Source organism: Nonomuraea sp. NPDC050786, from assembly GCF_040654115.1.
GTDB lineage: Bacteria > Actinomycetota > Actinomycetes > Streptosporangiales > Streptosporangiaceae > Nonomuraea.
This window is the reverse complement of the sequence record NZ_JBFAHJ010000038.1, coordinates 57672-104229: the sequence shown is the minus strand read 5'-3', so window position 1 is coordinate 104229 and position 46558 is coordinate 57672. Positions and strand designations below refer to the sequence as shown.

Below are 46558 nucleotides of genomic sequence, written 5' to 3'. Positions count from 1 at the left end.
GAAAGCTATCTCGCTGGGCTCCACCTACGTGGTGCCATCTTGTGGATCCGAAGCCTGCAGCCCACATAGAGATCCGAACTCAGAACAGGCCCTAGTCCTCGTACGCGAAGCGACGAGGACCCACGCCGTCAGGCCCCTAGTCCTCGTAGGCCTCGAGGGGCGGGCAGGAGCACACCAGGTTCCGGTCCCCGTACGCCTGGTCGATCCGCCGCACCGGCACCCAGTACTTCCCGTCCCGCAGCGACGGCAGCGGATAGGCCGCCTCGCTCCGCGAGTAGGGGTGCGGCCACTCGTCCGCGCTGACGGACTCGGCCGTGTGCGGGGCGTTGCGCAGCGGGTTGTCCGTCTTGTCGTACTCCCCGGACGCCACCTTGGAGATCTCCCCGCGAATGGCGATCATCGCGTCCACGAACCGGTCGAGCTCCCCGAGGTCCTCGCTCTCGGTCGGCTCGATCATCAGCGTCCCTGCGACGGGGAACGACATGGTGGGCGCGTGGAAGCCGTAGTCGATGAGCCGCTTGGCCACGTCGTCCACGGTGACCCCGGTCTCCTTGGTGATCTGCCGCAGGTCGATGATGCACTCGTGGGCCACCAGCCCGCCGCGGCCGGTGTAGAGCACGGGGTAGTGCGGGGCGAGCCGCCTGGCCAGGTAGTTCGCCGACAGGATGGCCTGCTCGGTGGCCGCCGTGAGCCCTTCCGAGCCCATCATCCTGACGTACGCCCACGAGATCGGCAGGATCCCCGCCGACCCGTACGGCGCCGCCGAGACGGGGCCGACCGGCGTGCCGTTGTGCAGGGGGTGACCGGGCAGGTAGGCCGCCAGGTGGCCGCGTACCGCGACGGGACCGACGCCGGGACCGCCGCCCCCGTGCGGGATGCAGAACGTCTTGTGCAGGTTGAGGTGGGACACGTCGGCCCCGAACTCGCCCGGCTTGGCCAGCCCGACGAGCGCGTTGAGATTGGCCCCGTCCACGTACACCTGGCCGCCGGCCTCGTGCACCTTGGCGCAGACCTCGGTGATCGACTCCTCGTACACACCGTGCGTCGAGGGATACGTGACCATGATCGCGGCCAGCCGGTCGCGGTGCTTGTCGATCTTGGCGTCGAGGTCGGCCAGGTCGATGTTGCCGTCGGAGTCGCAGGCCACGACCACGACCCGCATGCCCGCCATGACGGCGCTGGCCGCGTTGGTGCCGTGGGCGGAGGACGGGATGAGGCAGACGTCGCGACCGTCCTGGCCGCCCGCGCGGTGGTAGGCGCGGATGGCCAGCAGCCCGGCGAACTCGCCCTGCGAGCCCGCGTTCGGCTGGATGGAGACGCGGTCGTAGCCGGTCACCTCGGCCAGCCACTCCTCCAGCGTCCCGATCAGCTCCTGGTAGCCCGCGACCTGGTCGTCAGGCGCGTACGGGTGGATCCCGGCGAACTCGGGCCAGGTGATCGGCTCCATCTCGGTGGTCGCGTTCAGCTTCATCGTGCAGGAGCCGAGCGGGATCATCGAGCGGTCGAGCGCGATGTCCTTGTCCTCCAGCTTGCGCAGGTAGCGCAGCATCGCGGTCTCGGAGCGGTGGCTGTGGAAGACCGGGTGGGTCAGGTACGCCGACTCGCGCAGCAGCGAGGCGGGCAGCGCGTCGGAGTCGAGATCCGCGGCGGCGCGGTCGATCCCGAACGCGGCCCACACCTTGGCCAGCTCGGCGGCCCCGGTCTTCTCGTCGCAGGAGATGGAGACGAGGTCCTCGCCGGCCTGCCAGAGGTTGACGCCCCGCTCGGCGGCGGCGGCGACCACGGCGGCGGCCCCACCGGGAACGCGAACCAGCACGGTGTCGAAGAACTCCCCGTGCACGACCTCCAGCCCCGCCTCGCGCAGCCCGTCGGCGAGGGCCACGGCGTGCCGGTGGACCCGGTGGGCGATCCGGCGCAGCCCCTCGGGGCCGTGGTAGACGGCGTACATGCCGGCGATGACGGCGAGCAGGACCTGCGCGGTGCAGATGTTGCTGGTGGCCTTCTCGCGGCGGATGTGCTGCTCGCGGGTCTGCAGGGCCAGCCGGTACGCGGGGTCGCCGTCGGCGTCCACCGACACGCCGACGAGCCGCCCGGGGAGCTGGCGCTGCAGGCCCTCGCGTACGGACATGTACGCGGCGTGCGGCCCGCCGAACCCGAACGGCACGCCGAACCGCTGAGAGGACCCGATCGCGATGTCGGCGCCGAGCTCGCCGGGGGCGGCCACGAGCGTCAGGGCCAGCAGGTCGGCGGCGGCCACGACGAGCGCGCCCGCCTCGTGCGCGGCGGCGGCCACGGCGCGGAAGTCGCGCAGCCGGCCGGACGCGCCCGGGTACTGCACCAGCAGGCCGAAGCATTCGGGCAGCTCGCCGTCGAGGGAGTGCTCCACCAGCTCGATGCCGAGGGGCTCGGCGCGGGTGGCGAGCACGGCCTTGGTCTGCGGCAGCGCGTCGGCGTCGACCACGAACACGTTGCTCTTGGACCTGCCCGCGCGGCGGGCCAGCGTCATCGCCTCGGCGGCGGCCGTGGCCTCGTCGAGGAGGGAGGCGCCCGCGACGGGCAGGCCGGTCAGGTCGGTGACGACGGTCTGGAAGTTCAGCAGCGCCTCGAGGCGGCCCTGCGAGATCTCCGGCTGGTACGGGGTGTAGGCGGTGTACCAGCCCGGGTTCTCCAGCAGGTTGCGGCGGATGACCGCGGGCGTGATCGTGTCGTGGTAGCCCAGGCCGATCATCGAGGTGAGCACGCGGTTGCGCCCGGCCAGGGCGCGCAGTTCGGCGATGGCCTCGGCCTCCCCGACGGCGGCGGGCAGCTTGAGCCGGTCCTTGGCCCTGATGGCCTCGGGGACGGCCACCGCCACCAGGTCAGCCACGGACTCGAAGCCCACGGCCTCGAGCATGCGCTGCTGCTCGGCCTCCGACGGGCCGATGTGCCTGGACGAGAACGGCGGAGCTGACAGGTCGGTCATGGAAAGTGCCTCCCGAGGCTTGGAGACCGGCGCCAGGGCGCGGGCGAGTGCCGGATCTCCCCCTCTGTCAGCGCGGCGGGACCGCGACCTGAGAGCTTCACCCCGGTAAGGGGCTTGCACCGTCGGTGAGACGCGCCTGGCGGGTGCGCCTGCTTTCCAGAGTTGCCTCGCCCGAGCGGTACGGGGTGCCTGAGAGATTCCGGGGAGGGTTGCTCCTTCGGCGCCCGGGGACCCGTGGGCCCAGGGACTCTCCCGCACGGGGTCGTCAGCCTTGCTTAGGTTACAACCCTATCCGTTACGGGAGAATTTCCACGACACGGGGCAATGTGAACTTTCCGGCCTATTTCCCGGGCCCGCCACAAGCGGCGGCGGGCCGGTCAGGCAACGGGGCGCGCGGTCAGCTCATGCGCCGGGCGCGGCGGCGGCGGGCCAGTTCGTCAGCGGGGTGGTCGGCCGGGACGGTGTCCTCGACCGCCGCTCGTTCCCCCGGCAGCTCCGCGAGGGAGCCCTCGACCTCGCGCCAGACCCGGCCGAGCGCGATGCCGAACACGCCCTGGCCGCCCTGGAGCAGGTCGATCACCTCGTCGGCCGAGGTGCACTCGTAGACGCTGACGCCGTCGCTCATCAGCGTGATCTGCGCGAGGTCGGCCACCCCGCGGTCACGCAGGTGCTGCACGGCCGTACGGATCTGCTGGAGCGACACCCCGGTGTCGAGGAGCCGCTTGACGACTTTGAGCACCAGGATGTCGCGGAAGCTGTAGAGCCGCTGGGAGCCGGAGCCCTGCGCGGCTCTTATCGTGGGCTCCACGAGGCCCGTGCGCGCCCAGTAGTCGAGCTGCCTGTAGGTGATGCCGGCCGCCGCGCAGGCCGTCGGCCCGCGATATCCGATGTCCGCCGGCAGCGCCGTGGGCTGCTCGTCGAAGAGCAGACCCTGCTCCCCGGCACGCTGCCGCGCGCTCTCGCGCCGCACCGGATCTTCCTGGCCGGCCGTCTTTCCCTCGCCGCTGCTGACCGCCACGCGGACCTCCGGCTTTCTCTCATCCCGTGGTCTGATCTGGGGGTTCGTAAAGGGCGACCACGGGTTTCACTTGCACCGTAGGACCGTGACCATGCTCAGTCAACGATCCGGCTCGGCGCGTCGTGAAGCGTAAATGCACCGAAATACCTACCCCGCCCTGCCGAAGTCTTCGGGCGTGATCGTGTCAAGGAACTCCCTGAACTTCTCCACCTCGTCTTCCTGGTCGTCCGGGATGATGACACCGGCCTCCTGGACGACCTCCTCGCTCGCGAAGATGCGCGCCCCGGTGCGCAGGGCGAGCGCGATCGAGTCGGACGGGCGCGCGCTCACCTCCACGCCGTTGGAGAACACCAGGTCGGCGAAGAAGATGCCGTCGCGCAAGGCGACGATGTTGACCGCTCGCAGGCCTACACCCAGAGCGCTCAGCACGTCTCGGAAGAGGTCGTGGGTGAGCGGCCGCGGCGGGGGCTCCTCCGCTTGGGCCAGGGCGATGGCTGTCGCCTCGGTCATGCCAATCCATATAGGAAGGAACCGCTCCCCGTGTGCCTCCTTGAGCAAGACGATCGGCTGATTTGTGGGCATTTCTACTCGAACGCCCACGACCTCCATCTGCAACACGGGCTGCTCCGTATTCCTGACCGGTCACCCGGCACAGCTATTTGGCTCGTCGCTTCTGCTGACTGGCTACTGCAATTCAACGTAACACCCGGCGGGCCTGAAGTGCGCCTCCACCTCCCAGCCCGAGGCCCCCTCAGCGCCCCAGGACCGACCGGATCCCCGACCGCACAAGGGATGCGTGCAAATCGAGCAGAAGGGTGGAAAGCTCCCTCGCGACCTCGTCGGCCTCCCCGATGGCGCCGGGTGCCCGCCGCTTGAGTATGGGGGCGACGCTCTGCTCGACCAGGCCGCACTCGCGCTCGGCCGCCGCCTTGACGGCGCGCAGGTGGCGGGCGTGCAGGCCGAAACGGGCCAGGGAGCCGACGGTGCGGGCCACGTTGAGCGCCTCCTCGTCGTAGCGCCTGGCCACCGGGGCGAGCAGCCCGTAGTCCTCCAGCTCGGTGAGCGCCTCCTCGTCGATCCCGGCGGCCTCGAGCAGCTCGGCCCGGCTGAGCCGGACCTCCTGCTTCTCCTGCACGGCGCGCGGGCGGCCGAAGCTCTCCGCCATCCTGTCCTTGATCACCCGCAGCGGCAGGTAGTGGTCGCGCTGCTCGGTGAGGATGAAGCGGAGCTGCTCCACGTGCAGGTGGGTGAACTTGCGGTAGCCGGACGGGCTGCGCTCGGGCTCGATCAGCCCCTCACCCTCCAAGAACCGGATCTTGGAGATCGTCACATCGGGGAACTCGCCCTGCAGCAGCGCGAGCACCTCCCCGATGCTCATGTGCGAGCGGGCCGCCTGCGCGCTCATGCGGCCTCCCTCGGCGGCCCCATGAGCTCACATGAGGCTGTGCTTGTCGGTCGCTCGCTTCGCTCGCTCATGTGCCGGCGGTGGTCCTCATCAGGAAGAGGAGGCGGAACTTGCCGATCTGCACCTCGTCTCCGGAGTGCAGGGGGACCTCCTCGATGCGCTCCCTGTTGACGTAGGTGCCGTTGAGGCTGCCCACGTCACGCACGGAGAACTGGCCGCCGCGGTGCCGGTAGAACTCGACGTGGCGGCGGGAGACCGTGATGTCGTCGAGGAAGATGTCGCTCTCCGGATGACGCCCGGTCGTGGTGAGGTCCTTGTCGAGCCGGAAACGGCTCCCCTGGTTGGGGCCCCTGGTCACCGTGAGCAACGCCGTGCCGGGCGGCAGCTGTTCGACGAGCGCCCGCTCAGCCAGGAGCATGTCGCCTGTCTCAGCCTCGTACGCCTCGATTCCCGCGATGGAGATCGTCGATGTGGTGTCCCCGGAGACCTCGGGTCTGGTCAGCGGTGACCCACAACGGGAACAGAAACGGGCATCCTCGGGGTTGGCGTGCCCGCACTGCGTGCAGTAGACGCTCGGCATCGATCGGCTCGGCCTCCTACCGCGAAGACGCGGCGACGGTGCTCATGGGCGCGCCTCGCTTCGCTTTTTCAAGTTTGCGAATGCCGCAACATACGCTGATCAGCGGCAAAGGTCAAGGCGGGGCACTGGACTGTTGGTTTGGACGCAGACAAAGTTACCGCCGCCCCCGCCCCGTGGTCCATGCCGCCGCGCGTTTCTACATTACGATCTTGCGGCACTCTGTGCGCACATCGAAAGGCGTATTCGGGGACCGACTGTGCGCAACGGGCGACCGCACCCGGCATCTCACCACCTCCGTCACCCTCCGTGAGCGCTGGTCCACGGCACCGCTCAACCGGCGGCCTGCTCGACGATGCGGGCCCACCGCTCCAGGAGCGCCTGGGCGCTGTCCATGTCGTTCGCCTCGGCCCACAGGTCGGTGACGGGCTCGGCGGCGGCCGGCAGCACCAGCACCCAGCTCCCGTCCGGGTGGGCCAGGCGGACGCCGTCGGTGGTGTCGATGCGGCCGCCGTCCTGCTCGGCCTCGGCCGCCTCGATGACCGAGCGCATGACGGCGCCCTTGGCCGCCCACGGGGTGGGCACGGTGCGCTTGAGCATCTTCACCTCGGGGATCCGGGCGTCGATCTGGCTGAGCGACAGGCGGGTCCGCGCCACCAGGCCGAGCATGCGCATGAACGCGGCCAGCCCGTCGATGGCCGGGCTGAACTCCGGCACGACGAAGCCGCCGCGCCCGTCGGCGGCGAAGATCATGTCGGGGCCGGCGGCGGCCGAGGTGAGGGCGTCGAGCGCGGTGGAGGTCCACTGCACCTCCACGCCGTGGAAGCGGCAGACCTGCTCGGCGACCCTGGTCGTGGTGACCGGCAGCGCCACCTGGCCGCCCCTGCGCTCGGCGGCGACGAGGTCGAGCACGACGAGCAGGGCGCGTTCCTCGTTGATGAGGTGCCCCATCTCGTCCACCAGCGCGATGCGCTCCCCGACCGGGTCGAACCGGACCCCGAACGCCGCCCGCGACGAGCTGACCAGTTCCGACAGGCGCTGCAGGTCGCGGCGGCGCTCGGCGAGCGTCTCGGTGGGCGAGACGTCGTCGAGGCGGGCGTTGACGGTGAGCACCTCGACGCCGACCCGGCCGAGCAGCGTGGGCAGCACCAGCGAGGACGTGCCGCCGGCGCAGTCCACGACGACCTTCATGTCCCTGACGTCGCCCACGTCGACGTGGCGCAGCAGCTCGTGGGTGTAGTCCTCGACGGCCCTGGCCGGGTAGGTGAGCGAGGCGATCTCGCCGGGGAAGGCGCGGCGGTACTCCTGACGGGAGACGACCCGCTCCAGCTTGCGCTGGGCGGCCGGGGGCAGGTCGGCGCCGCGGCCGTCCATGATCACGATGTCCACGCTCTGCGGGTCGCCCGGCGTGGTGCGCAGCGCGATGCCCCCCGCGGCCGACTCCCGCGCCGTGTGGAAGCGGGCGACGGGCAGCGGGGCGGCCTCGAGGTCCAGTACGTTGATCGCGCCCGCGGTGAGCGCGCCGATGACCGCCCGCTTCAGCGCCCTGGCGGCCAGGGAGCAGTCGCGGGAGGTGACGACGTACTCGCCCTTCTTCAGGGTGGTGGCGTACGCGCTGGCCAGGCGGACGCAGAGCTCGGCGGTGATCTCGACGTTGACCAGGCCGCTGACGCCCCTGGGGCCGAACAGGTTGCGCTGGCCGCGCGACTCCCAGATGACGCTGGTGTTGACGACCGCGCCGGCCTCGATGGTCTTGAACGGGTAGACCTTGACGCCGCTGGAGACGTACGCCTCGGCCTCGATGACGCACTCGTCGCCGATGACGGCGTTCTCCTCGATGCGGGCGCCGGCCATGATGTCGGTGCTCTTGCCGATGACGCAGCCGCGCAGGTGGGCGCCGGGGCCGAGGTAGACGTTGTCGTGGACGACCGCGCGGTGCACGATGGCGCCCTCGCGGACGACGGCGTTGTTGCCGAGCACGGTGTATTCGCGCAGTTCGGCGCCGGCCTCGACCTTGGCGTAGTCGCCGACGAGCAGCGGGCCCTTGAGCACGGCGTCGGGGTCCACGGAGGCCGAGTCGGCGACCCAGACGCCCGGTGAGAGCTCGAAGCCGCCGATGTCCAGGTCGACCTTGCCCGACAGGGCGTCGGCCTGGGCCTTGAGATAGCTGTCGTGGGTGCCGACGTCCTCCCAGTAGCCGTCGGCCACGTAGCCGTAGATGGCGGCGCCGCGGTCGAGGAGGGCGGGAAAGACGTCGGAGGACCAGTCGACGGGCTCGCCGGGGGCCACCGCGTCGAGCACCTCGGGCTCCATGACGTAGATGCCGGTGTTGACGGTGTCGGAGAAGACCTGGCCCCAGGTGGGCTTCTCGAGGAAGCGCTGAACGCGCCCCTCGTCGTCCACGATGATGATCCCGAACTCGAGGGGGTTCGGGACGCGCTTCAGGCCGATTGTGACAAGCGCCGAATTTTCACGATGAAATCGGATCATGTCCGATAAATCGATATCAGTCAGGGCGTCGCCGGAGATGACCAGGAAGCGGTCGTCGCGGAGGCGGTCGGCGGCGTTCTTGACGCTGCCCGCCGTGCCGAGGGGCACGTCCTCCGTCGCGTACTCGAGGCTCATGCCCAGCTCGTCGCCGTCGCCGAAGTAGTTGCGCACCAGGGCGGCCAGGAACTGGAGCGTGACCACCGTCTCGGTGACGCCGTGCCGCTTGAGCAGGCGCAGCACGTGCTCCATGATCGGGCGGTTGACCACAGGAAGCAGTGGTTTGGGCTGGTTGGCGGTCATGGGACGCAGCCGCGTGCCCTCTCCCCCTGCCATGACGACCGCCTTCACCCGATCACTCCTTTTTGGCCGAGGTTACGAGTTGGAGCACCTGTACCACATACAGCACGCCCGACCACCAGTACAGGCCCGTTCCCCATAGCGCGAACGCCCACCCGACAATTCGGGCTATATCGGCATACCACCCCGTGTGGGAGGCAAGGAAGAGCAGGGGGAAGGCGTACATGAGGTTGAACATGGCGGCCTTGCCGAGGAAATGCACCTGAAGTGCCTTGTAGCCATGTTTGCGAAGTACGGGGATGAAACTTCCGACGAAGAGCTCGCGCCCCAGGATGATCAGCACCAGCCACCACGGGATGACCTCACGCAGCAGCAGGCCGACGATGGTGGCGAAGACGTAGAGCTTGTCGGCCGCGGGGTCTATGATCCGGCCGAGCCTGCTGGTCTGGTTGAACGCCCGAGCGATCTTCCCGTCGAGCCAGTCGGTGAACCCGGCCACCGCGAGAATCCCGATGGCCCACCCGTCGGCCTTGGGTCCGAGAACCAGCCAGAGGAACACGGGGACGCCCAGGAGGCGCAGGAAGCTCAGGACGTTGGGAACCGTCCAGATTCGGTCCTCGGCGGAAGTTTCGCTCACGGAGCAGACCCTACTGCGTGGAACTCCGACACAGCGGCCCCGCATAGGCCCACCTGTTCACGCCCACCCCGGCGCGGCATGCGGCCCCCTCGCCGAAGGTCAGCTGCCCCTCCCCCAGCGTGACCGCCCTTCCCTCAGATGACCATCCCTGTGCCGAAGGCGACCACCCCTGTGCCGAAGGTGGGGCCCCGTGCCGAAGGTGGGGCCCTGTGCCGAAGGTGGGGCCCTGTGCCGAAGGTGGGGCCCTGTGCCGAAGGTGGCGGCCCTCCGGGCGCCGGGTCGGCGAGACGCCCGACGGCGCGGACCGGCGCAACGTGCACGGCGGCGCGCCCATCCACGCGGCGCATAGCGGCCGATGGGCGCACCACGAGGGGCCCGCGCCCCACCGAAGCCAACCGGGCGCGTAGGAATCACGTGGCGAACGCCGCCGAAGCCGACCGGGGCGCGTAGGAATCACGTGGCGAACGCCGCCGAAGCCGACCGGGGCGCGTAGGAATCACGTGGCGAGCGCAGTCGAGTCCGGCCGGGCGGGCGGGTGGTGGTCAGGTGCGGAGGAAGGCGTGGGTGCGGCCCAGTTCCACGAAACCCAGCTTGGCGTAGAAGTCCTTCGGCCAGTCGGAGGCGTCGGCCACCAGGAAGATCAGCTCGGCCTCCGCCGCCTGGGCGAGCAGTGCCGTCATCAAGGCGCGCGCATAGCCCTTGCCCCGATGCCGCTCGCCCGTGAAGACGCTCTCGATCTGGGCGACGGCACCGTGCACGTACAGGTCGGCCCTGGCGGCGATCTCGCCGTCCGGAGCGCGTACCCCCCAGAAGCTCACTGCGTCGGCGCCGCGCAGCCGGACCTCCACCCGCCGGGCGAGCCGGTCGACCGCCTCCTCCAGTGCCTGGGGCAGCATCATCCGCCAGTCACGCCGCACCATGGGCAGCAGCTCCGCCAGCGAGAGCCGCTCAGCCGCGGGCAAGCCGGGCAAACCGGGTGGCAGCTCACCGCGGAAGGCCATGATCAGGTTGGTCTCCTGCTCGTAGCCCGCAGCGGCGAACGCCGGCGCGAGAGCGGTCCCGAGCCGGTCGTCGTCCACGCACACCAGCCGGTGATCCCGCTCCTCGAGCACCTCGTCCGCCGCCCGCAGCAGCCTCGAGGCCGCCTCCAGCGCAGCACCCGGCGCCTCCGGCGCGGAATCGGGCGCGCTCAGCGCAGCGGCTCTGCCGGACGACTCCCGTGCAGCACCGCCGGGCACCCCCAGCACACCACTGCCGGACGGAGCGAGCGCACCGCCAGACGACTCAGGGAAGCCGGGGCCGACGATCAGCTTGTTGTCGTCGTACGAGCCGGGAAAACGGTCGTCCAGCACCGCGAACCCGCCCGGCACCGTCACCACCCTGGGCGCCTTGCGGCGGGCGAAGGCGTGCTGGAAGTTCACCGCGCGAACGTGGTCCCCCCGTGCCGAGGCCGACCCGTGCAGCGGAAGATCAGCCGGCATCGCGGACGGCCCGCAGGAAGTCACGGATGAGGGCCGAGTCCTTCACCCCGGGCGAGGTCTCGACGCCGCTGGACACGTCGACCCCCCACGGGCCGGCGGCCGCGATCGCCTCCGTCACGTTCGCGGGCGTGAGACCTCCGGCCAGCAGCCACTGGCCGGAGGGGCGGCCGCGGACGGCCGCCCAGTCCCACGGCAGGCCGGAGCCGGCGTGCGGCGCGTCCACGAGGAGCAGGTCCTCGTCGTAGGCCCCGCACCGCAGGTCGGCCTCCGCGTCGACGGCCCTGATCAGCCGGAGGCCGAGGTCCTTGAGTGCGGTGAAGTCGCCGTGCGGGTGCCTGCCGTGGAGCTGGATGGCCCGCACCCCGGACGCCAGCGCCGCCGCCCGCACCGTCTCCGGGTCCTCACCGCGGAACACCCCGACGCTCAGCACGTGGGCGGGCACCGCCGCGGCCAGCTCCGCCGCTCGCTCGGGAGTGATCCTGCGGGGGCTCCGGGTCATGACGAACCCGATCGCGTCCGCGCCCGCCTCGACGGCGGTGGCCACGTGCTCGGGCTCGCTCAACCCGCAGATCTTCACATACACCACACCCCTGACCCTAGCGGCGGCGGGAGGCTGCCGGTGACCATGCCCAGACGAGTACGGCGACGATCAGCCCGAACAGCAGCACCCCGTTGGGCAGGTGCGCCCCGAGCCAGAGCCAGGTGAAGTGCTGGGCGAGCCCCACGACGAACAGCGCGACGCTGGCCAGCGCGGGCCAGCCCGCCCCGCGGCCGGGGCGCCAGACGAGGACGGCCAGGACGATCTGGACGAGAGCCACGAGGTGGACGACCATGCCGGCCATGACGTGCGTCTCGATCATGGAGTCGGACTCCACGGCCTGGCCGGCGAACGAGGCGGCGACGAGCAGCGCGGCGGCCTGGGCGGTGGCGGCGACGCGCAGGCCGTAGAGCAGTCCCGGGGAGGTCCGGCCGGCCGTCTTGGGGGGCTGGACCATGGTTTCCCGCATGGTGATCAGAGGTCCTTCCTGGAGAGGGAGCGAGTTGAAGGACCCATGTTCGGGGTGGAGATCGCGGGTGGTCGTCAGCCTGCGGGATGACCCGGGTCCGCCGCCGGGCGGACCCGGGCACCGTCCAGGAGAGCGGACGCGGGCACCGTCCAGGAGAGCGGACGCGGGCACCGTCCAGGAGAGCGGACGCGGGCACCGCTCAGGAGGGCGGGCGCGGACGGCGTACCGGGCGGAAGGAGGCGTCGACCAGCCCCGTACGGTGGGCCACGACCGCGGCCTGGATGCGGTTGCGCAGCCCCAGCTTGTCCATGGCGGCCGCGATGTGGGTCTTGACCGTCGTCACCCCCACGTGCAGCTCGTCCGCGATCTCCGCGTTGGACAGCCCGGTGCCGACGAGGGCGAGCACCTCGAGCTCGCGTTCGGTCAGCCCGGCGGGCGGGGGCGCCGCGGCCTGCTCCTCGGCCGACAGGAACCGCTCCACGACCCGCCGCAGCACGGACGGCGCCAGGAGCTGCTCTCCCGTGGCCGCCCGGCGGACGGCGTCCACCATGCGTTCGGGCTCGTCGTCCTTGACCAGGAAGCCGACCGCGCCGGCCCGCAGCGCGGCGTAGACGTCGGCGTCCTCGGCGAACGTGGTCAGCACCACGATCCGGGTGCCCGGCCGGGCGGCGAGCACGCGCTTGATCGCCTCCAGCCCGTCCACCCTGGGCATGCGCAGGTCCATGAGGATCACGTCGGGCACGTGGCGCTCGGCCAGGCGCACCGCCTCGGCGCCGTCCTCGGCCTCGCCCACGACCTCCATGTCACCCGCGGCCTGCAGCAGCATCCGCACGCCTGCGCGTACGAGCGCCTGATCGTCGGCCACCAGCACCCGGATCACGCGGCGCTCCTCGACGGCAGGCTGGCGGCCAGCAGCCAGCCGCCCTCGCCGTCCGGCCCGGCGCTGAGCGTGCCGCCGAGGGTACGGACGCGTTCGCGCATGCCGGCCAGGCCGCGCCCGGACGAGGGCAGGCGTTCGACGGCGCTGGGCGGGCGGCCGTTGCGGATCTGCACCGACAGCCCTTGCTCCGACGGGGCGACGGTGACGCGGACCCGGGTGCCGGGGCCGGCGTGTTTGAGCACGTTGGTAAGTCCTTCCTGGACGATGCGGGCGGCGGAGGCCCGGGCGATGAGCGGAGCCTGGTCGGTGGCGGGGTCGAGCTCGAGGTCGACGACGAGTCCGGCGGCGGCCATGCGTTCGGCGGATTCGCGGACCACGTCGGAGGGGTTGGCCAGCAGGTGGGGCTGGCGTTCGGGGTCGCGCAGCAGGTCGAGCAGGTCGCGCAGGTCCTGCAGCACCTGGTGGCCCGTCTCGCGGATGTCGGTGAGGGCGTCGGCGACGGGACCGTCGGGCGCGGTGAAGCGGGCGGCGGAGGCCCGCAGCACCATCGCCCCCACGTGGTGGGCCACGATGTCGTGCACGTCGCGGGCGATGCGCTCGCGCTCGGCGAGCTGGTCGGCACGCACCTGGGCGACGGCCGCCCGGGCGGACTCCTCGGCGCGCAGCCGCTCCGCGGCGGCGGCGGCCCGCCGCATCCCAAGGTAGCGGCCGATCGCGATGGGCGTGGCCACCAGCGTCATGAGGGTCCCGACGCGGAGCCCGGTGATCTCGGTGGCCGGGCCGACGATGGCGATCGCGGTCAGCATGCAGCCCGCGAAGTACGCGACCACCATCCAGGCCCAGGAGCTGACGCGCATCGCGAACACGCCGATCGCGATCAGCGTGAGGATCACGCAGGTGGTGACGGCGTCGTTCAGGTAGGTGTCGGTGACGACGAGGAGGACGCCCTGCGCCAGGAACACCAGCCCGGGCAGCCGCCTGGCGACGCCCAGTGACAGGCCGCCGACCACGGCGAGCAGCCCGACCATCCAGACGGGCTGGCTGCCCGAGTCCCAGCTGGTCCAGGTGCTGAGCACGGTGATCGCCACCCCGCCGGCCGCCAGCAGGGCGTCCGGCGTGACGTCCCGCTCCTCCAGCCGCCCCGCGGAGCTGCGCAGGTAGGCCCCGAGCAGGACGGGGAGGACGGGCAGGAAGACCGAGTACATCCAGGAGTTCGTGGTGAACGCGATGCCGGGATCGGCCAGGTTGACCGCTGTCGCCGCGATCGTGGCGGCGACCGCGACCGCGACGGCCCGCCACCCGGATCGGTACGCCGCCGCTCCGAGCGCCACGCAGACGAGCATCTGTGCCGTGTTGGCGGTGAACGAGCCGAGCTGGTCGGTCAGGATCAGGAACCCGGCCAGGTAGAGGGTGACCGGCACCGGCCAGCGCCGGACGAACCCCATGGGCAGGCCCACCAGGAGCGCCATCGGGATGTTCATCTCGGCGGGCAGGTATTCGGTGTCGCCGGCATGTGCCGTCGTCAACAGATCCAGGCCCACGCCCGAGGCCGCAAGCAGGACATCCAGCGGCAAACCACGCCAACGCATGCCCCTCACGCTATCCGTACAGCCTGGCGAGCTGATCCTCCGCGCGGAGGACCCCGCCTCCTCCATCTGGCCGGAGGTCCGCCCCGACGAGGGAGCGCCCAGGGCCGGTACCGGCTCTAACTTTCGGGCATGCCCAACGACACCGCACTTTTCCTCGGCCAGTTCCTGCGCACCCCCGCCACGATCGGTGCGGTCGCGCCCAGCTCCCGGCGGCTCGCGTCGGCCGTCTGCGCGCCCATCCCCGAGCGCGGCGAGCCCACGGTGGTGGAGCTCGGTCCCGGCACCGGCCCGTTCACGGCGGAGATCCAGCAGCGGCTGGGCGGGCGCGGCCACCACCTGGCCGTGGAGGTCAACGAGCCGATGGCGCGGCTGCTGGCGGCCCGCTTCCCGGCCGTGGACGTGGTGCACGCCGACGCGGCCCGGCTGGGCGAGCTGCTCGGCGAGCGCGGGCTGCCGCACGCGGACGTGGTGGTGAGCGGGCTGCCGTGGGCGGCGTTCCCGCAGAGGTTGCAGCACTCGCTGCTGGACGCGGTGACGTCGGCGATGAGCCCGGGGGCGGCGTTCACGACGTTCTCCTACATTCACGCCATCCCGCTGAGCTCGGCCCGGCGTTTCCGCGCGCTGCTGGCCGAGCGGTTCGAGGAGGTCGTGCCGGGACGTACGGTGTGGCGCAACGCTCCTCCGGCCTTCGTCTTCCATGCGCGCAGGCCGCGGCCTTAAAGTGAGGGGAGGCGGCCATGGTGCGCGCAGGCCGGGGTGAGCCTCTGCCTCGTCCCCGGAGCAACGTTCTCGGCCTCGGTGAACAGGCCCTCGACATCCGCGCGACCACAGGCCGCCCCGTCCTCCCCCCGCTACCCCATGCCCGGGGAAGCACACCCGCGACTTACCCGAACGACGGGGGCCGCTTCTCGCGCACCGCGCGCACGGCCTCGGCCACGTCCGGTCCGGTGAATCCGAGGAACTCCATGGCCAGGGAGGCGTCGAAGGCCGGTCCGGCCAGGCGCAGCCAGTTGTTGAGCGAGTATTTGGTCAGTCTGATCGCCTCCTGGGCGCCAGAGGCGAGCCTGACCGCGATCTCCATGGCCTTGTCGTGCACCTGGTCGTCGTCCACGCAGAGGCTGACCAGGCCCATCCGCTCGGCCTGCTCGCCCGTGACGGGCTCGCAGAGCAGCAGGTGGTATTTCGCCTTGGCCAAACCGCACAGCAGCGGCCACACGATCGCCGCGTGGTCGCCCGCGGCGACGCCGAGCCTGGTGTGCCCGTCGATGATCCGCGCGGTGCGGCCCGCGACGGAGATGTCGGCCAGCAGCGCCACGGCCAGGCCGGCCCCGACCGCCGGGCCCTGGATGGCCGAGACGATCGGTTTGGAGCAGTTGAGCACGTTGTAGACGATGTCGCGGGCCTCGGCGAACACGCGCAGCCTGGTCGCGTGGTCGCGGGTCATCTCCTCGATCATGGACAGGTCGCCGCCGGCCGAGAACGCCTGGCCCTCTCCCCTGACGACCACGGCCCTGACGCCGTCGTCCCGGTCGGCGTCGCGCCAGATCTCGCCCAGCTCGCGGTGGGCGGTCGCGTCGACGGCGTTGAGCCTGGACGGCTCGCTGATCGTGACCCGCAGCACGCCGTCGGCCGGGGTGTCGATCTTGAGCTTGGTGTACGTCAAAAGGACCCCCCAGCGTCAGAACGACTCCCGCAGCCGCTCGGCGACGTATTCGCGGGCCTCGAGCGCCTGGTCGAACAGGCCCGGCAGGACGAAGAAGCCGTGCACCGCGCCGTCGAACCTGCGCAGCTCGGCCGGCACGCCCGCGTCCGCCAGGCGGCGCGCGTACCGCTCCCCCTCGTCCCTGAGCACGTCGCACTCGGCGGTCACGACGGTCGCGGGCGCGAGGCCGGTGACGTCGGGCAGGCGCAGCGGCGACAGCCGCGGGTCCTCCGGGGCGGCGCCCGGCGCGTACTGCCGGGCGAACCACGCCATCTCCTCGGCGTCCAGCCCGAACCCCCTGGCGAACTCGCGGTAGCTCGGCGTGTCCATGCCCACGTCGAGGATGGGATAGACGAGCGCCTGGTGGGTGAGGGTCAGCCCGGCGTCGCGGGCCTGCCAGGCGGCGACGGCCGCGAGGTTGCCGCCCGCGCTGTCGCCGATGACGGCCACGCTGCCGTTGCTCTGGTAGAAGGCGGGGCGGGCGAAGATGTCGCGCACCACCGTCCAGGCGTCCTCTGCGGCGGCCGGGAACGGGTGCTCCGGCGCCAGGCGGTAGTCGACGGAGACCACCACGGCGCCGGTGCGGATGGCCAGGTCACGCCCGGCGGCGTCGTTGCGCTTGACGCTGCCGAAGACCCAGCCGCCGCCGTGGAAGTAGACCACGACCGGCAGCAGCCCGTCCCCCGGGTCCGCGCGGTAGATCCGGATGGGCACGCCCTCGGCCAGCTCGTCCCGGACGAACGGCAGTTTCGTCAGCGCCCCCCGGTGGGCGGCCATGCCGTCCTGTGCGCGCAGCTCCTGGATGCCGGCCAGGTCGAGCGGGGCCGGATCGGTGTCGGGATCCGGCGCGTAGCGGGCGAGGTACTCCCGCGCCTGGGGGTGCAGCGGCATGATCGCAGCTTAGCGGGCCGCCTCGATGAACGCATCGAAGAGCCGCCCGTCGCCGTCGCGTTCGGGGTGCCACTGGACGCCCACGCCGAACCGGTGGCCCTGCAGCTCGATGCCCTCGACGATCTGGTCCTCGGCCCAGGCCACGGCCAGCAGGCCGCTGCCGAGGCGGCGTACGGACTGCTGGTGGGGCGCGGAGACCTCGACCCGGTCGCCCAGGGCCTTGCCGAGCTTGCTGGAGACGCTGACCTGGATCGTGTGGCCGGCGCCCGGCTCGCCGTGGCGGTCGTTCTCGAGCACCTCGGGCAGCCAGGGGATCAGCGTGCCGCCCTGGGCGACGTTGAGCACATGCATGCCCCTGGCGATGGCCAGGATGGGCAGGTCGGCCCGGACGGCGGCCCTGGCCAGGGCCAGCTCGAAGCGGTCACGGTGCTGCTGCGGCTCGGCGACGCGCTCGTCGTGCTCGCCGCCGTAGGTGTCCGCGCCAAGTTCGGCGCCCCCGGCCAGCACGATGCCCTGGAGGCCGCGTACGTAGTCGTCGACGGCGGGCGTGCCGATCGGCGGCAGCATCACGGGCGCGCCCCCGGCCCGTCCGACCGCCCTGGCGTAGGAGGGAGGCGACAGCACGGCCTCGCGCACGTACTCACTCCAGCGGGCGGCCTCGAAGTAGGAGGTGATACCGATCAGCGGTCGGGACATGCGATCTCCAGGGGGCATGGGAGCCGTGCCGCCATCAGCCTGTCGAGGTGACGGCCACATGCCCCATCATGGCGCAGACTCTTTCCGATATGTCACCTCTCCCAAAGATCTACTACTTCTGTCCCCGCGCGGTGATGTGCCGCCCTCGTCGCAGGGCTTTCAGGCGGCACGGCGTCAGGGCATGCGGCACCGGCGGCCCGGCCCCCGGCGGCGCCCCCGCGGGGCTGTGCCGGGGGTGATGGGGCCGCCGAGACGGGATCCGGCGGGGCTCAGGCCAGCGCGGGCGTGACGTAGACCTCGGCGCCCGGGGGCAGGGCGCAGTCGAGGTCGCCGAACCCCGTGGCGTTCTCGCCGCACACGATCATGCTGATGTGCCGGCGGATGCGCCCGTACTCGTCGCGCAGCCGCTCCTCCAGCAGCGGGTGCGTACGCCGGAGCATGTCGAGCGCGGACCCCAGGGTGGGCGCGGAGCCGCGCTCGGCGGCGACGGCGAAGACCTTGACCTCCGCGCTCCCGCTCACCCACCGCCGCAGCATGACCGGGAGCACGAAGACCACCATCGTCACCATCATCTAGAGCACCGCCGCGCGCACCGTGAGCACGTCGGGCAGGTGGCGGCCGACCAGTGACCAGGTCTCGCCGTCGTCGCGGGAGCAGTAGACCTCGCCGTCGCGCGTGCCGAAGAAGAGCCCGGCCTCCGACGCGGTCATCGCGTCACGCAGCACGCTGCCGTGCACGGGCCCGTCGGGCAGCCCCCCGCCGAACGGCCGCCACGTCCGGCCCGCGTCGTCGCTGCGGAAGACGCGGTAGCGGTGGTCGACCGGGGTGCGGTCCATGTCGGCCGTCAGCGGCAGGACGAAGACCGTGCCGGAGCGCGACGGGTGCGCCGCGATCGGGAAGCCGAAGTCCGACGGCAGCTCCGAGCCGATGTCGTGCCAGCTCCCGCCGAAGTCGTCGCTGCGGTAGACGCCGAAGTGGTGCTGCAGGTAGAGCCGCTCCGGCCGGGACGGATCCATGGTGACCTTGTGCACGCACTGCCCGAACTCGGGGTATTGCTGCCCCTCCGGCAGGAACGGGGCCCGGATGTTCTTGTTGGCGGCCTCCCACGACAGGCCGCCGTCGGTGGTGCGGTAGAAGCCGCCGGTGGAGATCGCGACGCCCATGCGCTGGGGGTCACTCGGGTGCAGGACGATCGTGTGCAGGCACAGCCCGCCGCCGCCCGGCTGCCACTGCGGCCGGTGCGGGTGCTCCCACAGCCCCTCGACCAGCCGGTACGTGCGGCCGCCGTCCTCGGAGCGGAACAGCGCGCCGGGCTCGACGCCCGCCCACACCACGCCGGGCTCGGACGGCGAGGGCGCGAGCTGCCACACCCTGGTCAGGGTCGTCTCCGTCTTCTCCGGGAAGGCGATGGGCGGCTGCTCGGCCTCGTCCCACGTCTTCCCGAGGTCGTCCGAATAGACGACGGACGGACCGAAATGACCGTATTCGATGCCGGCCAGGAGCCGGGGTGTGGCGCCGCGGGCGTCGATCGCCACCGAGGGCACCGCGACCGTGGAGAATTGGATCGGCTCAAGCTCGAACGGGCCGCCGCCGGTCGAGCGGGCGAGGAACAGGCCCTTACGGGTGCCGATCGCGAGGACTGCGTCACTCATGGTTACGCTCCTTGTCGTCGTGCGGCCATCGTGCCACGCGGGACCGACAGGTTCTGAGGACTGGGAGTTTTCCTCCCACAGGAGCCGCATTACCTGACAGGTAATCGAGACGCTTCCCTCCAGGCAGTAGTGTGCCGGACATGGGAGCCGTAGCCATATATGACGAGTCTTTTGGTGATCTGTTGCGCTCGTGGCGGCAGCGCCGGCGGGTGAGCCAGCTGGACCTGGCCATCGAGGCCGACGTCTCGGCCCGGCACATCAGCTTCCTGGAGACCGGGCGCGCCCGGCCGAGCCGCGAGATGGTGATCAAGCTGGCCGAGGAGCTGGAGGTGCCGCTGCGGCACCGCAACAGGCTGCTGGTTTCCGCCGGGTTCGCGCCGATCTATCCCGAACGAGAGGTACGCGCCCCCGAGTTCGGGCTGGTTCGCCAGGCGCTGGACAAGATCCTCGCCGGGCACGAGCCGTACCCGGCGGTCGTGGTGGACGCGGCGTGGAACCTGGTGGCGGCCAACTCGGCGGCCTCGATGTTCATGGAGGGGGTGCCGGACGAGCTGCTGAAGGAGCCGATCAACGTGATGCGGCTGTCGCTGCACCCGCAGGCGATGGGCGGCCGGCTGCTGAACCTGCCCGAGGTCCGGGCCCACCTGCTGCACCAGCTGCGCAGGCAGGCCGAGGTGTCCGGCGACGGGCGGCTGGCCGAGCTGCACGACGAGCTGGCCGCGTACACGTACGAGGGCGTGGACCTGAACGTGGCGCACGTGCCCGGCCCTGCGGACATCCTGGTCCCGCTGCGGATCGCGGCCGGGGATCGGGTGCTGTCGATGTTCACCACGATCGCGACGTTCGGCACGCCGGTGGACGTGACGGTCTCCGAGCTGGCCATCGAGACGTTCTGGCCGAACGACGAGGAGACGGCGGCCGCGTTCCAGGCCGGTTAGCCCGGTCAGGCTCCCTCAGCGGGCCGTGGCGGGCAGGTCAGGTCTTCAGGAGGGTACGGTCAGCGGGCCGTGGCGGGCAGGTCGGGCGCCGGCTCGCCCGCCGCGACGGGCGCCTCGATCGCGAGCGTGGCGCGGCCGCCGCCGGTGATCGGCAGGCCGCCTGTGACGGTGTAGGTGCGCACGTCGTACGCGCCTCCCGAGGGGGCGGCCGCGGCCGTGAAGGCCACGTAGGCGTTGCCGCCGGGGATGACCGAGGTGGACAGGTAGTCGCCCGCCATGCGGCCGTGCGCGCTGTTGGCGAACCAGCCGAGGTCCATCGGCCCGTGCAGCTCGGCGGGGCGCGACCAGCTCCCGCCGCCGTTGTCCGAGGAGGTGTAGCCGATCGTCAGGCGGCAGGTGGCGGCCGTGCAGTCGGCGGAGGGGTAGCGGTAGTAGGCGAGCGCCAGCCGGGCGGTGCCGCCCGAGCTGTCGCGGTCCACGCCGAGCCCGGGAATGACGTGGTCGCCGCCGTCGTCCGTGACGCGCGTGACGTGGCCCCATTCCTCGCCGGTGGCCGAGGTGCTCATGACGATGTCGTTGCCGCCGCAGCCGAGCTGGAAGCGGCAGTCGTGCCAGGCCACGTACACGGTGCCGCGCGCGTCGCTCTCCGCCGACGGCAGCGGTAAGGCCCGCAGGCCACCGGCGACCAGGTGCCGCCGCACGGTCGCGACGAGCACGCCGGCGTCCCAGCTCGCGCCGCCGTCGCCGGAGCGCATGGAGCGGATCTGCTGCTCCCTGCTCAGGTAGGCCACCACGACGGCGCCGTCGGGCCGCACGACCGGCTGCGCGCCGAGGCCGGTCGCGGACGTGGCGCTCTCCTGCCAGGTCAGGCCGCCGTCGGAGGAGCGGGACACCTTGATCGCGTTGCCCGCGGCGGCGTCGTCGTAGACCGTGTAGCAGCGGCCGTAGAAGGGGCTGCGCGGGGCGTTGTCGCAGGCGGTCCAGCTCTTGTCCAGGTCTCCTCCGTCCGCGACGGCGGTCGTGACGGGCTCCGCCCAGGTCAGGCCGCCGTCGGTGGAGCGGCTGGTGACCACGGCCGCCCCGGCGATCCCGCCGGTGTCGGTGAGCGCCAGCGAGGAGATCAACCAGACGCCGTGCCTGGCGTCGAAGGCCACCGAGGGGTCGCTCACCCGGTCGAAGGGCCCGCCGCCGAACGTGGTGATCCCCGGCAGGACGCCCTTGGTCCACGTGGCGCCGTTGTCGGTGGAGGTCGCGAACGCGATGCCGGACGCCCCTCCGTCGAAGAACCGGCCCGCCTGCTGCGCGGCCACGACGGTCGTGCCCGCCTGGAAGGTGTCGGGGCCGGCCTGGGTGCCGTGCTGGCTGGTGGCGTTGGCGTAGGAGTCGGCTCCGAGCTCCGTCAGCGGGACGGTCTCGGACGCCAGGGCCGGGACGGGGGTCAGGAGGAGCGTGATGATCAGCAGCCCGCCGATTCCTCGGCGCCTGGCGGGGGATGGCACAGTCCACCTCCACGTTGGCGTGTCATCCCCTACCTCGCACCTTTCGACCCGACCTGTCAAGATCTGTCAGCGTTCAGCCTGGATGACGTCCCGGTGGATGCGCGACAGGGGGACGCCGTCGACCTGGAGGCGGCGGACCGTCTCGTTGACCATGGAGGTCGGGCCGCACACGTACACGTCGTGCTCGGCCCAGGAGTGGAAGCGCTGCGTGACCTCGGGCAGGTGGCCCCGCATCCCGTCGAACGAGGGCTCGTCCGACACCACGGGCAGCACCCGCAGCCAGGGGAACGACGACGCCATCCTGATCAGGTCCGGCAGGTCGTACAGCTCCTCGGACGTGCGCGCGCCGTACAGCAGGTGGATGTTGGGACGGCGGCCCGAGGCGATGATGTGCTCGATGATCGCCTTCAGCGGCGCCAGCCCGGTGCCGCCCGCCACGCAGAGCACGTCGCGGGTGCTACGGTCGCACGGGGCCATCGTGCCCATCGGCGGGCCCAGCATGAGGGTGTCCCCGATGCGGGTGTGCCTGGTGAGCGTCGTGGACACCCAGCCCCCGGGGACCGAGCGCACGTGCAGCCTGATCGTGTTGTCGGGGCGCGGCGCGTTCGCGATGGAGAACGTCCGCCAGACGCGGGGCCAGCGCGCGGTCTGCACGGTGACGTACTGACCCGGCGTGAACGCCATCCGCTCCGTGGGCCGCAGCGTGATGACGGCGATGTCGCGATGGCGCTGCTCGTGGTCGATCACGTCGGCCAGCCACCAGGCGGGCGCGGCCTCCGTGTCGGACCCGGCCGCTCCGATCATGAGCTCCGCGGCCGCCGTGTACGCCGCCACCCAGGCGGCCTCGATCTCGTGGTTCCAGACGTCGGCCGCGAAGCGGCGCACGGTGGCGAGCAGCGCGTTGCCGACGGCGGTGTAGTGCTCGGCGAGCACGCCGTACTTGCGGTGGTCCCTGCCCAGCTGGCCCAGGTAAGCCGCGAGGCTGTCCGGGCTGTCCAGGCTCCACACGATCCGCGTCAACGCGCTGAACAGGCGGTCCCGCTGGACGTCCATGGCCGGCGGGAACATGCCGCGCAAGTGCGGACTTTCGGCGAACAGCCGGCCGTAGAAATAGGCCGTGGCCTTGTCGGCCTGCGGTTCGATGACGGAGAAACTCTCTTTTACCAGGCGCGGATTCAACGACATTTACCAACCCCACCTAGGGACCGGAAAGGCATTCCGGTCGTGTCGTTCACCTCCTTGACGGCTCCGGGTCTTGAGCGCCCGGTCCCTCCCCGGCACTCCGATGCGCTCGAAATTGAGTCTTACACCACCGATGACCCGCCACAACCGTTTCCCCCCAATACGGTGGGATGCGAGCTGTCCGTAGCCATCTGGTGATTTTCCGTGCTGGTTTTTCGGTCGGTAAATGCGAATAACAATCACATTCAATGAGAGGCGGGTGCCTGGATCCCGGACGGGCTCCCCGGCACCCGCCCCGCCCGGTTCAGGGACAGACGCGCCCGTTGGCCTCGAACGCCTCATGGGTGAGCGGCATGAGCTCCGCCCACAAGGCCTCCATCTTCTCGGCGACCATCTCGATCTCGCGCTGCGGGAACGACGGGAACGCGGAGTCCTCCCGCTTCACCCGCAGCGACAGGAAGTTCATCAGGGCACGGGCGTTGCAGGTGGCGTACATCGAGGAATAGAGGCCCACCGGCAGGACGGTGCGGGCCACCTCGCGCGCCACGCCCGCCTCGAGCATTTCCAGATAGGCCCGGTAGGACTGCCGGCAGCTCTCCTGGGTCGCCTCCGTCACCAGCTTGTGCTGCTCGGCCGTGCCGTCCAGGAACACGTACTTGCCGGGCTTTCCCTCCTGCACCAGCTTCCGGTCGGGCCCCGGCACATAGAAGACCGGCATCAGCTTCCGGTATCTTCCGGACTCCTCGTTGTAGGAGAAGGTGCGGTGCCGCATGAACTCCCGGAAAACGAAAATCGGCGCGCTGATGTAGAAGGTCATGGAAGAGTGCTCGAACGGCGTGCCGTGCCGGTCGCGCATCAGGAAGTTGATGAGGCCCTTGGAGCGCTGGGGGTCGGCTTCGATCTCTGCCAGTGAGCTCTCACCCTTGGTGGAGACGCGCGCGGCCCACAGCACGTCGGCGTCGGACGCGGCGGCCTTCACCAGCTCCACGTCCACATCGCTGCGGAACTTGATCTCGGTCTCGCGTTCGACGCTGCCCATGGAGAGCCCCCGCTCAGGTTGGGTGTGGTGACGGCCTCAAGCAAACCAGGTCAGGGCCGCTCGGCGCGAGTCAGCGGGGGCGGGCCACCCGATCACGCGTTCACAAGCGGTAGACGCGGCGGGCGTTGCCTGAGCCGATCATGTGGGCGACCCGGGCCGCGTCGGCGGGGCTCCACTCCCCCGACGCGAGCCGTGACGCGAGCGCCGCGCCCAGCGCCCGCCGGAACGACAGCGCGCCCAGGTAGCCCGTCTCGGCCACGCTGTGGCAGCCGGAGCCGAACAGCTGCTTGTGGAAGGGCGCCAGCTCGAGCAGCTCGTCCACGACCCTGGCCGAGGCCGCCGCGGTGTGCGGGAGGGCGAGGCCGACGTCCACGTACACGTGCGGGTAGACGCCGGCGAGGTAGGCGGCCTGGCGGTGGTACGGGTAGCAGTGCAGCAGGATGAGCGGCACACCGAGCGGCTGCAGCATCCCGGCGAACTCGCTCAGCCTGCCCGGGTCGGTGCGGTGCAGGTCGAGCCCCGAGCCGCCGAAGCCCGTGTGGAACTGCACCGGCAGCCCCCGCTCCCTGGCCACGTCGATCGCGCTCCACAGCAGGTGACGCAGCATGACCTCGTCGGTCAGCGGCCGCTTGGGGTCCGACAGCCGCCGGTTGGCCGCCGCGATCACCGATCCCCTGCTCGGCCTGGACGGGTCGAAGTCGAGGCCGCACAGCGCGCCGATGACGGTCTTGAGCCCGACCGCCCTGGCGGCCCTGGCGGCCAGCTCCTCGCCGAGCGCGTCCAGGTAGTCCACGGCCAACTGGGCCGTCTCGGCCACGTCGCGCTCGATCTGCTCGATCCGTACGAGCTCGTCGGCGGCGGCCCCGCCGTGGCGGCCCATCTCGGTGGCCGTCAGCACCTCGATGTCGTCGGCCCCGGGGGCGGTGTCCACGAGGAAGGCCACCACCCCGGCCCCCGCCAGCAGCCGCCGGTTGACCTCGGCCGCGCCCAGCTCCTCACGGCGGGAGAGGTAGACGGCGGGCGGCGCATGCGGCTCCAGGTCTAGCACCGGGGCGCACCAGCGGCGCACGGCCGCGCCGAACGGCGTGTCGAAATGGGTGGTGCCGGGCGGCGCGGGGCTGCCGCCCTCGTTGATGAGCAGCTCGAACCGCGCTCTGCTCAGGTCGTCCCGGCGTACCCCGTGACAGTGGTGGTCGACGAGCGGGGCGAGCAGCGCGTCACGCACCGTGGAGGGGAGATCTACGGGGAGCATGCGGAGACTCTAGGGGAGCCCCGCATGCCCTCGCGGCGGTTTTACCTACGACGGGGGCCGCTCACTTGCGGCACAGGCGCAGCACGTTCGCGATGATCTTCGCGCCCGCGCCGCCCTCCTGCGTGAGGATCGACTCGGGGTGGAACTGCACGGCGAAGCGCCGCCGCTCCACGTCCTCGATGGCCATGACGTTGCCGTCGGGGGTGAGCGCGGTCGCCGTGAAGCCGACGACGCCCGGCTGCTTGGCGTGCAGCGAGTGGTAGCGGGCCGCGGTGAACTCCTCGGGCAGCCCCTCCAGCAGCGCGCTGTCGCCCAGCCGGGAGACCTGGCCGCGCTTGCCGTGCTCGGGGTAGTCGAGCAGCTCCAGCGAGCCGCCGGCCTGCTCGACCATGGCCTGCAGCCCCAGGCAGACACCGAAGACGGGCAGATCGCGGGCGTAGATCTGGTCGATCAGCGCCGACATGCCGAAGTCGGAGGGCCAGCCGGGCCCGGGCGAGAGCACCACCAGGTCGGGCGCGATCTCGTCGATCATGTGGGCCGGGAAGCCGTGGCGCAGCGTCACCACGTCGGCGCCTTCCTGCCGGAAGTAGTCGGCGAGCGTGTTGACGAAGGAGTCCTCGTGGTCGACGAGCAGCACCTTCATGCCCTGGCCCGGCTGCGGCCTGACCTCGGGGGCCGGCACGGAGCCGGGCTGGTTGACCGCGGCCAGGGCGCCGAGCAGGGCGCTGGCCTTGAGCTCGGTCTCGCGCTCCTCCGACTCGGGGTCGGAGTCGAACAGCAGCGTGGCCCCGGCCCGCACGGCCGCCACGCCGTGCTTGATCTGCGCGGTACGCAGGGTCAGGCCGGTGTTCATGGAGCCGTCGAAGCCGATGAAGCCGATGGCGCCGCCGTACCACCGGCGGGTGGTGGCCTCGTGGTCCTCGATGAACTGCATGGCCCACGTCTTGGGCGCGCCGGTCACCGTGACGGCCCACATGTGGGTGAGGAACGCGTCGAGCGCGTCGAACTCGGGGCGCAGCCGCCCCTCGATGTGGTCGACCGTGTGGATCAGCCGGGAGTAGAGCTCGATCTGGCGGCGGCCGATGACCTTGACGGTGCCGGGGACACAGATGCGCGACTTGTCGTTGCGGTCGACGTCGGTGCACATGGTCAGCTCCGACTCCTCCTTGACGCTGGACAGGAGGGTGCGGATGGCCTCGGCGTCCTCGACCGGGTTGCTGCCGCGGGCGATGGTGCCGGAGATGGGGCAGGTCTCCACGCGGTCGCCGCTGACCCTGACGTACATCTCGGGCGAGGCGCCGACCAGGTGCTCGCCCTCGCCGAGGCTGATGATGAACTCGTACGGCGCGGGGTTGCTCTGCCGCAGGCTGCGGTAGAAGCCCGACGGGTCGGCGCAGACGGCGTGGAAGACCTGGCCGGGCACGACCTCGAACAGGTCGCCGCGCTTGAACCGCTCCTTCGCGGCGGCCACGACCTTGGCGTATTCGCCCTTCTCGGGGTCCTTGGGCAGCTCGCGGGGGATCACCGGCTCGGCGGTGGCGCCGGTGCGCTCCAGGCCGCGGGTGGTGGCGCCGTCGACGGTGAACTCGTAGCGGTATTCGACGCTGGTCTCGCGCTGCCGGTCGATCACGACGAGCCGGTCGGGCAGGTGGAGGACGAGGTCGCGCTGGTCGTCGGGGCGGACGAGCTCCTGCCTGATGGGCTCGAACTGGAAGGCCAGGTCGTAGCCGAACGCGCCGTACAGGCCCAGGTGCGGGTCGTCGCCCCTGAAGGCGGCGATGACCTCGCGGATCGCGGTGAAGACGGTGGGCCGGCGGCTGCGCAGCTCCTCCGGCAGCAGATCCTCCGATTCCGGTACGTGCACCGCGACGTGGTCGGGCGTGGGCTCGGAGACCGGCTTGCCCGCGGCCAGCAGGCAGGAGGCGACAGCGGGCAGCACGACTCGGCCGCGGTCGTTGAGCGCGGTGGCCGAGATGACGCGGCCCTTGGCGACCAGCTCGACGCAGGGGTCGACGTAGCCGAACGCCCATCGGCTGTAGCGGCCGGGGTAGTCCATGCCCGAGGAGAACGCGCCGCCGCGCCTGGTCCCGAGCGCGGTCACGATCTCTTCCAGCGCGGCCTCGTCCACCTCGCGCGCCTCGCGCTCGACCCCGATGCCCCCGGCGGTGGTATATCCGCTCGTCTCCACTTCGTGCCCCTTTACCAGGTCAAATGATCGAGCCCCGGGGGCGGGCACAAGAAAGGCCGCCATCCGGGGCGGCCGTCCGTTCAGGAATGCGAAACACAACGCCGCCTAGGAGCGGCGCCACCACTGCAGCTGGGCGTGATTTCGCATGAGGACAGAGTAACCGGCGGACCATGATCGCGCAACGCCGACCCGGTTCGGCGAGTTTGAATACAGAGCTGTACTGTATTCATAGAAAGGAGAGCCGACATGACCGAGACCGAGGCGATCACGCTCCCCACCGAGCGGCCCACCCCGTTCGACCCGCCGCACGACCTCGCCGAGCTGCGCGAGACCCGTCCCATGGCCCGCCTGGCCTACCCCGACGGCCACCTGGGCTGGCTCGTCACCAGCCACGCGCTGGCGCGGGAGGTGCTGGCCGACCGCCGCTTCAGCGCCCGCTCCGAGCTGCGGCACATCCCGATCGCGGGCACCGGCGAGGCCCGGCCCTCGCCTCCCGGGATGTTCGTCGGGATGGACCCGCCCCGGCACACGCGCTACCGCCACCTGCTCACCGGCGAGTTCACCGTGCGCAGGATGCGCCTGCTCACCGAGCGCATCGAGGAGATCACCGAGGAGCGGCTGGACCTCATGGAGCGGCAGGGCCCGCCGGCCGACCTGGTGCGGGACTTCGCGGGACCGGTGCCCGCGGTGGTGATCTGCGAGCTGCTCGGCGTGCCCGACGAGGAGCGGCCGCGTTTCATGACCGAGGCCGCCGCGCTCACGCGGGCGGAGCTCCCGCAGAAGATGTCCGCGTTCCTGGCGATGCAGGCGCACATGCGCGAGCTGGTGACGGCCAAGCGGGCCGAGCCCACCGATGACGTGCTGAGCGGCCTCACCAGGAGCGACCTCACCGACGAGGAGCTGGCCAACATCGGGTTCATGCTGCTGGGGGCCGGGCTCGACACGACGGCGAACATGCTCGCCCTGGGCACGTTCGCGCTGCTGCGCCACCCCGGCCAGCTGGCCGTCCTGCGCGCGGAGCCCGAGCGGGCGGACCAGGTGGTGGAGGAGCTGCTGCGCTACCTCAGCATCGTCCCCATGCTCGTACGTACGGCGCTGGAGGACGTCGAGCTGGGCGGCGAGCTGGTCAGGAAAGGAGAGTCGGTCACGATCTCCCTCCCTGTCGCCAACCGCGACCCCAGCCGGTTCCCCGACCCGGACGCCCTCGATCTGCGCCGGGACACCGGCGGCCACGTGGCCTTCGGTCACGGCGTGCACCAGTGCCTCGGCCAGCAGCTGGCCAGGGTGGAGATGCGGGTGGGCTATCCGGCGCTGTTCAGGAGATTCCCGTCGCTGCGGCTGGCGGTCGAGCCCGGCGAGGTGCCGCTCCGTACCGACATGCTCATCTACGGGGTGCACAGCCTCCCGGTCACCTGGGATGCCGCGACATGACCGGCGTGGTCAATAGACTGCTGCCGGACCGGCTCTACGACGAGATGGTGACCCGCCAGGCATGATGACCACCGACGACCTCGCCACGCGAGCACCGCGGCCCGCCGGCCGGCCGCGCAGCCAGGAGGCCGACCTGGCCATCCTCACGGCCGCGCTCGACCTGCTCATCGAGCACGGCGCGACCCAGACCAGCATCGAGCAGGTCGCCAAGCGGGCCGGGGTGACGAGGGCGACGGTCTACCGCAGGTACGCCGACAAGACCGAGCTGCTCGTACGGGCCCTGCAGCTGGCACACCACGACGACGACCCCGGTCTCCCCGGCTGGCGCGACCTCGACCACATGTTCGGCGACTGGGCGGGGCACCTGGCCGAGCCGCGCAACCGGGTCCTGCTGCGCCGGGTCTTCGGCACGGTCGACGACTATCCCGAGCTGATCAGGGCGTACCAGGAGGCCAACGCCGGGCGGCGGGCGGCGGTCGTACGCGAGGCGCTCCACCTGGCCCGCGACCGCGGGGAGCTCCCGGCGCACGTCGACGTCGACGTGGTGCAGGACGTCCTGACCAGCGCGGTGATAGGTCATCTCGTCAGCCGTCCCGACGATCAGAGCGCCGAGCAGATCAAGGCGTACTTCCTGAAGATCATGAAACAGTTCGGCTATCGGCCGGTGACAAAGGGAGTCGAAACGATCTAGCTTTGGGGGCCATGGAGCGGCCTTCAGCCTGGCGTCCGGTGACGGTGATCGCGGTCCTGCTGTTCGGGGTGCTGCTGGCGCTGAGCCCCTTGTACGGCTATCACCGTGACGAGCTGTACTTCCGCGTGCTGTCGGAGCATCCCGCCTGGGGGTACGTCGACCAGCCGCCGCTGACGCCCATGCTGGCCAGGGCCGGGATCGCGCTGTTCGGCGACACGCTCACCGGGATCAGGGTGTTCCCGGCGCTGGCCGTCGCGATCCTGGTCGTGCTCATGGCCCTGATCGCGCGCGAGCTGGCGGGCGGCCGGGCGGCGCAGGTGATGGTCGCGCTGGGTACGGCGACGGGCGCGTACTCGATGATCGCGGGCCACTCGCTGCTGACGCTCAGCTTCGACCTGCCGCTGTGGGCGGCGGCCATCCTGTTCATGCTGAAGGCGCTGCTGCGCGAGCAGCCGCGCTGGTGGCTCGCGGCGGGCGCGGTGATCGGGCTGGCCACGTACAACAAGCACCTCATCGCGCTGCTGGTGATCGGGCTCGCGGTGGGGCTGCTGGCGGCGGGGCCGCGGCGGGTGCTGGCGAGCCCGTGGCTGTGGGCGGGGGCGCTGGTCGCGGTGGTGATCGCCGTGCCCAACCTGATCTACCAGGTCACCCATGACTGGCCGCAGCTGAAGATGGCGGCGGCGCTCAGCGCGAACAAGGGCGCCGAGATGCGGGTGCTGTTCGTGCCGATGCAGCTGGCGCTGTTCGGGCCGGTGGTGTCGGTGCTCGCGGCCTTCGGGTTCGTGCGGCTGTGGCGCGACCGGCGGGTGCGGGCACTGGCCGTCGCCTACCCGGTGGCGGCGGCGCTGACGCTGATCAGCGGCGGGCGCTTCGACTACACGGCCGGGCTGATCCTGCTGCTGTTCGCCGCGGGCTGCGTGAGCGCCGAGAAGGCCTGGCGACCGTGGCTGGCGGGCGTGGTGCTCAGCGGCCTCGGCTCGGCCGTGATCGCGTTACCGCTCATCCCGGTGGCCGAGCTGGCCTCGAGCCCGGTGCCGGCGATCAACGAGGTGGCGCGCGAGTCGGTCGGCTGGCCGCGGTTCGTCGCCGCGGTCAGCGGCGTGCGCGGCGCGCTCTCCCCGGAGGAGCAGGCGCGGGCGGTGGTGGTGACGGGCAATTACGGCGAGTACGGCGCGCTGGCGCGGGCCGGGGTGCCGCGCGTCTACTCGGGCCACAACCAGCTCTGGGAGTACGGCCCGCCGCCGGAGAGCGCCACGACCGCGATCCTGGTGAACTTCGGGCCACGTGGCCTCGCGCAGTTCGGCTCCTGCGAGGAGAAGGCGAGGATCGACAACGGCGCGGGCGTCGACAACGAGGAGCAGGGCCTGCCGGTCTACCTGTGCAGGGGGCCGAAGCAGCCCTGGTCCGCCATGTGGCCCATGTGGCGACATTTCAGCTGACCAGATTACATTTCAGCCAGTCACGTTACATTTCGCGGCACCTCTTGCTTTCTCGACAAGATCTCTTCACGCTTCTCGACAGAGGCGTGAAGATCACCTCTTGTGTCGAAAGTCTCGAAAGTCTCGAAGGAGAGGCGCGGTGCCCCAAACCCCCCGCTGGCGGGCGATCCTCACTGGGATCGTCGTCATCGCCGGCTTATCCGTTCCGCAGGCCGCGGCCCACGCGGCGCCGGATCCCGCGAAAATAAACGCGACCGTCCAGGCCAAACTGGCACGGGACGACAAAGCCACTTTCTGGGTCCGGATGAAAGGGGCCGCCGACCTGAGCGGCGCCCGCCGGGCCGTCACCAAGGACGCGAAGGCCGAGCTGGTCTTCGAGGCGAAGACCGACCGGGCCAAAAGTTCGCAGCAGAACCTGCGCAAACTGCTCGACTCCCGCCACGCCGACTACACCCCGTACTGGATCGTCGACGCGGTGCGGGTGACCGCCGACGAGAAGCTGGCGGGCGAGATCGCCAAGCTGCCCGAGGTCGAGAGCCTCGAGCCGGTCCGCACCTACTCCCTGCCCAAGCCTGTCTCGGGCAGTGCGGAGAACAAGGTCAACGCGGTTGAGTGGAACATCGACCGGATCAACGCGCCGCGCGTCTGGAGCGAGCTGGGCAACCGCGGCGAGGGCATCGTCGTCGCCCACATCGACTCCGGCGCCCAGTTCGACCACCCCGAGCTGGTCCAGAGCTACCGGGGCAGGAACCAGGACGGCACGTTCACGCACGACTACAACTGGTTCGACCCGGCGCACGTGTGCCCGACGGCCGCGCCGTGCGACAACAACGGCCACGGCACCCACACCATGGGCACGATGGTCGGCGCGAACGGCATCGGCGTCGCGCCCGGCGCCAAGTGGATCGCCGCCAAGGGCTGCGAGGTCAACACCTGCACCGACGCCTCCCTGCTGGCGGCCGGCCAGTGGATCCTGGCGCCCACGGACCTGAACGGCCGTAATCCGCGCCCCGACCTGGCGCCCGACATCGTCAACAACTCCTGGGGCGGGCCGGGGAACGACTTCTGGTACAAGGAGATCGTCGAGGCGTGGGTCGCGGCCGGGATCTTCCCGGCGTTCGCCAACGGCAACGAGGGCCCCGCCTGCCGCACGAGCGGCTCGCCGGGCGACTACGTGAGCAGCTACAGCGCGGGCGGTTTCGACGTCAACAACACGCTGTACAACCGCTCGAGCAAGGGCGAGGGCGAGAACGGCGAGATCAAGCCGAACATCGCGGCCCCGGCCGTCAACGTGCGCTCCTCGACCCCCGGCAACACCTACAGCAGCTACACCGGCACGTCGATGGCCTCGCCGCACGTGGCGGCCACGGTCGCGCTGATCTGGTCGGGCTCGCCGGGGCTGCAGGGCAACGTGGCGGCCACCCGGCCGCTGCTCGACAGCACCGCGATCGACGTCAGCGACACCAGCTGCGGCGGCACCGCGGCCGACAACAACGTCTGGGGCGAGGGCAGGCTCGACGCGTACGCCGCCGTACAGGCCGCGCCCCACGAGGGGGTCGGCGACCTGCGCGGCACGGTCACCGCGGGCGGTGCGCCCGTGGCCGGGGCGACGGTCACGGTCTCCGGGCCGCTGACCCGCACCGTGACGACCGGCCAGGACGGCACGTACGCCGTCCCGCGCCTGCTGCCCGGCGACTACCAGGTCAGCGCGGAGAAGTTCGGCTACGACAAGGCCACCGCGCCGGCCACGATCACGGCCGGGCAGTCCACGACCGCGGACGTGACCATGACCGGGCAGGCGACGGGCACGGTCTCCGGCACGGTCAGCACGGCGGGCGCGCCCGAGCAGGGCGCGACGGTGGCGGCCACCGGCACGCCGGTGAGCGCCGTGACCGACGCGGCGGGCCACTACAGCCTGACGCTGCCGCACGGCGACTACCAGCTGAAGGTCACGCCGGTCTCCCGCTGCTCCAGCGGCACGACGGCGTCCGTCTCGGTGGCCGGCGACGTGGCCAAGGACATCGAGCTGCCGCTGCGCGGCGACAACTTCGGCTACACCTGCAAGAGCGGCGCGCAGGCGTACGTGGCGGGCACCGAGAAGCTGGCGCTGACCGGCGACGACGACGCCCAGCAGGTGACGCTGCCGTTCCCGGTGCCCTTCTACGGCACGGGGTACGGCAAGGCCTGGATCAGCACGAACGGGAACATCTCGTTCGCCACCGACAAGGCCACCACCGGCAGCAACGGCCGGCTCCCGACGACGACCACCCCCAACAACGCGGTCTACGCGTACTGGGACGACCTCACGGTGGACGCCCAGGCCGGCGTCTACACGGCGGTGACGGGCACGGCGCCGCACCGGACGTTCGTGGTGGAGTGGCGCAACGTCGGCTTCTACAACGCGAGCGACCAGCGGGTGTCGTTCTCGGCGCTGCTGGGAGAGGACGGCTCGATCGGGTTCCGGTACAAGGACATCGACAGCGAGCGCGAGCGAGGCTCCAGCGCGACCGTCGGCATCGAGAACGCGGCGGGCGACGACGCCATGCTGTACGCGTTCGAGGAGCCCGTGCTCTCCACCGGGCAGGGCCTGACGTTCACGGCCAGCAGGCACGGCCTGGTCATCGGCGCGGTCACCGACGCCAACGACGGCCAGCCGCTGGCCGGGGCGACGGTGAAGGTGGGCGACGTGGCCACGTTCACGACCGGCGCGGACGGCTCGTTCTACGGGCAGGTGCCGGCCGGCGACTACGCGGTCGTGGTCTCCAAGGAGAACTACGGCACCTTCACCAAGGCCGTCACGGTGGCGGCCGCCACGGTGACGCGGATCGACACGGCGCTGGTCACCGGGCGGGTGAGCGCGTCGTCCGCCGAGCTGACCGTGGTGATGCCGGCCGAGTCCACCCGTACGCGGACCCTGGAGCTGACGAACCTGGGCTCGCCCACGCCGTACACGGTGGTCTCGGAGCCGTGGTTCGCCACGACGCCGGCCTCGGGCGAGCTGGCCAAGGGGCAGAAGGTGACGCTGAAGGCGACGCTCTCCAGCGCCGGCGTCGCGCCGGGCACGGTGAAGACGGGCAAGCTGCTCGTCCGGTCGGCCAGCGGCCGGCAGCCGACCATCGAGATCAAGGTGACGGTCGTGGTGCCCAAGCTCCAGGTGGCCATCGACGCGGGCGCCGGCAAGAACGTGGTCGACAGCGCCGGTGACACCTGGACGCCCGACAAGAAGTACGCGGCCGGGAGCTACGGTTACGTGGCCACCTCGACCAGCACGGCGAGCACGTCCAGGACCATCGCGGGGACGGGCGACCAGGCGCTGTTCAGGACCGCCAGGGAGAAGATGCTGGAGTACCGGTTCGACAACGTGCCCGCCGGCACGTACACCGTCGAACTGGACTTCGCCGACATCAAGAGCACGCAGCCGGGCAAGCGCGTCTTCGACGTGCTGGTCGAGGGCGAGCTGGCGATCCCGGCGCTCGACCTGGCCCTGGAGGCGGGCACGTACACGGCCGTGAGCCGGCAGTACACGGTGAAGGTCACCGACGGCCAGCTCAACGTGCGCTTCGCCACCCGGCAGGGCGCGACGATCGTGAACGCCGTCCGCATCTCGGAGCGCCCGGACAAGGCGCTGTCGTAGCGGCTCCCGGGGGCGTCCTTACCTGGAACGGACGCCCCCGGGATACCGGGACCGGACGGCGTATGTTACTGGTAAGTACATGAGACGCGTTCGGCTCCAGCGGGATCTTCCCGTGCCGATGCCCGACGGCGTGACGCTGCTGGCCGACCACTACGCGCCGGCCGGCGGCGGTCGGGCGCCCGTCATCCTGATGCGCTCCCCGTACGGCCGGCGCGGCCTGTTCGGCTGGTACTACGGCCGCGGCTTCGCCCGGCAGGGCTTCCACGTCGTCATCCAGAGCTGCCGCGGCGGCTTCGGCTCCGGCGGCCTGCTCGACCCGCTCGGCGACGAGCACGACGACGGCCTGGCCACCGTGGCGTGGCTGCGCGAGCAGCCGTGGTACGGCGGCTCGTTCGCGATGTTCGGCCCCTCCTACCTCGGCTACACGCAGTGGGCCGTCGCCCCCTACGCGGGGCCGGAGCTCAAGGCCATGGCCACGCAGATCACCGCCTCGCAGTTCAGGGACGCGGCGTACGTGGGCGGCGCGTTCGCGCTGGAGTCGACGCTGAGCTGGACCACGCTCACCGACACCATGTCGCGCCGCTTCGGCGGCGCCGCGGTGCTGACCGCGCCGAGGCTGGCCCGCAGGGCGGTCCTGTCGGGCCGCCCCGTGGCCGAGCTGGACCTGGCGTCGGCCGGGCGGCCGCTCCGGTTCTACCAGGACCTGCTCACCCACCACGCCGATCCGGCCGTCACCTATTGGGAAAGGCGTGACTTCTCCCTGAAGGTGGGCGAGGTGGACGCGGCGGTGACCATGCTGGGCGGCTGGTACGACGTGTTCCTGCCGTGGCAGCTCAAGGACTACACGGCGATGCGGGCCGCGGGGCGGCGGCCGTACCTGACGATCGGGCCCTGGTACCACGTCGACACCCGGCACGGGCGGCCCGCCATGGCCGAGGCGTCGGCCTGGTTCCGCGCGCACCTGCTGGGCGACCCCTCGGGGCTGCGGGCCGAGCCCGTGCGGCTCTACGTGACGGGGGCCGAGGAGTGGCGCGACTACCCCGACTGGCCGGTGCCGGGGATGCGGGAGCAGCGCTGGCACCTGCAGCGCGGATTCGGCCTGGGGACCGACGGGCCGCTGGACTCCCCGCCCGACCGGTTCCGGTACCACCCGGCGCATCCGACGCCCGTGATCGGCGGCCCCGTGCTGCTCGGGGACTCCAGGCCGCGCGACCAGCGGCGGCTGGAGGAGCGGCGCGACGTGCTGGTGTACAGTTCAGCGGCGCTGGAGTCGGACGTGGAGATGATCGGGCCGGTGCGGGCTGAGCTTTTCGTGCGGTCGAGCACGCCGCACGTCGACGTGGTGGTTCGGGTGTGCGACGTGCACCCGGACGGGCGCTCGCTCAACGTGTGCGAGGGCGTGCGCCGGCTGGCGGACGCCGCTCCCGGGGTGCGCCGGGTCTCCGTCGATCTCTGGCCGATCGCGCACCGCTTCCGGCGCGACCACCGGATCAGGGTGCACGTGGCGGCGGGGGCGTACCCGACGATCGCCCGCAACCACGGCACCGGCGACCCCCTAAACAACGGCGACGGCGCGATGGTCCCCGCCGACGTCGAGGTGTTCCACTCCCCCGAGCGTCCCTCCGCCGTGGTGCTGCCGCTGTGCGTGCCTCGCGGTTGATGTCGCTGGTCCTGCTGCTGCAGGGCCGGGGCGGGATGACGGCGGCCGAGCTGGCCAAGGAGCTGGAGGTCTCGGAGCGCACGGTGCACCGGGACATGCTGGCGCTGTCGGAGGCGGGCGTGCCCGTGTACGCCGACCGGGGGCGCGGCGGCGGGTACCGGCTGCTGGACGGGTACCGGACGCGGCTGACGGGGCTGGACCGGGCCGAGGCGGAGGCGCTGTTCCTGTCGGGGGTGCCGGCGGCGCTGCGCGAGATGGGGCTGGAGGAGGTGGCGGCCACGGCCCGGCTGAAGGCCGCCGCCGCGCTCTCCCCCGCGCTGCGGGACGCGCCCGCCGTCGCGGCGCAGCGCTTCCACCTGGACGCGCCCGGCTGGTTCGCGAGCGGCGACCCGCCGCCGGCGGCCCTCGCCCCGCTGGCCAGGGCCGTGTGGAACGACCGCCGCGTCTCGGCGGTCTACAAGGAGCGGGTGCGGACGCTGGAGCCGTACGGGCTGGTGCTCAAGGCGGGCGCCTGGTACCTGGCCGCGCGGCTCGGGACCCGCTTCCTGATCTTCCGGGTGCACCGGTTCGGCGCGGTCTCCGTGCTCCCGGACTCCTTCGACCGGGACCCCGCCTTCGACCTGGCGGCCTTCTGGGCGGGGCAGTCGGCGCAGTTCAGCCGGTCGCTGCTGCGGGACGTGGTCACGTTGCGGCTCAGCGAGCGGGGGGTGCGGATGCTGCGGCACATCGCCGACCCGGCCGCGCTCGACGCGGCCCTCGCCTCGCTCCGGCCGGACGGGACGGTGCGGCTGGAGGTGGAGTCGGTGGAGGTGGCGTACTCGCAGGTGCTCCGGTTCGGGCCGGAGGCGGAGGTGCTGGATCCGCCGGAGCTGCGGGCGATGGTCGCCGACGCCGCCGCCCGCATGTCCGCCCTCTACCGGTAGGTCACCGGTAGTCCGCCGGGTTGAGCTCCTTGCCGGGCTCGACTGCCTCCGTGATGAAGCTCCACACCCGTGGCCGGCTGCCGTCCACGTCCGTGAAGCCGTACGCCTCGGCCAGTTCCTCGCTCGACACCGACCTGCCGGACCAGCGCTGCCGGTCCGGGTCCGTGGCGAGGGCCGCCACGCCCCTGCCGACGTACGCGGGCGTCTCCGAGACCTGCCAGGCCGGGTCCGCCTTCGCCTCCCGCCAGTTCTCCTCGGTGACGCCGAAGTGGTCGAGCATGGCCTCCGAGCGCAGGAAACCCGGCGTGACCGCCACCCCGATGCCGCCGTACGGGCGCAGCTCGTTCGCCCAGGCGAAGCCGAGCCGGTTCACCGACACCTTGGCCAGGTCGTAGTAGACGTTCTCCCGGTAGCGGGTCTCGTTGAAGGCCCACGTGCCGTCGGTGACCTCCACGACCAGGCCGCCCTCGTTCCTGATCATCAGCGGGAGCAGGTGGCGGCTGGTGATGACGTGGGTGTCGATCGCCAGCCTCAGCAGCCGGAACCCCTTGTCCATGTCGTGCTTCCAGACCGGCGTCTCCCACTCCCACAGGTGGTCGCTGCCCCACACGTCGTTGACCAGCACGTCCAGCCTGCCGTGCTCGCGCTCCACCCGCTCGGCCAGCGCCGCCACCTGGGCGGGGTCCAGGTGGTCGACCTGGACCGGGATGCCGGTGCCGCCGGCCGCGGTCACCAGCTCCGCCGTCTCCTCTATGGTCTCCGGCCGGTTCATCTCGGAGCGCCGCTGCCGGGTGCTCCTGCCGGTGCAGTAAACCGTCGCGCCGGCCGCGCCCAGCGCGACCGCGATGCCTCGTCCCGTTCCGCGGGTTGCTCCCGCTACCACAGCAATCATGGGAGCGATCGTCTTGCGAAAACCCGACACCTCATGTCATCTTTTCCGCCGGCTTCTGCCCGGCGGCTCGACCGCTCGGCGCGCGGAAACGACCACTCGGCGAGCGGGTCAGGATGGCGACCCCGGGCACGTATAGGGTTTGCCCAGGTGAGAGCTGGTACTCACGGGGCTGGCGCGGCATTTTACGCCAAAACGTAATGTTACCGACATTGGGTTTAATACCCCCGCAAAGCTAATCTCCCTCCATTGACTAATCGTCAGGATCTGGTACCAACACCGCTCCTGATCCACTCATCGGAGGGTCGATGACTACCGGGGAACCCGGGCAGCCGCGCACCGACCGCAGCCCATGGAACTGGCTGCTGGTCCTGCCCATCGTGCTGCCGCTGCTGACGTTCCTGTTCAACGCCGACGAGCCACGCCTGCTGGGCTTCCCGCTCTTCTACTGGCTGCAGCTCGCCTTCATCATCGTGGGCGTCGTCTCCACGACCATCGTCTACAGGATGACCAAATGAACGGCCACACGACCGAGCTGATCGTCTTCATCCTGCTGTTCGTGCTGGTCAGCGCCATGGGGTTCGTGGCCGCGCGATGGCGGCGGCCCAACGACCTGGCGAGCCTGAACGAGTGGGGCCTCGGCGGGCGCAGCTTCGGATCGTGGATCACGTGGTTCCTGGTCGGCGGTGACCTCTACACCGCCTACACGTTCGTGGCGGTGCCGGCGCTGGTGTTCAGCTCCGGCGCGCTGGGGTTCTACGCGCTGCCGTACACCGTGGTGGTGTACCCGCTGGTGTTCCTGGTGCTGGCGCGGATGTGGTCGGTCTCGCACGTGCACGGGTTCGTCACCCCGGCCGACTTCGTACGGGCCCGCTTCGGCTCGCCGACCCTGGCGCTGATCATCGCGATCACCGGGCTGGTCGCGACGATGCCGTACATCGCGCTCCAGCTCGTCGGCATCGAGGCGGTGCTGAAGTCGATGGGCATCACCGGGCACCTGCCGATCATCATCGCGTTCGCGATCCTGGCCGCGTACACGTACCAGTCGGGCCTGCGGGCGCCCGCGCTCATCGCGTTCGTCAAGGACGCGCTGATCTACATCGTGATCCTGGCGGCGGTCATCTACATCCCGGCCAAGCTGGGCGGCTGGGACTTCATCTTCGACGCGGCCAAGAAGAAGTTCGAGACCACCCCGGCACCGGCCGACGGGATCATCCTGAACGCCAACAACCAGCTCCAGTACGTGACGCTGGCGTTCGGCTCGGCGCTGGCGCTCTTCCTCTACCCGCACAGCCTCACCGGCGTGCTGGCCTCGAAGAACCGCAACGTCATCAAGCGGAACATGTCGGCGCTGCCCGCCTACAGCTTCGTGCTCGGCCTGATCGCGCTGCTCGGCTTCATGGCCATCGCGGCGGGCACCAAGCCCGTGGTGAACGCGGCCACCGGCAAGCCCGACACGAACACGATCGTGCCCATGCTGTTCGACCAGATGTTCCCGAGCTGGTTCGCGGGCGTCGCGTACGCGGCCGTCGGCATCGGCGCGCTCGTCCCCGCGGCCATCATGTCGATCGCGGCGGCGAACCTGTTCACCCGTAACATCTACCGCGAGTACATCAACAAGAACGCCTCCGACGCCCAGGAGGCCAACGTCTCCAAGATCGTGTCGCTGGTCGTCAAGGTGGGCGCGGTGCTCTGCATCCTGCTGCTCGACCCGCAGTTCTCGATCGACCTGCAGCTCATCGGCGGCGTGATCATCCTGCAGACGCTGCCGTCGGTGGCCCTGGGCCTCTACACCCGCTGGTTCCACAAGGGCGGCCTGATCGCCGGCTGGGCGGCCGGCCTGGCCGCGGGCATGTGGATGCTGTACCTCATCCCGAACCCGGCCAACGGCAAGGCGCACTTCGGCGGCTCGGCGTTCGGGCTGGCGAACCTGGGCTTCGACACCAAGATGACGATCTACGCCGGATTCCTGGCGCTGATCGTGAACCTGGTGGTGGCGGTGCTGGGCACGCTGGTGTTCCGGGCGGCCAAGGTGGCGGACGGCGAGGACGCGACGGCTCGTGGCGACTACTTCGCCGACGAGGGCGACCCGAAGGTGAAGGACCTGGATCTGACCGGCTCCCACTGATCCGGCCCACCTGATCCGGCCGACGGCCCGCCCCACCGCGAGGGGGCGGGCCGTCGGTCTTTCCGGTGCGGGCCGCGTGTCATCCGAAGTCCTTCGATTTCGCGTTTATCCTGATCCGATCAGTGAACGACTACTCTTCGGCCATGCGCACTGAGTCTCCCATCGCGCCGTCCCCGGTGCTCGCGCCCAAGCTCATCAGGGCCGAGCTCTTCGTCGTGTTCTCGGTCTCGCTCGGCGCCAGCGGCCTCGTGGCGCTCGTCCGGCTCATCGGCGCGCTCACGGCGCCCAAGGAGCTGAAGGGCCAGCAGGCGGTGCTCGTCGGGTCGATGGCCCCCGGGCGGCCGTGGCTGGACCTGACGCTGCAGCTCGTCGACATCGCGATCACGGTGGCGCCGGTCGGGCTGGTGGCGTACCTGATGGTGCGCTCCGGGGAGTCGCTGCGCACGATCGGCGCCGACTTCGGGCAGAAGACGCGCGACGTGGCGCGCGGGGCGGTGCTGGCGGCGGCGATCGGCGGCACCGGACTGGCGTTCTACCTCGCCGTGTGGGCACTCGGCGTCAACCTGACCGTCGTCCCCGGGCAGCTCCCGCAGGTGTGGTGGCAGGTGCCCGTGCTGCTGCTCGCGGCCGCGCAGAACGGGGTGCTGGAGGAGGTGCTCGTCGCCGGCTACCTGCTGCACCGCCTGGGGCAGGCCGGATGGAGCCCGTGGAAGGCCGTCGTCGTGTCGTCGGTGCTGCGGGGGTCGTACCACCTCTATCAAGGGTTCGGGGGATTCGTCGGAAACGTCGTGATGGGGCTGGTGTTCGGGCGGCTCTACCAGCGGTGGGGCCGGGCCATGCCGCTGGTCGTGGCGCACACGCTGATCGACGCCGTCGCCTTCGTCGGATACGCCTTCCTGCACGGCCGCGTGAGCTGGCTGCCCTGAAACCGTTGACCGGAAAACCCGTTGCCCCGACGGCCCCGCGGAACGCACGCTTGACCGGTGGCCATCCTGGAAGCGTCCCATCTGGTCAAGCGGTTCGGAGGGGTCACCGCCGTGCGCGACCTCAGCCTCTCCGTGGGCGAGGGCGAGGTCGTCGGCCTGCTCGGCCCCAACGGCGCCGGCAAGTCGACCACGCTCCACATGCTGCTCGGCCTGATCACCCCTGACGCGGGCAGCATCAGGCTCTTCGGCCTCGACCTGGCCAGGCACCGCACCGAGGCGCTCAGCCAGGTCAACTTCGCCGCCAGCTACGTGGACCTGCCCGGGGTGCTGCTGGTGCACGAGGTGCTCGACGCGTTCGCGAGGCTCTACGCCGTACGCCATCCGCGCCGCCGGGTCGAGGAGCTGATCGAGCTGTTCGAGCTGGGCCCGCTGCGCAAGCGGCAGCTGATGGCCCTGTCCTCGGGCCAGCGCACCCGCGTGCAGCTCGCCAAGGCGCTGGTCAACGCCCCCAGGCTGCTGGTGCTCGACGAGCCCACGGCCAACCTCGACCCCGACGCCGGCGACCGCATCCGCGGCCTGCTGTCCCGCCTGGCCGGGGAGAACGGCAGCGCCATGCTCATCACCTCGCACAACATGCGCGAGGTCGAGCGCATGTGCGACCGCATCCACTTCGTCTCGGACGGCGTCGTCGTGGCGGCGGGCAGCGCCGAGGAGCTGGCCGGCCACTACGGGGCCGAGGACCTGGAAGAGGTGTTCCTGAAGGTGGCACGCGGATGACGTCCCTGACCCTGCCTCCGCTGAGCCTGGCCGCGCGGCGCACGCGGATCCTCGGCGTGGTCCGCCGCGACTTCGCGGCGCTGCGGCGCAGCCCGGTCAGGATGTTCGAGATCCTGTTCTGGCCGACCGTCGAGCTGGTGCTGTGGGGCTTCGTCACGCTGTTCCTGCAGGCGCAGCGGGTGCCGTTCGTGGTGGCGTTCCTGCTCGGGGCGGTGCTGCTCTGGCAGGTGCTGCAGAAGGCCAGCAACGAGATCTCGATCGCGTTCCTGGAGGACATCTGGTCGCGCAACCTGCTCAACGTGCAGGTCAGCCCGCTGTCCAGCGCCGAGTACCTGATCGGGCTCGTGCTGTTCTCGCTGGGCAAGGTGGTCTTCGCGGTCGCGGTGATGGCCGGGCTCGCCTTCGCCCTGTACGGGTTCGGGGTGACGAGCCTGGGGGTGGGGCTGGTGCCGTTCATGGGGGTGCTGCTCGTGCTCGGCTGGTCCCTCGGCCTGGTCGGCATCTCGGCGGTGCTCCGCTTCGGCGAGAACGCGCAGGTGATCGCCTGGTCGCTGGTGTTCGTCGTACAGCCGCTGGCCGGGATCTTCTACCCGATCTCGGTGCTGCCCGCGCCGCTGCAGGCGGCGGCGTGGCTGCTGCCGGCCTCGCACGTCTTCGAGGGCATGCGCGCGGTCATGGCGGGCGGTGCGGTGCCGTGGGACCGGCTGGCCTGGGCGAGCGCGCTCAACGTGGTCTACCTGGCGGGCACGCTCGGGCTGTTCGCGTGGGCGCTCAGGTACGCCCGGCGGCGTGGGAAGCTGTCCCGCTTCGGGGACTGACGGCGGCGCCCCGGGAGCCGCCCCGGGAGCCGGACGCGACGGCGCTTCGGGGGCCGAGAGCGGCGGCGACCACGTCCACGAGCCCCTCCACCACCTCCGCGCGGTCCACCTCGGGGTGCTCCAGCCACCAGTCGCAGGTGGCCTGCACCATGCCGACGAACGCGTGCCCGAGCACCTGCGCCTTCGTCGGCTCCCGGACCACGCGCTCGGCGACGAGCAGGCCGCCGAGCTCCTCCCCCAGGCCCCTGACCAGGGCCGTCATGTGCGAGCGGATCCTGGGGTCCTCGGAGCTGGCCCGGTGGAACAGGAACCGGTAGAGGTTGCGGTTGGCCGAGATCAGGTCGAGATAGACGCCGATGGTGCGCCGCGCCCTGCCCCGCAGGTCCGCCCCGGGCGCGGCGAGCTCAGGGCGCAGCTGGGCGATCACGGTGCGGACGTGGCGGTCGGCGAGGGCCTGGTAGAGGCCGCTCTTGTCGCCGAAGTGGCGGTAGAGGATGGGCTTGGTGATGCCGGCCTCGGCGGCGATGGCCGCCATCGAGACCTCGGGGCCCTGGGCCAGGATCACCCGGTCGGCGGCGTCGAGCAGCACCCTGCGCCGGTCCGGGTCCCGTCCACTCACCCGCCCAGGATAGGCCGCCGCCGATCGCACGCCCGCCCGAGGGGCACTCGCCCTGGCGGCACCCGCCCGGAGCACACCCGCCCGGCGCGCACGGCTGAGGCGGTCACCTGCCCAGGAGGGAGCGGAGCCGGCCGGGGAGCAGGGCCGAGAGCACCAGTAGCGCGCCGATGAGCGTGTACAGGCCGGTCATGCCCGCCATGGTGCCGGGCGGCTCGGCCAGCTCGGCCCAGGGCGGGGCGTCCGGTGGCGACCACGGCAGCCCGCCCGCCCGTGCCCACGGCAGGCTCCCCACCACCCCGAGCGCGGCGGGGAGGTCGAGCGCGAACACGGCGCCCGCGGCGACCAGCGGGATGCCGCACCCGAGTGCGGCCGCGGGCCAGGCGCTCAGGAGGGTGACGATGACGGCCACCGCCGCCAGGTAGGCCAGCGCCGCCGGGGCGGGGCCGAACGTGGCGTTGCCTGTCCGCAGCGCCCGGGCGGCCGCCTCGGTCAGGTAGTAAACGGGCACGAGGGCGATCACGCCCGCGACGCCTCCCACCATATGACGAGTCTCACGAGTCACATCGCCTTTCGTCCCCGTCTGACGCCTTGGTTACGCACCGTGGCCGCGACTCCTCGACAGCCGCCTTTACGCTGTAGATCACATATTGGCCGCTATATCGCGAAATTACTGGAAAATACTGGGACTGTTGATACGCTCCCCACCATGAGTGACCGGCTGGACGATCTCGAACGGCGGATCGACGAGCTGCGAGCGGGGGTGCGCAAGGCGATGCGGGTCAGGGACGGCGGCACCGCCCGCGCGCTGCGCGCCGAGCTCCGTACCGCGGAGCGGGAATGGGACGCCCTCGTGAGCGGCGAGCAGTCCCAGGCCAAGCCCGAGCCGCCCCGCCTGGTCACCGTCCGCGAGCAGGTGCACCAGGGGCTGCGGTTGCTCGGGGCGGCCGCCCAGCCGCGGCTCGTCGTGGCCGTCAGCGACGCGTTCTTCGGCGGCACGATCCGCAGCGCCCAGCTCACCAGCCTGCGCAGGGACGAGGAGCGCTCGTTCAGGTCCGCGCCGCACGGGCGCCCGTACTATCTGTGCGCCGCGCTCACCGACCGCCTCTCCCCCGCCCGCGGGCTGCTCACGCTCAGCACCTGGCCGCTGGAGCGGCGCGTGGTCGGCCCGCTCAGCCCCCGCGTCGACTTCCTGACCTGCGCCATCGCGGTGGCCTCGCACGAGTCGATCGACGGGCGGGCCGACCGGTTACTCGTCCGGATGGCCAGGAACATCCCCGGCGCCACCGACGGCACGCTGGGCCCGCCCGACCCCGAGCGGGTCATCGAGGCGGCCCGCGCCGAGCTGCGCGTGCACGGCGAACGCGACACGCGGGACCGCGCCGAGCTGGCCCAACGCGCCGTGGCGCAGCTCGGTGACGTGGCTCGGCTGTTCGGCGCCGCTACGCTGAGCACGATCAAGAAGGAGAAGGCGGAGTGAGCGGCTTGAAGCGCGCAGGGGATCACGTTCAGCGACTCGACGCGTTGCGCGGCACGACGCCGCCGCGCCCGCACGACGCCCGCGCCATCGCGGCCCTGGCCGCCAACCCCGGCTGCACCCGCCGGGCCCTGCTCGACGGCGCCGGCATCGACAAGGACGCCGCGGCCCGGCATCTGGGCTTCCCCGCGCCGTTCGGGCAGTCCCCGTTCGCGATCACGCGCGGCAACGTGTTCGAGGGGCTGGTCAAGGCCGACGGGTGCGCGGAGCTGCTGCGCATGCTGCGCGAGCTGCTGGACCTGCCGATCGCCGAGGTCGCCTACCACGACGTCGAGAACGTCGGCGCCCACCTGCGCCACGCCCACACCCGCACGCTGATCGACCGGGCGGCGCGCGAGGGCCAGGACGCGGGCACGCTGTACGACCATCCGCTGCTCAGCCTGGAGATCGCCGGCCACACCGCCTACCTGGAGCCCGACGTGGTGGCCTTCCAGCTCGGCGGCCGCTTCCACATCGTGGAGATCAAGTCGTTCTCGGTGATCGACGGGCAGGCCGACCCGTCGGCGGTGGCGGCGGCGGCGCGGCAGGCGGCGGTGTACGTGCTGGCGCTGCGCACGCTCCTGGAGGAGCTCGGCCACGACCCGCTGAAGGTCTCGCACGACGTGGTGCTGGTCTGCCCCGAGAACTTCGCCAACCGGCCCGTCGCGACCCTGGTCGACGTGCGCAAGCAGCTGGCCGTGCTGCGCCGCCAGCTCACCCGGATGACGACGCTCGACCGGCTGCTCGAAGGGCTGCCCGACGACCTCACGTTCGACCTGCGGCCCGGCGAGGACGGCCGGCCAACCCGGCCCGTGGCCGAGCTGGCCGACGCGCTGCGCAGGACGACCGCCCGCTACGCGCCCGACTGCCTGTCCACGTGCGACATGTGCTTCTTCTGCCGGGACGAGGCCCGCCAGGAGGGGGCCTCCGACCTGCTCGGCCGGCAGGTGCGCGACGAGCTGGGCGGGGTGGCCTCGGTGGCGGAGGCGCTCGGGCTGGCCGACGGCGCCCGCGACCCCGCGGCGGGGCAGGAGGAGATCGCCCGGCTGCTCCGCAACGCCGAACGCCTCCGCAGGGAGTGCCTCACGTGAGCCTGCTGACCTCGCTCGCGCGGCTGCGGGCCCTGGACGAGGGCATCGCGCAGCCCGTCGCGACCGTCAGGCACTGCCATCTGTCGGACCGGCCGATGGTGTTCATCCCGCTCAAGCTGTCCGGCGAGGCCGCCGCTCCCCTGGCCGCCATGCTCGGCACCGACAGGGAGCGGCCGCACCTGCTCGTGGTGACCCAGCCGCGCAACCGCGACCTGCGCTTCGCCTGGGCCGCCGACCTGGCCGGGGTGCTGCTGCCGTACATCGAGAGCTTCATCGCCGACACCGAGACGGTGGAGCGCAAGAACGCCGACCCCTACGAGCGGGTGCTGGACGCGCCGCAGATCATCGTCCCCAACCCGGGCGGCGTCGCCTTCGTCAGGCTGCTCGGCCGCTCGACGCGGTTCCGCCGCACCGACGGGCCCTATCCGGTGCCCGAGGGGGTGCCGCTGCTGGGGCGGTGGCTGACCTATTTCGGGGAGCGGGCGGCGTACCCGGGCTCGTCGCTGATGGCGGCGGCGACCGAGGAGCTGGGGCGGCACTGGGCGAGCGGGCAGAGCTCCCTGGAGGACGCCAATCTGGCCGCGCTGCTCGCCTGGATCACCACGGGGCCGAGCGACGAGGCCGAGGACCCGTTGAT

Annotated in this window: 41 protein-coding genes and 1 riboswitch (1 of these 42 running past the window's edge); of the genes, 16 read left to right on the top strand and 25 right to left on the bottom strand. The window is 71.4% G+C overall.

Features of this window, described 5'->3' with window-relative positions; translation table 11 throughout:
• Positions 1–136: 136 nt before the first annotated feature.
• From gcvP to AB0H84_RS45460, 12 genes are all read right to left on the bottom strand, one after another.
• Positions 137–2962, bottom strand: a complete 2826-nt coding sequence (gcvP, locus tag AB0H84_RS45515) for an aminomethyl-transferring glycine dehydrogenase (protein ID WP_357619185.1) — start codon at positions 2960–2962, stop codon at positions 137–139.
• A 166-nt stretch (positions 2963–3128) separates the two neighbouring features.
• A riboswitch (glycine riboswitch) is annotated at positions 3129–3227 on the bottom strand.
• A 132-nt stretch (positions 3228–3359) separates the two neighbouring features.
• Entirely contained in the window at positions 3360–3980 is a 621-nt protein-coding gene (locus AB0H84_RS45510) for a MerR family transcriptional regulator (protein WP_357619182.1), read from the bottom strand.
• Positions 3981–4127: 147 nt separating this feature from the next.
• Positions 4128–4598: a bifunctional nuclease family protein gene (locus AB0H84_RS45505; RefSeq protein ID WP_090771501.1), complete on the bottom strand. Its 471-nt coding sequence runs from the start codon at positions 4596–4598 to the stop codon at positions 4128–4130.
• Positions 4599–4731: 133 nt separating this feature from the next.
• Complete coding sequence (locus AB0H84_RS45500; RefSeq protein ID WP_357619179.1) at positions 4732–5385, bottom strand: MerR family transcriptional regulator; 654 nt, start codon at positions 5383–5385, stop codon at positions 4732–4734.
• A 67-nt stretch (positions 5386–5452) separates the two neighbouring features.
• Positions 5453–5965 carry an FHA domain-containing protein gene (locus AB0H84_RS45495; protein ID WP_345002791.1) on the bottom strand — a complete coding sequence of 171 codons (513 nt, stop codon included), beginning with the start codon at positions 5963–5965 and terminating at the stop codon, positions 5453–5455.
• 330 nt (positions 5966–6295) lie between these two features.
• On the bottom strand, positions 6296–8800 hold the full coding sequence (locus AB0H84_RS45490; RefSeq protein WP_357619176.1) for a mannose-1-phosphate guanyltransferase: 2505 nt from the start codon (positions 8798–8800) through the stop codon (positions 6296–6298).
• A 4-nt stretch (positions 8801–8804) separates the two neighbouring features.
• The gene (locus AB0H84_RS45485; protein ID WP_357619173.1) at positions 8805–9386 is read right to left on the bottom strand and encodes a CDP-alcohol phosphatidyltransferase family protein; all 582 of its coding nucleotides are present in this window, start codon (positions 9384–9386) and stop codon (positions 8805–8807) included.
• A 542-nt stretch (positions 9387–9928) separates the two neighbouring features.
• Positions 9929–10807 carry a GNAT family N-acetyltransferase gene (locus AB0H84_RS45480; protein ID WP_357619171.1) on the bottom strand — a complete coding sequence of 293 codons (879 nt, stop codon included), beginning with the start codon at positions 10805–10807 and terminating at the stop codon, positions 9929–9931.
• Between the two features lie 49 nt (positions 10808–10856).
• Positions 10857–11453, bottom strand: coding sequence for a phosphoribosylanthranilate isomerase (locus AB0H84_RS45475; protein WP_357619168.1), 597 nt, complete (start codon positions 11451–11453; stop codon positions 10857–10859).
• Positions 11454–11463: 10 nt separating this feature from the next.
• A complete protein-coding gene (locus AB0H84_RS45470) occupies positions 11464–11874 on the bottom strand; it encodes a hypothetical protein (RefSeq protein ID WP_357619165.1) in 411 nt (136 codons plus the stop codon).
• 199 nt (positions 11875–12073) lie between these two features.
• Positions 12074–12754: a response regulator transcription factor gene (locus tag AB0H84_RS45465; protein WP_357619162.1), complete on the bottom strand. Its 681-nt coding sequence runs from the start codon at positions 12752–12754 to the stop codon at positions 12074–12076.
• Entirely contained in the window at positions 12751–14343 is a 1593-nt protein-coding gene (locus AB0H84_RS45460) for a histidine kinase (RefSeq protein ID WP_357619159.1), read from the bottom strand. The genes AB0H84_RS45465 and AB0H84_RS45460 overlap by 4 nt, the downstream gene beginning before the upstream one ends.
• 129 nt (positions 14344–14472) lie before the next feature.
• Between AB0H84_RS45460 and AB0H84_RS45455 the strand changes: the two genes are divergently transcribed.
• The gene (locus AB0H84_RS45455; protein WP_357619156.1) at positions 14473–15063 is read left to right on the top strand and encodes a methyltransferase domain-containing protein; all 591 of its coding nucleotides are present in this window, start codon (positions 14473–14475) and stop codon (positions 15061–15063) included.
• A 163-nt stretch (positions 15064–15226) separates the two neighbouring features.
• Here the strand turns inward: AB0H84_RS45455 and AB0H84_RS45450 are convergent, their stop codons facing one another.
• From AB0H84_RS45450 to AB0H84_RS45430, 5 genes are all read right to left on the bottom strand, one after another.
• The gene (locus AB0H84_RS45450; protein ID WP_357619154.1) at positions 15227–16006 is read right to left on the bottom strand and encodes an enoyl-CoA hydratase/isomerase family protein; all 780 of its coding nucleotides are present in this window, start codon (positions 16004–16006) and stop codon (positions 15227–15229) included.
• A 15-nt stretch (positions 16007–16021) separates the two neighbouring features.
• Entirely contained in the window at positions 16022–16936 is a 915-nt protein-coding gene (locus AB0H84_RS45445; protein WP_357619151.1) for an alpha/beta hydrolase, read from the bottom strand.
• Positions 16937–16945: 9 nt separating this feature from the next.
• On the bottom strand, positions 16946–17632 hold the full coding sequence (locus AB0H84_RS45440) for a gamma-glutamyl-gamma-aminobutyrate hydrolase family protein (RefSeq protein WP_357619149.1): 687 nt from the start codon (positions 17630–17632) through the stop codon (positions 16946–16948).
• 269 nt (positions 17633–17901) lie between these two features.
• Positions 17902–18204, bottom strand: a complete 303-nt coding sequence (locus tag AB0H84_RS45435) for a hypothetical protein (RefSeq protein WP_357619146.1) — start codon at positions 18202–18204, stop codon at positions 17902–17904.
• A complete protein-coding gene (locus AB0H84_RS45430; protein WP_357619143.1) occupies positions 18205–19284 on the bottom strand; it encodes an exo-alpha-sialidase in 1080 nt (359 codons plus the stop codon).
• Positions 19285–19424: 140 nt separating this feature from the next.
• Here AB0H84_RS45430 and AB0H84_RS45425 point away from each other — a divergent pair, with 140 nt between their 5' ends.
• Positions 19425–20222, top strand: coding sequence for a helix-turn-helix transcriptional regulator (locus tag AB0H84_RS45425; RefSeq protein ID WP_357619140.1), 798 nt, complete (start codon positions 19425–19427; stop codon positions 20220–20222).
• Positions 20223–20281: 59 nt separating this feature from the next.
• On the opposite strand, the gene AB0H84_RS45420 is transcribed toward AB0H84_RS45425, so the two are convergent.
• The 5 genes from AB0H84_RS45420 to AB0H84_RS45400 all read right to left on the bottom strand — a co-directional run bounded on the left by AB0H84_RS45420 (position 20282) and on the right by AB0H84_RS45400 (position 27382).
• Positions 20282–21721 carry a sialidase family protein gene (locus AB0H84_RS45420; RefSeq protein ID WP_357619137.1) on the bottom strand — a complete coding sequence of 480 codons (1440 nt, stop codon included), beginning with the start codon at positions 21719–21721 and terminating at the stop codon, positions 20282–20284.
• A gap of 66 nt (positions 21722–21787) precedes the next feature.
• The gene (locus AB0H84_RS45415) at positions 21788–22906 is read right to left on the bottom strand and encodes a globin domain-containing protein (protein ID WP_357619134.1); all 1119 of its coding nucleotides are present in this window, start codon (positions 22904–22906) and stop codon (positions 21788–21790) included.
• 301 nt (positions 22907–23207) lie between these two features.
• A complete protein-coding gene (thyX, locus tag AB0H84_RS45410; protein ID WP_357619131.1) occupies positions 23208–23942 on the bottom strand; it encodes an FAD-dependent thymidylate synthase in 735 nt (244 codons plus the stop codon).
• Positions 23943–24042: 100 nt separating this feature from the next.
• Entirely contained in the window at positions 24043–25194 is a 1152-nt protein-coding gene (locus tag AB0H84_RS45405; RefSeq protein ID WP_357619128.1) for an amidohydrolase family protein, read from the bottom strand.
• A gap of 61 nt (positions 25195–25255) precedes the next feature.
• Entirely contained in the window at positions 25256–27382 is a 2127-nt protein-coding gene (locus AB0H84_RS45400) for an anthranilate synthase component I (RefSeq protein ID WP_357619125.1), read from the bottom strand.
• 246 nt (positions 27383–27628) lie between these two features.
• Here AB0H84_RS45400 and AB0H84_RS45395 point away from each other — a divergent pair, with 246 nt between their 5' ends.
• From AB0H84_RS45395 to AB0H84_RS45370, 6 genes are all read left to right on the top strand, one after another.
• Positions 27629–28813, top strand: a complete 1185-nt coding sequence (locus tag AB0H84_RS45395; protein WP_357619123.1) for a cytochrome P450 — start codon at positions 27629–27631, stop codon at positions 28811–28813.
• 61 nt (positions 28814–28874) lie between these two features.
• Positions 28875–29504: a TetR/AcrR family transcriptional regulator gene (locus tag AB0H84_RS45390; RefSeq protein WP_357619120.1), complete on the top strand. Its 630-nt coding sequence runs from the start codon at positions 28875–28877 to the stop codon at positions 29502–29504.
• 11 nt (positions 29505–29515) lie between these two features.
• Positions 29516–30943 carry a glycosyltransferase family 39 protein gene (locus tag AB0H84_RS45385; RefSeq protein WP_357619117.1) on the top strand — a complete coding sequence of 476 codons (1428 nt, stop codon included), beginning with the start codon at positions 29516–29518 and terminating at the stop codon, positions 30941–30943.
• Positions 30944–31082: 139 nt separating this feature from the next.
• The gene (locus AB0H84_RS45380; protein WP_357619114.1) at positions 31083–34577 is read left to right on the top strand and encodes a S8 family serine peptidase; all 3495 of its coding nucleotides are present in this window, start codon (positions 31083–31085) and stop codon (positions 34575–34577) included.
• A 79-nt stretch (positions 34578–34656) separates the two neighbouring features.
• Positions 34657–36237: a CocE/NonD family hydrolase gene (locus AB0H84_RS45375; protein WP_357619111.1), complete on the top strand. Its 1581-nt coding sequence runs from the start codon at positions 34657–34659 to the stop codon at positions 36235–36237.
• Entirely contained in the window at positions 36219–37160 is a 942-nt protein-coding gene (locus tag AB0H84_RS45370) for a WYL domain-containing protein (protein ID WP_357619108.1), read from the top strand. The genes AB0H84_RS45375 and AB0H84_RS45370 overlap by 19 nt, the downstream gene beginning before the upstream one ends.
• Position 37161: 1 nt before the next feature.
• Here the strand turns inward: AB0H84_RS45370 and AB0H84_RS45365 are convergent, their stop codons facing one another.
• Entirely contained in the window at positions 37162–38052 is an 891-nt protein-coding gene (locus tag AB0H84_RS45365) for an SDR family oxidoreductase (RefSeq protein ID WP_357619106.1), read from the bottom strand.
• 305 nt (positions 38053–38357) lie between these two features.
• Here AB0H84_RS45365 and AB0H84_RS45360 point away from each other — a divergent pair, with 305 nt between their 5' ends.
• The 5 genes from AB0H84_RS45360 to AB0H84_RS45340 all read left to right on the top strand — a co-directional run bounded on the left by AB0H84_RS45360 (position 38358) and on the right by AB0H84_RS45340 (position 42698).
• Positions 38358–38567, top strand: coding sequence for a DUF3311 domain-containing protein (locus tag AB0H84_RS45360; RefSeq protein ID WP_345002762.1), 210 nt, complete (start codon positions 38358–38360; stop codon positions 38565–38567).
• A complete protein-coding gene (gene mctP, locus AB0H84_RS45355) occupies positions 38564–40177 on the top strand; it encodes a monocarboxylate uptake permease MctP (RefSeq protein WP_357619103.1) in 1614 nt (537 codons plus the stop codon). The genes AB0H84_RS45360 and mctP overlap by 4 nt, the downstream gene beginning before the upstream one ends.
• 143 nt (positions 40178–40320) lie before the next feature.
• Positions 40321–41103, top strand: a complete 783-nt coding sequence (locus tag AB0H84_RS45350) for a CPBP family intramembrane glutamic endopeptidase (protein ID WP_357619100.1) — start codon at positions 40321–40323, stop codon at positions 41101–41103.
• A gap of 57 nt (positions 41104–41160) precedes the next feature.
• Complete coding sequence (locus AB0H84_RS45345) at positions 41161–41880, top strand: ABC transporter ATP-binding protein (protein WP_357619097.1); 720 nt, start codon at positions 41161–41163, stop codon at positions 41878–41880.
• Positions 41877–42698, top strand: coding sequence for an ABC transporter permease (locus AB0H84_RS45340; protein WP_357619094.1), 822 nt, complete (start codon positions 41877–41879; stop codon positions 42696–42698). The genes AB0H84_RS45345 and AB0H84_RS45340 overlap by 4 nt, the downstream gene beginning before the upstream one ends.
• Here AB0H84_RS45340 and AB0H84_RS45335 read toward each other — a convergent pair.
• Positions 42652–43317 carry a TetR/AcrR family transcriptional regulator gene (locus AB0H84_RS45335; RefSeq protein WP_357619091.1) on the bottom strand — a complete coding sequence of 222 codons (666 nt, stop codon included), beginning with the start codon at positions 43315–43317 and terminating at the stop codon, positions 42652–42654. The two genes, AB0H84_RS45340 and AB0H84_RS45335, sit on opposite strands and share 47 nt — an antisense overlap.
• Positions 43318–43420: 103 nt before the next feature.
• Positions 43421–43858 carry a hypothetical protein gene (locus AB0H84_RS45330; protein WP_357619087.1) on the bottom strand — a complete coding sequence of 146 codons (438 nt, stop codon included), beginning with the start codon at positions 43856–43858 and terminating at the stop codon, positions 43421–43423.
• A 165-nt stretch (positions 43859–44023) separates the two neighbouring features.
• Here AB0H84_RS45330 and AB0H84_RS45325 point away from each other — a divergent pair, with 165 nt between their 5' ends.
• The 3 genes in view from AB0H84_RS45325 to AB0H84_RS45315 are tightly spaced (each overlapping or abutting the next) and all read left to right on the top strand, a layout consistent with a single transcriptional unit that may run on beyond the window.
• Positions 44024–44794, top strand: coding sequence for a hypothetical protein (locus AB0H84_RS45325; protein WP_357619084.1), 771 nt, complete (start codon positions 44024–44026; stop codon positions 44792–44794).
• Complete coding sequence (locus tag AB0H84_RS45320; protein WP_357619081.1) at positions 44791–45921, top strand: hypothetical protein; 1131 nt, start codon at positions 44791–44793, stop codon at positions 45919–45921. Before AB0H84_RS45325 ends, AB0H84_RS45320 begins: the two co-directional genes overlap by 4 nt.
• A protein-coding gene (locus AB0H84_RS45315) for a hypothetical protein (protein ID WP_357619079.1) crosses the window boundary here: on the top strand, positions 45918–46558 show its beginning. 787 nt of this gene lie beyond the right edge of the window; 641 of the gene's 1428 nt are visible here — the first part of the coding sequence; the start codon lies at positions 45918–45920; its stop codon lies beyond the right edge, outside the window. Before AB0H84_RS45320 ends, AB0H84_RS45315 begins: the two co-directional genes overlap by 4 nt.

Bases quoted from the DNA above. Each gene is read 5' to 3' on its own strand.
- gcvP (WP_357619185.1), bottom strand. From the start codon at position 2,962: ATGACCGACCTGTCAGCTCCGCCGTTCTCGTCCAGGCACATCGGCCCG.
- AB0H84_RS45500 (WP_357619179.1), bottom strand. From the start codon at position 5,385: ATGAGCGCGCAGGCGGCCCGCTCGCACATGAGCATCGGGGAGGTGCTC.
- AB0H84_RS45495 (WP_345002791.1), bottom strand. From the start codon at position 5,965: ATGCCGAGCGTCTACTGCACGCAGTGCGGGCACGCCAACCCCGAGGAT.
- AB0H84_RS45470 (WP_357619165.1), bottom strand. From the start codon at position 11,874: ATGCGGGAAACCATGGTCCAGCCCCCCAAGACGGCCGGCCGGACCTCC.
- AB0H84_RS45460 (WP_357619159.1), bottom strand. From the start codon at position 14,343: ATGCGTTGGCGTGGTTTGCCGCTGGATGTCCTGCTTGCGGCCTCGGGC.
- AB0H84_RS45455 (WP_357619156.1), top strand. From the start codon at position 14,473: ATGCCCAACGACACCGCACTTTTCCTCGGCCAGTTCCTGCGCACCCCC.
- AB0H84_RS45445 (WP_357619151.1), bottom strand. From the start codon at position 16,936: ATGCCGCTGCACCCCCAGGCGCGGGAGTACCTCGCCCGCTACGCGCCG.
- AB0H84_RS45440 (WP_357619149.1), bottom strand. From the start codon at position 17,632: ATGTCCCGACCGCTGATCGGTATCACCTCCTACTTCGAGGCCGCCCGC.
- AB0H84_RS45435 (WP_357619146.1), bottom strand. From the start codon at position 18,204: ATGATGGTGACGATGGTGGTCTTCGTGCTCCCGGTCATGCTGCGGCGG.
- AB0H84_RS45430 (WP_357619143.1), bottom strand. From the start codon at position 19,284: ATGAGTGACGCAGTCCTCGCGATCGGCACCCGTAAGGGCCTGTTCCTC.
- AB0H84_RS45425 (WP_357619140.1), top strand. From the start codon at position 19,425: ATGGGAGCCGTAGCCATATATGACGAGTCTTTTGGTGATCTGTTGCGC.
- AB0H84_RS45415 (WP_357619134.1), bottom strand. From the start codon at position 22,906: ATGTCGTTGAATCCGCGCCTGGTAAAAGAGAGTTTCTCCGTCATCGAA.
- thyX (WP_357619131.1), bottom strand. From the start codon at position 23,942: ATGGGCAGCGTCGAACGCGAGACCGAGATCAAGTTCCGCAGCGATGTG.
- AB0H84_RS45405 (WP_357619128.1), bottom strand. From the start codon at position 25,194: ATGCTCCCCGTAGATCTCCCCTCCACGGTGCGTGACGCGCTGCTCGCC.
- AB0H84_RS45395 (WP_357619123.1), top strand. From the start codon at position 27,629: ATGACCGAGACCGAGGCGATCACGCTCCCCACCGAGCGGCCCACCCCG.
- AB0H84_RS45390 (WP_357619120.1), top strand. From the start codon at position 28,875: ATGATGACCACCGACGACCTCGCCACGCGAGCACCGCGGCCCGCCGGC.
- AB0H84_RS45385 (WP_357619117.1), top strand. From the start codon at position 29,516: ATGGAGCGGCCTTCAGCCTGGCGTCCGGTGACGGTGATCGCGGTCCTG.
- AB0H84_RS45375 (WP_357619111.1), top strand. From the start codon at position 34,657: ATGAGACGCGTTCGGCTCCAGCGGGATCTTCCCGTGCCGATGCCCGAC.
- AB0H84_RS45365 (WP_357619106.1), bottom strand. From the start codon at position 38,052: ATGATTGCTGTGGTAGCGGGAGCAACCCGCGGAACGGGACGAGGCATC.
- AB0H84_RS45360 (WP_345002762.1), top strand. From the start codon at position 38,358: ATGACTACCGGGGAACCCGGGCAGCCGCGCACCGACCGCAGCCCATGG.
- mctP (WP_357619103.1), top strand. From the start codon at position 38,564: ATGAACGGCCACACGACCGAGCTGATCGTCTTCATCCTGCTGTTCGTG.
- AB0H84_RS45350 (WP_357619100.1), top strand. From the start codon at position 40,321: ATGCGCACTGAGTCTCCCATCGCGCCGTCCCCGGTGCTCGCGCCCAAG.
- AB0H84_RS45340 (WP_357619094.1), top strand. From the start codon at position 41,877: ATGACGTCCCTGACCCTGCCTCCGCTGAGCCTGGCCGCGCGGCGCACG.
- AB0H84_RS45330 (WP_357619087.1), bottom strand. From the start codon at position 43,858: ATGGTGGGAGGCGTCGCGGGCGTGATCGCCCTCGTGCCCGTTTACTAC.
- AB0H84_RS45325 (WP_357619084.1), top strand. From the start codon at position 44,024: ATGAGTGACCGGCTGGACGATCTCGAACGGCGGATCGACGAGCTGCGA.